The following is a 56972-nucleotide window of genomic DNA, read 5'->3' as shown; positions in this document are numbered from 1 at the left end:
ACGTCCTTGCCGGGGCAGATGCCGGTGCGATTGCCGACGCGAAAGATATGCGTGTCCACAGCCTGCGCTGGCTGCCGCCACCACATATTCAGCACAACGTTGGCGGTCTTGCGTCCGACACCCGGCAGCGATTGCAGCGCTGCGCGGGAATTCGGGACTTCACCGCCATAGTCTTCGACCAGAATACGGCTCAGCTTGATGACGTTCTTGGCCTTCTGGCGGAACAGGCCGATGGTCTTGATATGCTCGATCAGGCCCTCTTCGCCCAGATCCAGCATCTTTTGCGGCGTATCGGCGATCTTGAACAACTCGCGCGTGGCCTTGTTGACGCCCGCATCGGTTGCCTGCGCCGACAGCGCCACGGCCACGACCAGCGTGTAGACATTCACATGCTCAAGCTCACCCTTGGGTTCGGGGTCGGCCTCCTGAAAGCGCGTAAAGATCTCGCGGATCGTATGATAGTCGAGTTGCTTTGCCATCCGGGCCTTAATGCCGCCCGAGGGGCCGCGACACAAGCCCAAAGCCAATGCGCAAGTTCCGGGTCGCGGCAGCGTGTCGCGCGCGCTATGGTTTGTGCCAGACAACGAGGTGCAACCATGAACGTCCAGACCCCCGAAAGCGGATACCACTACAACGTCATGCGCCGGGCAATCGAGCTGATCGATCAGGGCGGCGAGGGCCTCAGCCTTGATGAACTGGCCCGCCAGATGGACATGAGCCCGGCCCATTTCCAGCGCCTGTTCTCGCGCTGGACCGGTGTGTCGCCAAAACGGTACCAGCAATACCTGACGCTGGGCCATGCCAAGGCGCTGCTGCGCGAACGGTTCACCACGCTTGAAACCGCCCATAATGTCGGCCTGTCCGGCAGCGGCCGCCTGCATGATCTGTTCCTGAAATGGGAATCCATGAGCCCCGGCGAATATGCCCGCAGGGGCGCGGGTCTGACGATCTATTGGGGCTGGTTCGAATGCCCCTTTGGCCCCGCGCTGGTCATGGGCACCGACAAGGGCATCTGCGGCATCGCCTTCGGGGCCGAAACCGGAGAGAAGGCGGCGATGGAGGATATGGTCTCGCGCTGGCCCAACGCGGATTATGTCGAAGATCCGATGCGCCTGCGCCCCTGGGTTCTCAGCGCATTCGGCACGGCCAGCGACCGGTCAGAGCCGACACCGCTCTACCTGATCGGCTCGCCCTTGCAGATCAAGGTATGGGAAGCACTGATGCACATCCCGTCGGGGCAGGTGACGACCTATTCGGAGATCGCGCAGCGCGTGGGTTCGCCGCAGGCCGTGCGCGCGGTGGGCACGGCCGTCGGGCGCAACCCGGTCAGCTGGCTGATCCCGTGTCACCGCGCCCTGCGCAAATCCGGGGGGTTGGGCGGCTATCATTGGGGTCTGCCGGTCAAACGGGCCATGCTGGCCTATGAGGCGGCAAAGGCCGACGCCTGACCGGATTTTATAGGTACTCGCCCGTCGGGCAAAGTGTTAGACCTGCGCCGAGGCAGCAAGAATCCGGTTTGATGATCCAAAAGTTTGCTCTTTGGTCGATCCCAGTTTCCATCGCGGTGTTGGCACTGAAACTCCTGGCATGGTGGCTGACGGGGTCTGTCGCCCTTCTGTCCGATGCAATGGAGTCGGTGGTCAACGTGATCGCGGCCCTGTTAGCCTTCTTCGCGGTTTCAATTGCCCGAAAGCCGCCTGACGAAAAGCATCCGTTCGGTCACAAGAAGGTAGAGTATCTGTCGGCCGTTGTCGAAGGCACGCTGATCGTTCTGGCCGCATTGCTGATCATCCGCGAAGCTATTCTTGCCTTGCCATCCCCGCATCTGGAACAGGCGCCGATGCGCGGCGTTGCGGTCAATGTCTTGGCCACAGGGCTGAACGGTGTCTGGGCGTTGATCCTGCTGCGGGTCGGTCGGCGGCACGTATCACCGGCGTTGGTGGCCAGTGCGAAACACATCTTCACAGATGTTGTTACCTCCGTTGGGGTGTTGGCGGGTATTCTGCTTGCGCTGGCGACAGGCTGGCTGATCCTGGACCCGATCATGGCGATCCTGGTCGCGCTGAACATTCTGTGGGAAGGATGGAAGGTCATCCGAAACTCGGTCGATGGGTTGATGGACGTGACCCTTTCCGAGCCGGATTTGAACGTTATCCGCAGTACAATCGAAGCCCATCTTGGACCCGCGCTGGAATATCACGATCTTCGCGGTCGCAGGTCGGCGAATATCGTCTTTGTCGAGTTCCATCTGGTGGTCGATGGTGCAATGTCGGTCTCAGCCGCGCATGAAATCTGTGATGATATCGAGGCAGCCCTGACCGCGAATTTCCCCGGCTCGGTTTTTGTAATTCACCTCGAGCCGGACACCGAAGTAGAAGGCAATCTCGCTGTAAAAGAATAAAGGGCAAGGCAACCCTCGTTGCCTCGCCCTCTCATCTTTCGTCGCGCTGGGTGTATTACTCAGCCGCCCAGCCGCCGACGGATTTGACTTCCAGAAAGTCCTCCAGCCCCCAAACGCCACCTTCGCGCCCGTTGCCGGATTGCTTCATCCCACCAAACGGAGAGCCCGCGCTGCGCGACTGGCCGTTCATCTCGACCATGCCCGACCGCAGAACCCGCGCCATGCGGTTGGCGCGTGCCTTGTCCTGTGTCTGCACATAATTGGTCAGGCCATAAGGTGTGTCATTGGCGATCTCGACAGCCTCTTCCTCGGTGTCGAAGGGGATCATGGTCAGAACCGGGCCAAAGATTTCCTCGCGGGCGATGGTCATCTGGTTGTTGGCATCGGCAAAGACCGTCGGGCGGACATAATAGCCCTTGTTCAGCCCCTCGGGGCGTCCGGTGCCGCCCGCGACCAGCCGCGCCCCTTCGTCGATACCTTTCTGGATCAGGTCCTGAATCTTGGTCCACTGAACCTCATTCACGACGGGTCCGATATGGCGGCCCTCTTCTGCTGCACTGCCCACGGTGACCTTGCTGGCGACCTCGGCGGCGATCTCAACAGCCTGATCATAGATCGGGCGCTGCACCAGCATCCGGCTGGGGGCGTTACAGCTCTGGCCGGTGTTGTTCATCATGTGCAGGACACCGCGTTTGACAGCCTTTTCATCGGCATCGGCAAAGACCACATTGGCGCCTTTGCCACCCAGTTCCAGATGCACTTTCTTGAGCGTTTCCGCCGCGTTCTTTGAAATCGCCGTACCCGCACGGGTCGAGCCGGTAAAGCTGACCATATCCACATCGGGATGACCCGACAGCTGCGAGCCAACGCCCGCGCCATCGCCGTTCACCAGATTGAACACACCGGGCGGGAACCCTGCCTCGTCCATCATCTCGGCAAAGATCATCGCGTTCAGCGGGCTTTGCTCGGACGGTTTCAGAACCATCGTGCAGCCCGCAATCGCCGCCGCACCAACCTTGAGCGTGACCTGATTCATCGGCCAGTTCCAGGGCGTGATCAATGCGGCCACGCCAACCGCCTCATAGATGATCCGGTCATTCGGGGCGTGATCCCCCAGAGGGCGTTCAAACTGAAACGCCTTGGCGGCGCGGATGAAGCTCTGCAAATGCCATGTGCCTGCACCAACCTGCTGGCTGCGCGACATGTCAATCGGCGCGCCCATTTCCAGCGACATGGCCTGCGCCAGATCTTCCGCGCGGGTCTGGTAGATGTCGATCAGCTTCTCGACCAGTGCGATGCGGGCCTCTACCGGCGTTGCCATCCAGCCCGGCAGGGCGGCCTTGGCGGCGGCAACTGCCGCATCCGTGTCGGCCTGCCCACCCAGTGAGATCACCGCGCACGGCTCCTCGGTCGAGGGGTTGATGACCTCGAAATCATTGGGTTGCGACGGCGCGACCCATTGACCATTGATATAGAAATTCCGCTTTTCGATCATCCTGAGCCCTCCTGTCGGTCCAGCTAGAATCCGGCTGTTCGCCGACACTCTGTCACCCAAGCGAACAGGGGGCAATAGATAATTTGATCAAATTATTTTTCCTGTGAAACCGGTGAATTTCCGGGCCGCGACCACGATGCAAGTTTTAACCCGTGGGCAAAGTGATTAGGTTTCAGGCAATCGACTCAGGTTAATACTGGAAAGGAGATACCCCATGGGTTTGCGCATCAACGATACGGTCCCGAACTTCACCGCAGAAACAGATCAGGGCACCATTCAGTTTCACGACTGGATTGGCGACAGCTGGGCCATTCTGTTCTCGCACCCCAAGGATTTCACGCCTGTCTGCACCACCGAATTCTCGGCCGTGGCGCAGCTGAGTGACGAATGGGCCGCGCGCAACACCAAGGTGATCGGCGTGTCGGTTGACGGTGTCGAAGACCACAAGAAGTGGAAGAAGGATATCGAGGAATACGGCAAGGCCAATCCCGGTTTCCCGATCATCGCTGATGAGGGTCTGGCGGTGTCGAAAGCCTTCGACATGCTGCCAGCCGAAGCCTACCTGCCCGATGGCCGCACCCCGGCGGACAGCGCCACCGTGCGGTCGGTCTTTATCATCGGCCCGGACAAGCAGCTGAAGCTGTCGATGACCTATCCGATGACCGTGGGCCGCAACTTTGCGGAAATCCTGCGCGCGCTGGACGGGTTGCAGATGTCGTCGAAAGGTGTCGCAACGCCTGCCAACTGGGTGCCGGGTGAAGACGTGATCATCCCGCCCTCTGTGTCGAACGAAGACGCCAAGGCCAAATTCGGCGCGTTCGAGACGATCTTTCCCTATCTGCGCAAGACCAAAGCGCCGTCTTAAGCCGGTTGCCGGGTCAGGGGGGCTGTCTGCCCCCCATCGCGCCTGTCGGCACGATTCCCCCCGAGGATATTTGGGGCCAGATGAAGCAGGCGGGGGCAGGGTAACCGAAGGGAGACCTGCCCCTGGACCTCAGAACTTGTACCGAAGCCCGAAATTGACACTGAACGTATCCAGATCGTCTTCGACGGTGCCGGTCAACGCGCCGTTCGGGGCCAGTCGCCGGGACGAGACGTCAAAGGCGCGGGCATAGCGGGCGTCGACGGTAAAGGCGGTTGACGGGTTGATCTCGTAAGCCACACCGGCGATCAGCTGCGCGGCAAAGGCGGTGTCGCTGTCATCCAGCGCCACACCGGGCCCATAGGCAAAATCCAGATCCGAATAGGTGGCCCCCAGACCAAACCCGGCATAGGGCGTCAGCGCACCAGCCTGTTTGAAATCGAACAGCACATTGGCAAACAATGAGGTCTGAGTGACATCGCCCGAAATATTGCCCTCGGCACCCGGCCCGTTGCCCGAGAAGTTCACACCATCCACGTCGCTGTCGCGGTAAGACAGCTCCAGCTCAATCCGTGTGCCGAACCTGTCATTGGACCATTGCGGGATTTCCTTGCCGATGGCCACGCCCAGGCCGAATCCCGCGTCGAACTCTGTGTCGACGGATTGGGGCGCGCCGCCGATCGTGCCTGCGAAATCGCTGTCCTGCAGCTGGCTGTACCCGACAAAACCCTGAACATAGGTGCCGTCGCCAAGGCTCTGCGCGGCAAGCGCCGTCGCGCTGGCGGCGAGGGCCGATGAGGTAAGTAAAATGTGCTTGAACATGATTGTCTCCGTTGCTCCAAAACTCTGCTTGGCCTCGATGTGGGCGGGCTTGACGGAAAGGAAAGGCGCGGGTCTATCACTTCGCCTCACAGGTTTTTGGACGCGCGTGAGTGAATAGATCCGGGGCTGGGGCGGCGCTGTTCATCGGCTTCTTCGGGCCCCTCAGGTTCTGGTTCGCGCCGATTTGTGATAGGGTGCTTAGGGGCAAAACTCAGGCATGCGACCAATCACCTCGGGCTTTCGGACTGTTCAAAGCAGGAGAGGACCATGGCTTTTACGGATTGGTATGTTGAAGGAGAGAGTTTCGGGAACTGCAACTGCGGCTATGCCTGCCCCTGCCAGTTCGAAGAGTTGCCGACCCATGGCGATTGCCGAGGCTTCGAAGTGCTTGAGGTGACCAAAGGGCATTTCGGCGACACCGACCTCAGCGGGACCAAAGCCGCGCTGATCTATGCCTGGCCGGGGCCGATCTTTGAAGGCGGCGGCGAGATGCAGGTGATCGTTGATCCCGCAGCAACCCCGGCACAGCGCGACGCGCTGGAAAAGGTCTTTCACGGTGAAGAAACCGAAGAGATGGCGACGCATTGGTATGTGTTCAGGGCGATGTGCGAGACGGTTCATGACACGCTCTACCTGCCGATCGAGTTCGAGATGGACCTCGAAGAGCGTACGGCCAGCGTTACCGTTGGTGATGTTCTGAAATCCACCGGACAGCCGATTCAGGCCCCGCATGGTGGCGGCGCGCATCGGGTCCGCATCGATATCCCGGGCGGGATCGAGTTTTCCATTGCCGAGATTGGCAGCGCCTCGACCCGCTCTGATGCCGCGATAAAGCTGGACCTGAAGGACAGCTATGGCCAGTGGCATCTTCTGAAACATGGGCCCGGCGGGGTTACCCACTGATCGGCACCCCTGTCAGGCGGCGTGCGCAGATGCGTTCGGGACCGATGACCAGCAGGGCTGCGTCAGATCCGCCTTCAGCACCCGAACCTCAAAGGGTTTCAGCACCGGCAACGCGGTTGACCCATAGCCACCGGCACCGCAGGCCAGATCCGGGAACAGGGTGAACAGCTCGCGCCTTGTGGCGGGTGCCATCGCGCCCAGTGTCGTGTCACCGGGATAGAAGGATTCGGACCAGATGCCTTCGACATTCACCAACTCATGCCGGTCAAAAAGGATATGGACATACTCGACCCCTTGCGCGGGCAGCTCCTGAACGATTGTCCGCCCGTTGATCAATCCCTTGGCCGGGGCCAGCATTGCGGTCTCGCAATGCATCAGCTCCATCATCGCCGAGGTGACGGCGATCCGGTGTTGTGGCGAGACGACCAGATCACGGCTGGGGCTGTTTGGCCCGAAACATCCCGCCATGATCCGAACGGGACAGAGATGAGGGTCCTGTTGCAACTCCTGCGCTGACAAGCGACGCCTGCCGATCCAGCGCACCGGGCGGATATGGCCCTTGGCAGTGACAACCGGGTCGCCGGGGTTCAGGGTTTCGACCCGGCGCAGCCCGGCGGGCGTCCGGATCAGGGACCCGGCGGTAAAACACACGAAAGACGGCAAGGTCTGATAGGCGGTTGGCGCTGCCGTCCCGCCAAAGCTGGTCCCCGTGATCGTATCGTTCAGCTGCGCCTGACCCGAGGTGACGATGATGTAGCGCGGGTTCGAGAACTGAACCAGAATGAAGGTGACAGGCGCCCCGTTCACCGTTCCCGAATAGCTTTCGAAGGTGCTGAAATTTTGGCTTGTCCCGGAAAAACCGGGCAGGGCCGACAGATCAAGCTGCGCGCTGTCAGGGTCGGGATCCTGCAACAGGGCGTCATTGTCGGTGATATCAACGGAATAAGCGGCAGTAATATCGACGCTTTTATTGCTGTAGGGGTCTGCGCTGATTTCGAAAACGGTTATCGAGGCCACGGTCGAAAAGCATCCCTGAATGCAACATGATCATCCTTATGGTTGAGTAAATACACGCATGAAGTGTTAATAATTGATTTACCAAGCCACGGGAGGCCCGACACTCCTGACCGTGCGGACAAAAAAAGCCCCGGTCGAAACCGGGGCCTTTCGCATTCAATCAGAGGGTGGGCAGATTACTCTGCGCTTTCCTCTTTCTTTTCTTTCTTCTCGGGAACGATCTCTTCGCCGGTTTCCTGATCGACCACTTTCATCGACAGGCGAACCTTGCCGCGATCGTCAAAGCCCAGCAGCTTGACCTTCACTTCCTGACCTTCCTTCAGAACATCCGACGGATGGTTCAGGCGGCGGTTTTCGATCTGGGACACGTGGACCAGACCGTCGCGCTTGCCAAAGAAGTTCACGAAGGCACCGAAATCGACGATCTTGACCACCTTGCCGGTATAGACCTGACCTTCTTCCGGCTCGGCCACGATCGACCAGATCATGTCATAGGCTTTCTTGATCGATTCCCCATCGGGCGATGCGATCTTGATGACGCCATCGTCGTTGATGTCGACCTTGGCACCCGAAACCTCGACGATCTCGCGGATGACCTTGCCGCCCGAACCGATCACTTCACGGATCTTGTCGGTCGGGATGTTCATGGTCTCGATGCGCGGCGCGTGGACCGAGAACTCGTTGGTCTCGGACAGGGCTTTGCCCATCTCGCCCAGGATGTGCATCCGGCCGTCCTTGGCCTGTGCCAGGGCGGTTTCCATGATCTGAGGCGTGATGCCCGCGACTTTGATGTCCATCTGAAGCGAGGTGATGCCGTTTGCAGTACCCGCAACCTTGAAGTCCATGTCGCCCAGGTGATCTTCGTCACCCAGAATGTCGGTCAGAACTGCGTAAGACCCGTCATCTTCCAGGATCAGACCCATGGCAACACCGGCAACCGGGGCTTTCAGCGGAACACCCGCATCCATCATCGACAACGACCCGCCGCAGACAGACGCCATCGAGCTGGAGCCGTTGGATTCAGTGATCTCGGACACCACGCGGATGGTATAGGGGAAGTCGGTCGGCGCAGGCAGAACCGCCTGCAGCGCGCGCCATGCCAGCTTACCGTGACCGATTTCGCGACGGCCGGGCGAACCCACGCGGCCCACTTCACCAACCGAATAGGGGGGGAAGTTGTAATGCAGCAGGAAGTTCGATTTGAAGTTGCCGTGCAGCGCGTCGATGAACTGCTCATCGTCGCCGGTGCCCAGCGTGGTCACGGCCAGCGCCTGGGTTTCACCGCGGGTGAACAGGGCAGAGCCGTGTGTGCGCGGCAGCAGCGAGGTTTCGGCTTCGATGGCACGCACATCGGTGGTCGAACGACCGTCGATGCGCTTGCCGCCCTTGACGACGTCACCGCGCAGAATACCGGCTTCCAGCTTTTTCATCGCCGAACCAAGGTTGGCGTCTTCCAGCTGTTCCTCGGTCAGCGCTTCCTTGATCGCTTCACGGGCAGCGGCAACAGCGGCGGTGCGCTCCTGCTTGTCGGTGATCGCGAACGCGGCGCGCATCTGCTCTTCACCGGCAGCCGAAACAGCGGCGTAAAGCTCCGAGTAATCGGGTGCGACGAATTCAAACGGCTCTTTCGCGGCGTCTTCGGCCAGCGAAATGATCAGGTCGATGACCGGCTGGATCTGTGCATGCGCAAAGGTCACGGCACCCAGCATTTCGGCCTCGGACAGCTCATAGGCTTCCGATTCCACCATCATCACGGCGTCTTTGGTACCGGCAACAACCAGATCCAGACGCTGTTCAGGGTTCAGGCGCAGGTCCTGCATGTCATCCACGGTCGGGTTCAGGACGTATTCGCCATCCACGAAACCAACGCGGGCACCGGCGATCGGGCCCATGAACGGCGCGCCGGAAATGGTCAGCGCAGCCGACGCGGCGATCATCGCGACGATGTCGGGATCATTGACCAGATCGTGGCTCAGCACGGTGCACATCACCAGAACTTCGTTTTTGAAACCGTCAACGAACAGCGGGCGGATCGGACGGTCGATCAGACGCGCGGTCAGCGTCTCTTTCTCGGTCGGGCGCGCTTCGCGCTTGAAGAAGCCACCCGGAACCTTACCGGCGGCATAATATTTCTCTTGGTAATGTACGGTCAGCGGGAAAAAGTCCTGACCGGGTTTTTGGCTCTTGGCAAAGGTCACGTTGGCCATGACGCTGGTTTCGCCCAGCGTGGCAATCACGGTGCCGTCGGCCTGACGGGCAACCTTGCCGGTTTCCAGTGTCAGCGTCTCCTCGCCCCACTGCATCGATTTCTTCGTTACATCAAACATATGCGTATCCTAGAACGGAGCACTCCCGCCCCTGCGGGTCTCCGGTTTTGCATGGCGGCCCCATTGCCGCCGACCCCATTTATCTTCCGTTCGAGTGCCGGGGTCAGGGCACAACGTCTCAGATACCGCGCGCATACATGAGAATGCGTTGGAAGGAAAGCGAAACCGAAAAAGCTGGCCGGATCATGCTGAGGCAGGCCCTGACCCCTCGCAGCGCGACACAAGGCACAAGGGCCGCATGATGGTGTGCGGCGTGCCATTGCCCCTGTCCGGGAAATGGCCTGACAGAACCGGATCACTGCGCTAACCTAACTTTCATCGGGGGTGCAAATGAAAAGACGGCTTACGACAGTGCTGGCGGCTGACGTTGTCGGGTACTCTGCGCTTATGGATCAGGACCGGCAGGGTACACTTGCAGCACTGAAATCGTTCCGTGACGACACGCTCACTGCCCTGCTGAAATCCCACAACGGCACATTGATCAAAAGCATGGGGGATGGCTGGATCGCCGAATTCCAGTCAACGTCCGACGCGTCGGATTTTGCGATTGCCCTGCAATCCTGCGACAAGCCCGAAGGGCTGCGGCTGCGCATCGGTATTCACACGGGCGAGGTCATTGCGGAAGGCGAAGACATCTTCGGTGATGGCATCAATGTCGCTGCCCGGCTCGAGGCTCTGGCCAAACCCGACCAGATCCTGATCTCGGACACGGCGCATCACAGCCTTGACCGGGGTGATGCGGGTCTGTTCGGCGGCGGCGGGCAGGCCGAGCTAAAGAACATCACGCGCCGCGTTGGTGTCTGGTGCTGGCCAAAGGGCTCAACCGCCAATCTTGCAACACCCGCCGACACCCGCCCGGGGATCGCCGTCCTGCCCTTCGACAACATGTCCGGCGACCCCGAGCAAGAGTTCTTTGCCGACGGTATAACCGAAGACATCATCACGGAACTGTCGCGCTTTCGCTGGCTGATGGTCGTGGCCCGCAACTCGTCCTTCATCTTCAAGGGAAAAACGACGGATATCCGCCAGGTCGGCCTGACGCTCGGGGTTCGGTATGTGCTGGAAGGGTCCGTCCGCCGCGCGGGACAGCGTGTCCGGATCACCGGTCAGTTGATCGATGCGGAAAATGGCAGCCACCTGTGGGCCGATCGCTTTGACGGGGTGCTGGACGATATCTTCGAGCTTCAGGACAAGGTCACGCAAGAGGTCGTCACGGCGATCGAGCCTTCGCTGCGCCACGCCGAAACGAACCGGTCCCGCGCCAAGCCGACCGAAAACCTCGAAGCCTATGAACTCTATCTTCAGGCGCAGTCGCAATTTCACCTGCTGACAGATGACGCCAATCGCGAAGCCATCCGGCTGACGACGCTGGCGCTGGACCGCGACCCGGATTACGCCGCAGCCGCAGGGCTGCTGGCCTGGCTGCATATTCAGCGCCTTGTGCAGGGGCTCGACCCCATCGGCGAAGGGCCCAGGGCCGCCATCAGCGCGGCAGAACGCGTTCTCATGAGCGACCGCGCCGACGGCATTGCCATGGCTTATGCAGCGCATTCAATCTCGATGCTGGCCCGCGACCTGCCGCGCGCGCGGGCGGCGTTCAAACAGGCTCTGGCCGAAAACCCCAATGCTGCAAGTGTTCACATGCTCGCCTCCATCAACCTGTGCATGTTGAACCGGTCGGACGAGGCATTGGAACACGCAACACATGCCATTGAACTCAGCCCGAAAGACCCGATGCGCCATGCGGCGCATATCGCCCGGGCAAGTGCGCTTTTTCAACTGCGCCGGTATGACGAGGCCGCCGCCGCCGCGCGTGACGCTCTGGCCGTTCGGTCCGGATTTGTCATGAGCCACCTGATGCTTATTGCCGCCTTGGGCCAGATGTCCGATGCCGCAGCGGCGCAGGCGGCGATAAGCGACCTACAAGCGCTGCGCCCTGATATCACCGCGTCCTCGGATCAGACCAGACTGCCGGTCTTTACCGTTCCGGCCTGTGCGGAATGCTGGCGCGAAGGGTGGAAAAAGGCCGGTCTTCCCGAATAACGGCTGATCTACAGATACGCGTTCAGCTGCTGTCACGAAACTCCGCGCGCGCGCCGGCTGGCGGCGTCCGGATGTTCAAGTGTGATGTTCACCACAGAGAGAATTCAAAACTCGTCTATTGTGCAGGCTTATTGTGTCAAAGTTAATGAAAGTAGGTTTACCCATGAAGCTCCATTCCGCCTCTGGCATTTCATTTAACCCTGATGTGTTCGACGAGTCATTCATCGAAATGCTCGACAAGCTCCCCGAGGACGCGGTCGAGGACATCGACCTTGATGCAGGCCCGAAGATGCCGCTGATGACAACCCCCGCCGCCGAACCAAGTGCGGCGGACGTGGCCGCGATCATGGAAAGCGCATGGCAAGAGCTTTATGCCTCAGACGAAGGGGCCGATATCCGGGCGCTACCGGCCGACCAGCAGGCGCAGATCAAGGCACGGTTCCTGTCCCCCGACCCGATACCCGAGGCCGAAGCCGCCACGGTTCCCGTCGATGCCGCGCCATTTTCGGTGCAGGAAACCGCGGACAGCCTGATCCTGATGCAGGGGGACACGCCGCTTTTGGGGGCACCGCTGGGCACCAGCAGGAAAAAGCGCAAGAAGGCCGCGCTGAACACCTTTATCGGGGCCGCCGCCAAGGCCTTTGCCGATATCATCACGATGGCCATGGCGGCACTGGGGGTTTATCAGGCGCTCGGAACCAAGACGGTCACGCGGGCCGGGGCCGGGATTGCCGTCAAATGCAGCGGACCGATCAGCCGCCACGCCGGTGCAATCGCCAAGGCCGGAACGGCGGGCAGCGATCTGGCCATGATGAAGGCCATGCTGGGCGTCGCCAAGGCGTCTGTCGGGTTCACCAAACTTGCGGGCATCGTTCTGACCGACATGAGCGGCCTGGAAAAAGCCGCCGCGATTGCCACCTGCGTCGGCGGCATGACTCTGGCCGTCGCCTCGGCAAGCGGGTCGTTCTGGGTGTCGATGCTGGCGATGGTAACCGCAGTTGCGATGTTCGTGATCGACACCGCCTTGGCGGTCGATACCTACAAAAAGTGGCAGGCGATCTGACCCGAAATCAAAGACGCCCGCCATTTGGGCGGGCGTACAAATCTTACAGACCGGGGTTCAGAACCGGTACAAAACGTAACAAATACGTTTAGCGGCGGATGCCCAGCTTTTTGATCAGGTCCTGGTAACGCGCCTCTTCCTTGCCCTTCAGGTAGTCCAGCAGCTTACGGCGCTGAGCAACCATTTTCAGCAGACCACGACGACCGTGGTTGTCTTTCTTGTGGGTCTTGAAGTGCTCGGTCAGGGTGTTGATGCGCGAGGTCAGGATAGCAACCTGTACTTCAGGCGAACCGGTGTCGCCTTCTTTGGTTGCGAATTCTTGCATGACGCGTGCTTTTTCAGCGGCAGTGATCGACATCGGGGTCTCCTTTAAAAGGTTAGAGTTGATGGCGCAGGCCGGGATGTCGTCCAGCACAGGCCCATGGAGAAAACCGCACCGATTCCGATGCGGATGGGCGCGTATAAGCGCATTTGACCCAAATGGCAAAGGGTTTCTGCGGGCTCAGACCATCTGCCCGTATTGTGCCAGCTGCGCTTCGGTGATCAGCTGAATATCGGCCGCAGTCATCCCTTCGGCACCATATACCTGCGCAACTTCCTGACCATCGATGAAAACCCTTGTCAGGTTGGCGTTTTCGGCGTCGGCCTCAACCTCGATTGCCGGGTCGGTTTCATCCTCCCACGTCACCAGCAGCTTATCTTCGCCGGGTTGAAACCCCATCACGGTCACCTGATCGTCGCCTGGGTTCAACACGATGTCATCGGCCCCGTCTCCGCCCGTCACCACGTCTTTGCCGCCTGCCAGAATGGTATCGTCACCCGCACCGCCGTTCAGGAAATCCCTTTCGGCGGCCCCCTCTTCGATCCCGAAAACAAAGTCGTCTCCATCCCCGCCAAAGACGGTATCCTCACCTTCGCCCCCGTTCAGAACATCATCCCCGAACCCGCCCTGCAACGCATCATCCCCTGCGCCGCCGTCCAGCCTGTCGTCGCCCTGACCGCCAAACAGTTCGTCCTCACCCGCACCGCCATCCAGAGTGTCGTCCCCAAAGTGACCGTAAAGGGCGTCATCCCCGTCATCTCCGAACAAGAGGTCGTCATCCGCCTCACCGTGCAGGATGTCACTTCCCTGCCCGCCCGATATCTCATCCGCGCCGTCGCCCCCGTGCAGAACGTCGTTGCCCTTGGCACCGTTTATCGTGTCGTCCCCGCCATAGCCGTTGATCTGATCGACACCGTCCTGCCCGGTAATCACGTCCGAACCATCGCCACCGGCAATCACGAGATCGCCTTCAAATTCCGAGATCACAGTCCCGGTGGAGGGTGCCTCGTCACTGTCCGGCGAAGGTTCGGTGTCGGTGCTTTCCGGATCTTCGACACCCTCGCCGATGACCAGAAACTCACCAGTATCAACCTCGGCTGATGGTTCACCTTCGGGGTTTTCATCCGGCGTGTCGTCCTCTTCGATCAGAAAATCGCTCATCGCGTAAGCAGCGCCGCCAATGGCGGCCAGTCCAAGCAATCCGGCCAGAAACATGGAACCCCTCCGAAAGCATGATGCTCCGAGGGTGGAATATCCCATATCGCCCGTCACCGGGTCAAAGGTAAACCTTTGAAATGGTTAACCCTTTGTCACCAGAGCTCAGGCTGCTGCGTATAGGCGATATAAAGCGGATGTTTGGGGTGGCCGTCCTTGGTCAGGCCCAGATGGAACAGCGATTGGCCGGTGCCGCGCAACAGGGTTTCCACCGCAGGGCCGCGCCCCAGATGCGCGCCATGCGTGCCCCAGGCCGCGATGACCTGATCGGCCCATTGCACACCGTCCAGAATGGCCGCGTCATTCTCAGGCCCGACCGGATCGGTGGCAGCCCGCATCTTGCGCGGGTCGGTGTCGCGCCACGCAAAGATGTTCGTGACCTGAAACGCGCCGAACCCAAGCGCGCGTGCGCGCCGTTCACAGCGCTCCACCGTCGGGTCGTTCTGCACCTCGGTCGCGGTTGACGGGTTCAGCATCACAAACAGCGCCTTGCGACCTTCAGGGTCCCAGATGCGGGTCAGGCTATAGCGGTATTTCTCGCAATCGGAATAGATGGCGGTCGAGGGCGCGTCGCCCTTGGTATGGGAACGGGTGATCATGCCCTTCGCCTAACACGGCTCTCAGTCGACGAACACCCGGCTGGGGTGCAATTCACCGGATTTATAGATGCCAACGGCCACGGCCTTGCCGTCGAATGATGCCCAGGCCTCGTCGCCGTATTCAATGTCTGAGGCCAGCACCATGCCCGGATTGCCATTGCGCAGACGGGTTGCCCCCTCGGCGGTGCATTTCAGCTCGGGCAGGTCGGACAGGCCGGTTTCCAACGGGTGCAGATATTCGTCCAGCGCGGTTGTTTTCGCCATTTCGTCGATCTGTTCGATGCTCAACCCGTCTTCGGCCTCGAACGGGCCGGACCAGATGCGGCGCAGTTCCTTGACGTGGGCGTGACAGCCCAGCGCCTCGCCCAGATCGCGGGCAATCGAACGGACATAGCCGCCTTTGCCGCAGGTCATCTCCAGCACCACATGGTCTTCGTCGGGGCGGTCAACGAGGATCAGTTCCTCGACCCAGAGGGGGCGGGCGGTCAGCTCCACATCCTCACCATCGCGGGCCAGTTTATAGGCGCGTTGGCCGTCGATCTTAACCGCCGAGAATTTGGGCGGCACCTGCATGATGTCACCCAGAAACGGGGTCAGCGCCTGTTTGATATCGTCATCCGAGGGGCGTTCATCGCTTTGCGCGATCACTTCGCCCTCGGCATCGTCCGTGTTGGTGGCCTGCCCCAGACGCACGGTAAAGGTATAGGCTTTCAAGGCATCGGTGATATAGGGAACGGTCTTGGTTGCCTCGCCCAAGGCAATTGCCAGAACGCCGGTCGCCTCGGGATCCAGGGTGCCCGCATGGCCCGCCTTTTTGGCATCCATCGCCCAACGCACCTTGTTGACCACGGCGGTCGAGGTCATGCCCGCGGGCTTGTCCACCACCAGCCAGCCGGAAATGTCGCGACCCTTGCGTTTGCGTCCCATCATGCACCTTGAATCTTGCTAAGGCGCGCGAGTTAACGGATCACTCTGCCGCTGTCAATTTGCGGGCGTTTCTTCGACGACGCCGACAATCGGCCCCAGCGAGAACCCCAGATCCGAGCGGTTGCTGGCACGCTCATACATCCGCGAGATATTGCCGTCGAAAAACAGCGCGTTTGGCGTGCCAAGCACATCGCGGAACAGACGCCCGAACTCGTGGAAGGTGACATAATCTTCCGAGATCGCAAACACCGCCCGTGTACCATCGGAACTGGTGCCGACCCCATTTCGAACATAAAGCGAGGTCGAATCGGGCAGGAAACGCGGGTGCAGTTCTCCGTCGATCACAAGCATGGGGCCGGATTGGGTGGCAAAGCGGCAGGTGGGGGCCTGATCCACGTAATCAAGCGTTTCAAACACATCCGCCCGGTCCTCGCGGATGCAGAACACGCCATTGGGCAGCAAACCGAAATTTCCGGGGCCGGGGTTGGTGATCACACGCATCTGCTCCTGGCCGTCCTCGACATAATGGCCAACGGGTGAACGGTCGTCGTGATACATGCCCGCGTTCATAGCAAAGGTCAGCCGTTCGCCTTCCGGGGCCAGCACTTCGTTGACCGCCGAAAAATGCCCCAATACCTGACCGTCTTCACCGTTCAGAAACAGCCGCAGATCTTCATTGGCGGCATCGACGTTGCAAACCGTATAACGTTTGTCCTCATGGGTCAGCTTTTCACAAGTGACCGCGCCTGCCTGCGCGGCCCAAAGAAGCGTCGCCAATGTGACAAACGTGCGGATCACTCGTCCAGATCGCGGCGCACCGCGTCCTGTTCGAACATGCGGCGGGTGTCGTCCAGACGGTCGAACGTGTCATCCAGCCGAAAGCGCAGATCGGGCGCGAATTTCAGGCCGACTTTCTTGCCGACCATGCGCCGCAGCTCACCCTTGTTGCGGGCCAGAAGTTCGATCACGTCCTCCTGCCCTCTGCCGCCAAGGGGCAGCACATAGGCGGTGGCGATCTTCAGATCGGGCGAGGTGCGCACCTCACCCACGGTGATCGACATGCGATTCAGGTCAGGGTCGTGGACATCTCCGCGCGCCAGAACTTCGGACAGGGTGCGACGGATCAGTTCGCCGACACGCAGCTGCCGTTGGGACGGGCCGGGGCCATCATGGAATTTGTTCTTTGCCATAATCCCCGATCTAAGCGCAAAGCGGGGCTTTGCCAAGCGGGCGCGAACCGGGTAGGAGGCTTTGAGCCGACTTAACGAAAAGGACCAGCGCAATGACCCATATTCCGGGGATCGTCATCACAGGGGCTTCGGGCCGTATGGGGCAGATGCTGATCAAGACCGTGACGGACAGCGATCAGGCCCGTCTGGTCGGCGTGGTCGAGCGCAAGGACCATGACTGGATCGGTGAGGATGTGGGCACAGTCATGGGCGGGCAGGCGCTGGGCGTTACCGTCACCGACGACCCGCTGGAGGCCTTTGCGCAGGCGCAGGCAGTGATCGACTTCACCGCGCCCGAAGCGACACTGGAATTCGCTGCGCTGGCGGCGCAGGCGCGCTGTGTGCATGTGATCGGCACCACCGGCATGTCCGACGAACAGATCGCAGCACTGGAACCCGCGTCCCGCCATGCGGTGATCGTACGGGCCGGCAACATGAGCCTTGGCGTCAACCTTCTGGTGCAATTGACCAAAAAGGTCGCAGCTGCGCTGGATGAGGATTTCGATATCGAGATCATCGAAGGTCACCACCATTACAAGGTCGATGCACCTTCGGGCACCGCCTTGATGCTGGGAGAGGCCGCGGCCGAGGGGCGCGGCGTTGCATTGTCGGACGTGTCCGACCGGGTCCGGGACGGCATCACCGGTGCGCGCAAGCGCGGAGATATCGGTTTTCACGCTATTCGCGGCGGCGACATCGTGGGGGAACATGATGTCCTGTTCGCCGCCCCCGGAGAACGCATCGTCCTGCGCCATCTCGCCACCGACCGCGCCATCTTTGCCCGCGGCGCGTTGAAAGCGGCGCTGTGGGGGCAGGGCAAATCCCCCGGTCAATATGACATGGTGGATGTGCTTGGGCTGTAAGCCATAGACGGGCCGCTCGACGGCGTTACACTCGGGCGTATGCGGAACCTGACATCACGTGTGATGACCGGATTGGTGCTGGTCCTGTTCTATCTGACCCTGCTGCCCTTCGTCGCGCAGGGGTTTGACATGATCGGCGTCGGGCTGTCTGAGAGCGCGGCACAAAAAAGCTACTTGTTTGCCTATGACCAGAGTGTCGCTAATGCGGCGATGATGTTGCATATCCTTGCCGGAACGGTGTTGGTGGCTCTTGGGCCGCTGCAACTGCTGAAAGGGCTTCGGCTGAAATACAATCGGTTTCACCGCGGCTTGGGTGTGGCTCTGATTGCGTCGGCTTTGATCACCGGACTGGCAGGAATGACCTATATCCCCCTGCGGGGAACGATCGGTGGACCGATGATGTCTGCAGCGTTTTTCTTGTATGGGCTCTGCCTGTTCACTGCAGCTCTGATGGTGGCGCGCATGGCTGTAATCGCGGATCGTGCTGGCCATTGGGCATGGGGTCTGCGGCTGTTCTGGCTGGCGCTGGGGTCGTGGCTCTACCGTGTGCATTATACGGTTTGGTATCTGTTGACCGGCGGGTTGGGGTCAGAGCCTGATTTCTCGGGCCCTTTCGATCAGGTTCAGAACTTCGCATTCTTCGTACCGTACCTGCTGGCTACGCAGATTTGGATCGCGCGTAGCCGATCTGCTCATCGGGGGGCTCTGATCACAAATCCCTGATCTTGTCGGCGCGCAGCGGGCAGGCGAGGTAGACGCCAAATTCCTGACCGATATCAGCGCTGACGCGGGCGTGCACCGCACCCTGCCGATCGAGGAACCGCTGGTTGTCTTCAACCGGGAATATCCCCTCGTGCCAGATACCGGGATGGATATACAGCCCGCGCGAACCGTCGCACCAGAACGCCACCACCTTTTCTGGTGTCAGGTTGTCGCCGGGCAACGCGGCAGGAATGATGAAGGGCTTTTTGTCGAGCGGCCAGAACATCTGCCCGCCATCCGGGTGGTAGTTCATGTGCCACAGCAGCACCTGATCGCGGGGCGCTGTTTGGCGGCTTGTCTGTGCCTGCTGCGGATCGGTGGACCAGCCGAGGACATAGTGACCATTGACCGCTTCGTTCTCGCCGTAAAGCACGTCGCCCTTCCACTCACCGCGAAAGGTACCTTCGACCCAGCCGCCTTCGTCGCCGGTGCCTTCATCGATCGGCCGCCACCCCTGTTGTGGCCAGCGAGTGATCTCGATCTCGAACTCTTCGGGATCATCGACCAGACACCCATAACCTTTGACCGAGGCGTCCGTCGCGCGGATCAGGGGAACCTCGTGCCAGGGCAGCGAGGGTTTGGTGCTGGCTTCAAAGATGTATTCCGGGGCGTTCATGCGGCCTCCATGTGCTTGTCGACCATACGCTGCACCATCGGCGCAAAATGTGCAAAGTCAGGTGTTTTCATGTCGGCGCGTTTGCCGGCCTCATCCAGATAGCGGACCTGAATAATCTCTTTCAGGTTCGGGTTGGCTTCGAACACGGCAACTTCTTCGGCGCTCATCGGACCACCTTGCAGTTCCAACGTGTGAACCGACGCCGCGGACAGGCGATTGAAATACTCGGGCTTGGTGGCACAAAGATACCGCTTGGCCGCCACGTGGTAGCGGCAGCAATCGGTGATGACCGAGGGGAAGAACTGCTCCAACACCTCGGCGCCCGCGTCCTCATGATGACGGTCTTCGGTGTCATCCGGGTGGTAGGTGCCGAACTCGGATGTGAAATGGCCGATGTCGTGCAGCAAGGCGCCCACGATAATTTCCTCGGGCATCCCGTTCTGCTCGGCAATGGTGGCGCCTTGCAGCATGTGCTGGGCCATGGTGACAGGCTCGCCCAGATATTCTTCACCGCCGCGGCGCGCAAAGATGTCACCGATGAAGGCAACGATATTGTCCCGGTTCAGTGTCGAGAAATCGGGTTTCATTCCGCCGCCTCCGGATGCGCCATCTCCATCGCCGCCAGTGTGGACAGCAACCCGTCCTTGTCGGCGTAACATCCCTGCAACCAGCGCGATCCGGCCCCGGAATAGCCAAGCCGCGCGTGCAGGACGCGGGTGTTGTCGACGATAAAGCTTTCCCCCGGTTCCAGTTTGAACGACACGCCCATCGCCGGATCGTCGATGATATCTCCCAGTTGGCGATAGGCCGCGTAATAAGCCTCCATCTTGTCAAACGGCACATCCACAAAGGGGGCGGAAGAGCGGTTGTTGAAGCGGATGCCGATCAACTCGCCATCCGGCGACAACTCGATCATCGGGCGGCGCGACCGCAGGCAGACCCCGTCCGAGCCCTTGTACTCGAACCGCGCCGGATATCCAGCCAGCAGGGCAAAGCCTTCGGGGTTTGCGTCACGCAGTTTTTCGATGGCGCGGAAGCCGTCAACAACGATGGACTCTCCACCTTCAGCCGAGTTTTCCAGACAATAGAGGATTTGCAAGGTCGGCACCGGGTCGCGATAGGGGTTGTCGGTATGCGCCTGAAGGCCAAGCCCGGTATAGGCAAGGTTTGTCGGGTTCACTTCGGTCCGGACCTCGAAATAGGGGCCATAATTGGTTTCGCGGACATAGCCGAACAGGTCAGCGACCTTCAGCAACGATTCAGGCTCGGTCGGGCCGCCGGTCAGCTTGGCAAAGCCGAACTCGGCCACAGCGGCCAGCCAATTGCGCTTGGCCGCCGGGCTGGCATGGACCTCGTTCCAATCGCCGCTGGGCGCGGCGATGCCACTTTCCCAGGTCGTGATGCCGGGGGCGATGCGACCCAGAGCAATGTCATGATCGCGGTCGTAGCTGTTTTCGGCCAACCAGTCCGCCGGGAAGGTGACGGTTTTGCCCTCAGGCTGGAACGTGACTTGCAGGTCACCCGCGACCACCTCGGCTGAACTGACCGAGATGTCGGCAGGAATATCACCGATGGTGATCAGGCGCTGACCGTTGCCCGGCGCTCGGGTATCAGCGTCCAGCGCGTTGTCGCGCAGCCAGATGGCGTGGAAGCGGGCCTTGGCCCCGATGTCAAACGCGACTGTAACAATCGAGGTGTCGTGGGTGGCGGTGCGCAGCATTGGGGGTCTCCTGTTCGGCGCGAGCTTTGGTTGAGCAGATACGCCGTTCGTGGCATTACGACAATTAATCCTTATTTCGGCTGAGGCTTGGAAAAACTAATGGCTAAGAATAAGACCGGATTACCGCCGCTGGATTGGTTGCGCGTGTTCGAAGCCGCTGGGCGGCTTGGCGGGTTCTCGGCGGCTGCGAAAGAGTTCGGGTTGACGCAGGCCGCCGTCAGCCAAAGGATCGGCAATCTTGAAGCGTGGCTGGGCCGGTCCCTGTTTGTGCGCGAGGCGCGCGGCGTGTCGCTGACGGTCGAAGGTGAAAGCTACCTGCCGTTGGTGCAGGACAGCCTGCTGGCGTTGGAACGCAACACTGAGGATCTGTTTGGAAAATCGCCGCGCGAACTCAGGGTCGCCGGGTTGTCGTCAAACATTCACGCCCTTGTTGTACCAGCCCTGCCTGTGTTCCGAAATCTGCGCCCCGAGGTGCGGGTGATGACCGACTCGGTTGCGCGCCGGTCGTCGCTGGATGAGGAACGCACCTGGCTGCAAATCCGCTATGGTCGCGGCGTGTGGGCCGGGCGCGACGCGGCGTTGATCGCGCATGAGGTGCTGGTGCCGATGGCCGCGCCGGGCGTTGAATGGGGTGCCCCCCTGATCGATCTGCGCGGCGAGCGTCCGGGCTGGCGCGAGTGGAACCGGAAATACGGGCACGGGGACGTCGCGCCATCACATGTCAGTTTCGATTCGATGGAACATGCTGTTTCGGCGGCAAGGCGCGGAATGGGGATTGCGCTGGGCTCGGTTCCGCTGGCGTCCGGTGATCTAAAGGATGGCCGGTTGCGCAGGTTAGAGCTGCCAGAGCTGCAGACCAAGGACGGGTATTGGCTGACATGGCCCGAAGATCGGGCGCAGTCCAGAAAACAGCGCGCCCTGATCGATGATTTTCTGAAGGCGCTGCGCGGCTGAGGGCCTAGAAATCGATGGCGATGCCTTTCTTTTCCCAATCACCGTAACGGGCGGGGTCCAGCCCATCGCGCCCGCCCAGTTCCTTGGGCATTTCCCTGGCCTCGGCCCGGGCTTTTTGGCGGCGTTCTTCCGCTTCGGCCAGTGCGCGTTGGGCGGCGGGGGGCAGGTCTTTGCGGTCGTCACTCATGACATCGGGTTCCTTTCCGTGCATAGCCTTGATATACGCCCGCGTCCGCCAATGGCAATGCGGGCACAGGTCACATGAAGGCGGTACCATGACAAACAGCGCGACAGCAGCACGGCGCAGCGCAATCTATCTGTTGGATCAGGTTCTGGGCGAAGGCCGCCTGTTGTCTGAATGCCTCGCTGCGGGCGCTTTGGATCGGTTGGGGCCAGAGGATCGCGCGCGTGCCCAGCGGCTGGCCTCGGAAACCCTGCGCGGGCTGGAGCGCGCCGACCGTCTGCTGGACAACCACCTGAACCGAACACCCGCCCTGACCGTACACAACGCGCTGCGGCTGGGCGCGGTCGAACTGTGCAGCGGGGAAGCCGCGCATGGGGTGGTGAACTCCATGGTTGAAATCATCAGCCGCTCGCGCAAGCACGGGCGTCTGAAAGGCTTGGTGAATGCCGTTTTGCGCAAGGTCGCGTCCGAGGGGCCCGAAGCATGGCCGAAAATGCGTGTCCCGCGCCTGCCGGAGTGGTTGCGAGACCCGCTGATCGCGGCGTGGGGTGTCGAAGCAGTTGCCGGAATGGAACAGGCGCATTTCGCGGGCGCACCACTGGACCTTACCCTGAAGCCGGGGGCGGAAAGCCCCCCGGGCGAAAAGCTGCCTACCGGTTCTGTGCGTATTCTGGATGCGGGTCAGGTCTCGGCCTTGCCGGGATACAAGGCTGGGGATTGGTGGGTGCAGGACGCGGCAGCCGCGCTGCCGGTGCGTGTTCTGGCACCGAAGGCGGGCGAGAAGGTGTTGGACCTTTGCGCGGCACCGGGCGGTAAAACCATGCAACTGGCTGCGGCGGGCTCGGATGTGACGGCGCTGGATGTATCCGCGGCGCGCACAGAACGCGTGCGCGAAAACCTAGCGCGAACCGGATTGATGGCAGAAGTCATCGTGGGTGACGCGCTGGACCATCAGGGTCAGTACGACGCGATTTTGCTGGACGCGCCCTGCTCGGCCACGGGTACGATCCGCAGGCATCCTGACTTGCCCTTTGCCAAGGATGGCTCGGAATTTGGCGGATTGATCGAATTGCAGGCGCAGATGCTGGCCCACGCATGGACGCTGCTGAAACCTGGCGGGCGGCTGGTCTATTGCACCTGTTCGCTTTTGCCGGATGAGGGCGAGGTTCAGATCGAAGACGCGCTGGGCATGTATCCGGACATGCGTGTTGATCGCGAGGCACTAAAGCTCTCCGGCATCGAAGACAACTGGATCACCGAGGAAGGCGGCCTGCGTCTACGGCCCGACTACTGGCCCGATCGCGGGGGTATGGACGGGTTCTATATCGCCTGCCTGAACAAATCCGCCTGAGTGCACGCTTTTCGATGACTTGACGATCGGCGCGGTCTATCGTTGGGTCTCAAGCGCCAGCAGAGCGCAAGGGGCAGAGTAACACGCGCATGTCAAATTCGGACACCATGGCCAGTCGGTGGATGCGGTTGCAGAACCGTTTCTACGCGCGTCTCAGCCAACGGCAAAAGACCGCCACGGGGTTTGTTGCGCAGCCCCAGCCGCGCACCGTTGGTTCGTTTGCGCGCGGGCGGCAGCTGGTTGCGGGGAATCTCTTGTTCGCCGGCTATCTGGTCGAGGCAGACGATACAGCGTTGTGGGATGTCATTGCCCCCAGCGCCGGCTTTGACGAGGAACGCCATGGTTTTGCATGGCTGGATGATCTGGCCGCCGTCGGTGATATGCGCGCACGGGAAAAAGCGCAGCGCTGGGTCTGGGGCTGGATCGAGGCGCATGGCCGCGGGCAGGGCCCCGGCTGGGTACCTGACCTGACCGGGCGGCGGGTGATGCGCTGGATCAACCATGCACTCTTTCTGCTGCGCGGGGCAGATGAAAAGCAAAGCAAGCTGTTCTTTCGGTCTTTGGCGCAGCAAACATGGTTCCTGTCCAAACGCTGGCAGGCCGCGACACCCGGGTTGCCGCGTTTCGAGGCGCTGGCCGGTCTTGTACAAGCCGGGTTGGCGCTGGAGGGGTTGGAGCAGATGGCCGATCCGGCCCTGCGGGCTTTGGCTGGCGAGTGTGACCGGCAGGTGGACGCACAGGGCGGTATTCCAACACGCAACCCGGAAGAGCTGCTTGAAGTGTTCATGCTGCTCAGCTGGACGTCGGCGGCGCTCAGCGACCTTGGACGCGGCACACCCGTTGCGCAGGCCAAGGCGATCAAGCGGATCGCACCGACCTTGCGCAGCCTGCGCCATGCGGATGGCGCGCTGGCAAGGTTTCATGGTGGCGGGCGCGGGGTCGAAGGGCGGCTGGAACAGGCGCTTGCGCAAAGTGGCGTCAAGCACAAGGCGGCGACCGAATTGCCAATGGGCTATGCCCGCCTGTCCGCAGCGCGCACCACAGTGATCGTGGATGCCAGCGCGCCGCCGTCCGGAGCGGCTTCATTCAACGCGCACGCATCCACGCTGGCGTTCGAGCTGACCTCGGGGCGGCGCCCTTTGATCGTGAATTGTGGATCGGGGGCCAGCTTCGGGCTGGATTGGCGCCGTGCCGGGCGTGCGACGCCTTCTCACTCAACCCTGTGTCTGGACGGGTTCTCGAGCGCGCGATTGGCCAACCCGTTGCCGGGCCGCGAAAGTCAGGCGCTGGTCGACGCGCCGCGGGACGTTCCGGTCGATTTTGAAGATGCGTTCGAAGGCATCCGATTCATGGCTGGGCATGACGGGTATGTCAAAGTCTTCGGGCTGACCCACGCGCGCACATTCGAATTGCGTTTTGACGGTCGTGAGCTGACGGTCGAGGATATTCTGCTGACCGCAACCGACAAGGCCAAGCGTCAGTTCGACAGGGCGATGGACGCCTCGGGCCTCAAAGGCATTGGCTATGACATCCGTTTTCATCTGCATCCTGACGTTGATGCCGCGCTGGATCTGGGCGGGGCGGCAGTGTCGATGGCGCTCAAAAGCGGCGAGATCTGGGTTTTCCGCCATGACGGCGTGGGAAAATTATATGTCGAACCAAGTGTTTACCTTGAAAAAGGCCGTTTAAAGCCACGCGCGACAAAACAGATCGTTCTATCTGGCCGCGCAATGGAGTATGCGACGCGCATCCGGTGGACGCTGAGCAAGGCGCAGGATACAGCCTATGCCGTGCGCGATACGCACCGGGACGAGCCCAAGTTTGACTGACGCCAAAAGGACCTTTGGACCCATGACCGACCTTCACCCCGTGCGCCGCGCGTTGCTTTCCGTTTCCGACAAGACCGGGCTGATCGAGCTGGGCAAGGCGCTGTCCGAACGCGGGATCGAATTGCTGTCGACTGGCGGCACTGCCAAGGCGCTGCGCGATGCAGGGCTAGAGGTGCGCGATGTCAGCGAAATCACCGGGTTCCCCGAGATGATGGATGGCCGGGTCAAGACGCTGCACCCGATGGTGCATGGCGGGTTGCTGGCGCTGCGCGACAATGACACCCACGTCGCGGCGATGGAGGAACATGGCATCGGTGCCATCGACCTGCTGGTCGTGAACCTCTACCCGTTCGAGGCAACCGTCGCTAAGGGCGCGGGTTATGACGAATGTATCGAGAATATCGACATCGGCGGCCCGGCGATGATCCGCGCGGCCTCCAAAAACCATGCCTTCGTGAACGTGGTGGTGGATGTCGAGGATTATTCCTCCCTGCTGGATCAGCTGGAAGAAAACTACGGCAAGACATCCTATGGCTTCCGCCAGTGGCTGGCGCAAAAGGGCTATGCCCGAACAGCGGCTTATGACGCCGCCGTGTCGAACTGGATGGCCGATGCGCTGCAACTGGACGCCCCAAAGCGCCGCGCATTTGCCGGTGAGTTGAAGCAGACCCTGCGGTATGGCGAAAACAGCCACCAGCAGGCAGCGTTCTATACGGACGGCACCAACCGCCCCGGCGTCGCCACCGCCGTTCAACATCAGGGCAAGGAACTGAGCTATAACAACATCAACGACACGGACGCGGCCTTTGAGCTGGTGGCCGAGTTTGATCCGGCGAAAGGCGCGGCTTGCGCCATCATCAAGCACGCCAACCCTTGCGGTGTAGCCACAGGTGCAACCCTTCTCGAGGCGTACAAGGCGGCATTTGACTGCGACCGCACCTCGGCTTTTGGTGGCATTGTTGCGCTGAACCAGCCGCTGGATGCAGAAACAGCGCAAGAGATTACCGGCATCTTCACCGAGGTTGTAATTGCCCCCGGTGCCTCGGACGAGGCCAAGGCGATTTTTGCCGCCAAGAAAAACCTGCGCCTGCTGACAACCGAGGCGCTGCCGGATGTAACCGAAGGTGGCAAAACCGTCCGTCAGGTGGCCGGCGGGCTGTTGGTGCAGGACAAGGATAACGGGTTTATCGGCATGGACGACCTCAAGGTCGTGACCAAGAAAGCCCCGACCGACGCGCAGATGCGTGACCTGTTGTTCGCGTGGAAAGTGGCCAAACACGTCAAATCCAACGCCATCGTCTACGTCAAGGATGGCGCAACCGTGGGTGTTGGCGCGGGGCAGATGAGCCGAGTGGATTCGGCCCTGATCGCGGCCAAGAAAGCCGAACGTATGGCCGAAACGCTGGGCTTGCCGCAACCGCTGACCATCGGTTCCGCCGTGGCATCGGATGCGTTTTTCCCCTTCCCCGACGGGTTGATGGAAGCCGCCGAAGCGGGCGCGACCTGCGTCATTCAGCCGGGCGGGTCCATGCGCGACGATGAAGTGATCGCCGCAGCCGATGAGGCTGGTCTGGCGATGGTCTTCACCGGCATGCGTCATTTCCGTCACTGATGCGGTCACGCCTGCTTCTCTGGGCGGCCTTGGCCGCCTTCGCGATCGACCAGATCAGCAAATATCTGGTCGTTCACGTCCTGCGCGTGGCTGAACGGCCCGACGGTATCGATGTTCTGCCACCGCTGCTGGTGTTCAAATACGGCGAGAATCGGGGCATCAATTTCGGCCTGTTTCAGGGCGACTCTGAGGCCGCGCGCTGGTTTTTGATCGGTGTATCCGTGGCGATCTGCATCGGTGTTCTTGTTTGGCTTGGTCGTTCGATGCGTTCGAAATTCATGTTGCTCTGTGGCGGTCTGCTGATCGGCGGAGCGCTTGCGAATGTGGTCGACCGGCTCCTTTATGGGTTTGTTCTGGATTTCCTGAACATGTCCTGCTGTGGCATCAACAACCCGTTTGTGTTCAACTTGGCGGATGTGTTCATATTCGCCGGAGCGCTGGGGCTGGTTTTGTTTGACGGCAAAAAGCCCTCGTGACGCGCGGAATGATTTGCGATAAAAGCGCCTGAAACAGGCTGGAGACACCAATGCGGATGCCGCGCGCCATATTTGTTCTGACAGTTGCCGCTGCGGTTGCGGCATGTTCGAATCCCGGACTGCGGGATCTGGCGCCTCCGGGACAGGGTCCTGATGAATTTTCGGTATTGCCGGTCAAGCCGCTGACCCAGCCTCAGGATTACGCGTTCCTGCCGGCACCCACGCCGGGTGGTGGGAATCTGACAGACCCGACCCCCAACGCCGATGCGGTAGTCGCGCTGGGTGGTAATGCCGCCGCCCTGAACCCCAACGCTGGTGTGCCGTCGTCGGATGCGGCGCTTGTGACGGCGTCCAGCCGTTATGGCGTGTCACCCGATACGCGGCAGGTGGTCGAAGCCGAGGACGCCGCATTCCGCAAACGCCGGGGCCGCTGGACCGGTCTGCGCCTGTTCCCTGTCGACCGCTATAGTCAGGTCTACGAACGCCAGTCGATCGATCCGTTCTCGGAAACCGATGCCGCCCGCCGGGCCGGGGTCGAGACCCCAACCTCGCCCCCGAATGAATAATTCTTAACTTTCCGTCATCGGGCTTGAACCCGGGCCGCACCACCGTAGTTTGAATGACAGAAACGAAACGGAGGATGCCCCATGGTTCGGGCCCTTGCCTTGTCGGCTGCCCTGATCGCCACCACACCGGCTTTTGCCGAGGGTGGGAAAGAAGCGGTCACCACATTTACTTTGGACAACGGCATGGATGTCGTCGTGGTCGAAGATCACCGCGCGCCTGTCGTGCAGCACATGGTCTGGTACCGCGCCGGATCGGCGGATGAGCCGATCGGATCGTCGGGTGTCGCGCATTTTCTGGAACACCTGCTGTTCAAGGGCACAGATACTTTGGCGCCGGGTGAATTCTCGGCCACCGTTGCGGCCAATGGTGGTAACGACAACGCATTCACTTCGTATGATTACACTGCCTATTTCCAGCGCGTCGCCGCCGACCGGCTTGAGCTGATGATGCGTATGGAATCGGACAGGATGCGGAACATTCGCCTGAGCGAAGAGGACATCGTGACCGAGCGCGATGTGATCCTTGAGGAACGCAACCAGCGCACCGAGAACAACCCGCGCGCCCTGTTCGGCGAACAGATGAGCGCGGCACAATACCTCAATCACCGTTATGGCGTGCCGATCATCGGCTGGAAGCACGAGATGGAAGAACTGGAACTGGAAGACGCGTTGTCTTTCTACCAGACCCACTATGCGCCCAATAACGCTATTCTGGTTGTCACCGGAGACGTTGACCCCGCCGAGGTCCGCACTCTGGCCGATCAGTATTACGGTGTGATCCCGGCCAATGCGGATTTGCCGGAACGGGTCCGGTCGCAGGAGCCCCCGCAAACCGCCGAACGCCGTCTGACTTTCAAGGACCCTCGCGTGGCGCAGCCCTATGTCCAGCGCAGTTACCTGGCGCCCGAACGCGATCCGGGCGATCAGGAAAAGGCGGCAGCCCTGTTTCTGTTGGCGGAACTGCTGGGGGGCAGCACGACCTCTTACCTGAACGAAAAGCTGCAATTCGATCAGAAAATGGCTGTTTATACCGGGGCGTTCTATCGTGACGTCTCGCTGGATGACACAACATTCGATCTGCTGGTGGTTCCCGCCGAAGGGGTTTCCCTGCAAGAGGCCGAAGATGCCATGGACCAGGCCGTGGCCGATTTCATTGCCGAAGGTGTCGACGAGGACGATCTGAACCGCATCAAGATGCAGTTGCGGGCCGCGCAGACCTATGCGCGCGACAATGTGGACGGGATCGGCAACCGCTATGGGCGCGCCCTGACCAGCGGCCTGACAATACAGGACGTGCAGGCATGGCCTGATATTCTTCAGGCTGTGACCGGCGACGAAATCATCGCCGCCGCCCGCGATGTTCTGCAACCCGAGGCGTCGGTCACCGGCTGGCTGATGCGCGATGATGAGGTGACGCAATGAAACGGTTTCTCGCAACGCTGATTGCCTGTCTGGTTGCTCTGCCTGCCTTGGCCGAGATCGAGATTGAAGAAGTGACCTCGCCCGGCGGGATCACCGCATGGCTGGTCGAGGATCACTCGATCCCTTTCACCGCGCTCGAGCTGCGCTTTCGTGGCGGTACGTCGCTGGACGACCCGGACAAGCGCGGCGCCGTCTATCTGATGAGCGGGCTGATCGAGGAAGGGTCCGGCGAAATGGACGCGCGGACCTATGCGCGCGAGCTTGAGGCGCTGGCCGCATCGTTCCGCTATAACGCCGGTGACGACACGGTTTCGATTTCCGCACGTTTTCTGACCGAAAACCGGGATGAGGTTGCCGACCTGCTGCGTGAGACGATTCACGAACCACGCTTTGATCAGGACGCGGTTGACCGTGTGCGCGCACAAATCCTGTCCGGGCTGCGATCAGATCAAACCGACCCGAACGAGATTGCAGGCCGCAGCTTTGCCCAGATGGCCTATGGCGATCACCCTTATGGTTCCGAAGGCAAGGGCACGATCGAAAGCGTCTCGGCGCTGACACGGGATGATGTGGTAGCGGCGTATGAAAGCGTTTTTGCCAAGGATCGTCTTTATGTGGGGGCCGTCGGCGATATCACGGCCGAAGAACTGGGCGCATTGCTTGACACATTGCTCGCCGACCTGCCGGAAACGGGCAAGCCCATCCCGGGCAAGGCCAACGTGACCATCCCCGGCGGGATCAGTGTTGTCGAGTTTGACACCCCGCAATCCGTGGCGCTGTTTGGCCATGCCGGAATAGATCGGGACGATCCTGATTTCTTTGCCGCCTATATCCTGAACCACATCCTTGGCGGTGGCGGGTTCGAAAGCCGTCTGATGCAGGAGGTGCGCGAAAAGCGTGGCCTGACCTATGGGGTTGGAACCTATCTTGTGCCCAAGGATCTGGCCTCGGTTTACCTGGGGTCGGTGTCATCGGCCAATGACCGCATTGCCGAGGCGATAGAGGTTATTCGCAACGAATGGGCGCATGCCGCCACCGAAGGGGTGACGCAGAAGGAACTGGACGATGCCAAGACCTATCTGACTGGCGCTTATCCGCTGCGCTTTGATGGCAACGGGCAGATTGCCGGGATCATGGTGGGGATGCAGATGGAAGGATTGCCCATCGATTATATCGCCACCCGCAATGACAAGGTGAACGCGGTCACACTGGAAGACGTGAACCGCGTTGCATCCGAACTTTTGGACCCGGACGGCCTGCATTTCACTGTTGTTGGAAAGCCGGTTGGGCTGGAAACTACCAACTGAACTGCAAGGGGTGAGATGCGGCTCACCCCTTTTTCATACTCCGCAGCATATCGCCCATCATCTGGCCGAACTTGCCCGATCCGCGCTGATAAAGTGCCCCATCCACGGCCAGAACCGTGCCGCTGATATAGCTGGCCAGATCCGAGCTGAGGAACAGGCAGGCATTGGCCACGTCCTGCGGCTGACCCCAGCGGCCCAACGGCACGTCGCGGCGCAGTTCTTCGTGGGCGTTTTTGGTGGGCGCTAGGCGTTTCGCACCTTCGGTGCCTTCGATGAACCCCGGCACAACCGAGTTCACCCTGATCCCCTCGACACCCCATTCCATCGACAGCGTGCGAGTGATCTGATCCACCCCCGCCTTGGCGGCGCAAACATGCGACTGGCCTTCGTACGGCAGGTAGGACTGCGGGGCCGAGATATTGATGATGCTGGCACCGGGGCGTTTGAGGATCGGATACGCCCCCTTCATCACGTGGATCGTGCCCATCAGGTCGATATCGATCACGGTCTTGAACGCGTTGACCGACATCTCGGACGCCAGCGCCGGGAAGTTGCCCGCCGCGCCCGAGATCAGCACATCGAAATCCCCAAAGGCGTCATGGAATTGCTTCAGCCCCGCCGCCACAGCGTCGGCATCGCGCACATCAAACGCAGCCCCAATCGCATCCTGTGCGCCTGCGGCTTTCAGCGCGGCGATGGTGTCATCGACCTTGTCCTGCGACCGGCTGGCCACGGCCAGTTTGGCACCCGAGGCCGCAAAAGCCTCGGCAATGCCGCGATTGATACCGCTGGTTCCGCCAATGACGATGACGGTTTTTCCTGAAAAATCGCCGGTTAAATCCATGTAGGCCTCCCTTGGCGGGAGCCCTACTCGCCGTAGGGCACCCAGATGTTTTTCACTTCGGTTGCAGCCTGAAGGAAGCGGCGGGAATGGTCCATGCTCCAGTCAAATGCCGTCGCGTTATTGACCCAGGTCCGTTTCAGGTTCCCGGCTGAAACGACCTCGATCTCTTTCGACAGGTCGGTGGACGAGAACGACCAGACCGCGTCGACGTTCAGATGCGAGGCCAGCGGTTTCGCCAGTTCAGCATGGCTGCCGGTCAGGATGTTGACCACACCGGCAGGGACGTCCGAAGTCTCAAGGATCTGGTAGAAATCCGTCGCCGCCAGCGGGTAGGGCTCAGAAGCCACCAGAACCGTCCGGTTACCCATCGCAATCGCAGGCGCCATGGCCGAGACCAGACCCAGCAGCGGTGCCTCATCCGCGCAAAGCGCACCGATTACGCCAACGGGTTCCTTCATGGCGATGGCCACGCCCCGGATCGGAACACCATGGACCTGGCCGTCATACTTGTCGGCCCAGGCGGCGGCAGTGAACAGGCGTTGGATCGAAGCCTCAACTTCTTTCGCGCCGTCTTTCCTACCGGTCATGGTGTCGATCCGCGCCGCGAATTCACCGGCACGGGCCGAGAGGTTTTCGCCGATGTAATACAGGATCTGGGCCCGCAGATGGCCGGTGGTTCTGGACCAGCTTTTGGCACCTGCCGCAGCCTCGACCGCGTTGCGCACGTCCTTGCGGTTGGCAAGACCCACATGGCCCAGCAGGCCGGACTTGCCCCAAACCGGTTTCGAATAACCACCATCGGGTCGCGCCTGCTTGCCGCCGACATACAACTTGGCGGTGCGGTCAATCGGGTCGACCGGTGCCCCTTCGCCCATGGCTGCCTCGACCTTTGCCAGCGGCTTGGCCTTACCCTTGGGTCTGGTATAGGCGGTCAGCCCTTCCCAACCACCTTCGCGGCCAAAGCCGCTTTCGCGGACCCCGCCGAACCCGGCGGCGGCGTCAAACAGATTGGTGGCATTCACCCAGACGACGCCCGCAACCAGCTTGGGAGCGATATCCAGCGCAAGGTTCACATTCTCGGTCCAGACGGTCGCCGCCAGACCATACCGGGTGTTGTTGGCCAGCTCGACGGCCTCTTCTGGTGTGCGGAAAGTCGAAGACACCAGCACCGGGCCAAAGATCTCTTCCTGCATCAACGGGTCCGAGGTCTCGAGCCCCGAGATCAGTGTCGGCGGGTAGTAGCAGCCGTTTGCGGGAAGCTCGCAGGCGGCTTGATGCACATGGCCCGCTGTGTTGCTTTCGACCATTCCCTTGATGGTCTGCAACTGAACCGGGTCCACAACCGCGCCCACGTCGATACATTTGTCCAGCGGATTGCCGACGCGCAGCGTGTCCATTCGGGCGCGCAGCTTGTCGTGGAAACGGTCGGCGATACCTTCCTGCACCAGCAGTCGCGAACCCGCACAACAGACCTGACCCTGATTGAACCAGATCGCATCCACCAGCCCTTCGATGGCCGAGTCGATATCGGCGTCATCAAAGACGATGTACGCGGATTTGCCGCCCAACTCCAATGTCAGTTCCTTACCAGATCCGGCAGTGGCCTCACGGATGCGGCGGCCCACAACAGTCGAGCCGGTAAAGGCAATCTTGTCCACGTCCGAGGCCACGATCATCTCGCCCACGGCACCGTCTCCGGTAACGATGTTGACGACACCTTTCGGCAGACCGGCCTGTGTGCAGATATCGGCAAACAACAGCGCCGTCAGCGAGGTATATTCAGCGGGTTTCAGAACCACCGTATTTCCCATTGCCAGCGCAGGCGCGATCTTCCACGCCAACATCAGCAGGGGGAAGTTCCACGGGATGATCTGACCGCACACACCCAACGCTTCGGCGTCGGGCAGCTCGCTTTCCATCAGCTGCGCCATACCGGCGTGGTAATAGAAATGCCGCTGCGCCAGCGGAATATCGATGTCACGCGATTCCCGGATCGGTTTGCCGTTGTCGAGGCTTTCCAGCACCGCAAACAGACGCGAATGCTTTTGCAGCAGTCGCGCAATTGCATACAGATACCGCGCACGGCCCGCGCCGCCCAGTTTCTCCCAATTCGGCTGAGCCTTGCGCGCGGCGGCTACAGCGGCGTCCACGTCGGCCTGCTTGGCCTGCGTCAGTTTCGCCAGAACCTCCCCGGTCGCAGGGTTGCGGCTGTCAAACCCTTTGCCAGGCTTGGTGAAAGCACCGTCGATATAGTGTCCGAACTTGTCGCCCTGATCGACCAGCCAGGCCAGCGCCTCAGCGGCGCTTTCGGGGGCGGGGCCGTATTCCATGGTCTCAAAAATCTCTTTGACTGTCATGACTTCATCTTTTCCCAAATACTCACTGTCCAGACATACCCACGGGCTCAGCCCATCGAATGCCTGTAACCAGCCGAGTAAGCCCCGGTGACATAGTGTTCCAACTGCCGTTCGATATCGCCCAGCAACGATGAGGCGCCAAAGCGGAACAGATCCGGTTCCAGCCAGCGGTCACCCAGCTCGTCCTTGATCAGCGACAGATAAACCAGCGCGTCCTTGGCTTTCGAAATACCACCCGCAGGCTTGTAGCCGACCCGATATCCGGTGCGGTCATAATAGTCGCGGATCGCGCGGATCATCACCAACGACACGGGCAGGGTGGCGTTGACGCTTTCCTTGCCGGTCGAGGTCTTGATGAAATCCGCCCCGGCCATCATGCACACCAGCGAGGCGCGCGCGACATTGCGCAGGCTACCCAATTCTCCGGTCGCAAGAATGGCTTTGACATGGGCATCGCCACAAGCCACGCGGAACGCCTTCATCTCATCATACAGGGCCTGCCAGTCCCCCGACAGCACGTGACGGCGCGAGATTACGATGTCGATTTCCTCGGCCCCGGCCTTCACGCTTTCCTCGATCTCGGCCACGCGCAGATGGAACGGGGACAGGCCTGCGGGAAAGCCGGTGGACACGGCAGCGACCGGAATGCCAGTGCCTTTCAGGGCGTCTACAGCGGTTTCGATCATATCGTGGTAGACGCAAACCGCCCCGGTCGTGATCGGTGGCATGTCCAGCGCCTGAAGGACCGAAGGTGCAACCGGCTGACGGGCCTTTGCACACAGGCGGCGCACACGGCCCACAGTATCGTCGCCCGACAGCGTGGTCAGGTCGATCATCGTGATGGCTTTCAGCAGCCACGCAGCCTGATATTCCTTCTTGACCGAACGGCGGCCCGGCAATGTGGCCGCACGGCGTTCAATCGCGGAAGTATTGGCCTGAATGGCGCGCACCCAGTTCAGATCCAGTTCCATTCCGGGGTTCCGGGGTTCGGTCACTTGCGGCAGATGCGCGGTGCGCACGGGGCTTTCTGAGCTCTGCGTATCCATGGTTACGTCCTTTGGGAGGTTTGCGACAAAATCGCACGGGTGGCCCGGGAATGGAAGGTGTTCCAGCGCAATGATCGAATATTTTTGACCATTTGGACAAATAATTGAGGTTTTCTTGCGAATAATTCTCATTAGCGTTGACTTAGTTGCGAATGGTTCTCATATTTGATCCAACACGTATCTAAATCGAGGTTGGAAATGATTCGTCGGCATTGCCTTGCATTTTTGGCTCTGGCCCTTTCGGTGCCAGCCATGGCTTTTGCCGGGGCACCGCTGAAAGTGGTGGCCACGACGGGCATGATTGCAGATGCGGCCCGTCAGGTCGGCGGTGATCTGGTTGAGGTCAGAGGGCTTATGGGCCCCGGCGTTGATCCCCATGCCTATCGCCAGACGCGCAGCGATATTGTTGCGATGACACGGGCAGACCTGGTTCTGTGGCACGGCCTGTATCTCGAAGCGCAAATGGAAGACTTTTTTCATGACCTCGTGCGGAAACGGACCGTCATTGCGGTTGCAGAAGGCGTAGATCAGTCCATGCTGCGTGCGCATGATGATTATGCCGACAAGTATGATCCGCATGTCTGGATGACACCCGCGCTGTGGCGCGAGGTTGTTCTGGAAGTGCAGCGCGCGCTGACGGAGGCACGCCCCGAAGCCGCCGAGATTTTTGCCGCGAATGCACAAGCCCATCTGGCCGACATAGACCGTCTGACGGCCTATGCCGAGAAAACCCTGTCTTCGGTACCGGACCACAACAAGGTTCTGGTCACAGCCCACGACGCCTTTGGCTATTTCGGTGAAAGTTTCGGGTTCGAGGTTCTGGGCATTCAGGGCATCTCGACCCAATCCGAGGCGGGCCTGAACCGGATCGGAGAGCTGGTTGACCTGTTGGTTGATCGCCGGATCACGGCGGTCTTCGTCGAAAGCTCGGTTTCTGACCGGTCGATCCGCGCGCTGATCGAAGGGGCCGAAGCCAAAGGGCACGAGGTGAAGGTCGGGGGCGAGTTGTTCTCGGACGCCATGGGCGAGGATGGCACCTACGAAGGCACTTACATCGGGATGCTGGATCACAATATCACCGTCATCGCAGGCGCATTGGGCGGAGAAGTTCCCGATCGCGGCATGAACGGCAAACTGTCAGCGGGGTTCTGAGAGATGCTGGGGCTGATCAGCAACGAAGGTGTGACGGTCCAGGAACAAAACCTGGATAACAGCCCTCTGGCTGTGCGGGGGCTGACGGTTTCCTACGGACAGAAACCTGCGGTCTTTTCGGTTGATATGACGGTTACGCCCGGCGCGATGACCGCCATTATCGGGCCAAACGGCGCTGGAAAGTCAACGCTGCTCAAGGCGGCGCTTGGCATCGTTACGCCTTTGTCGGGGCAGGTGACCGTGTTTGGTCAGCCGCTGAATTCGCAGCGCGCGCGTGTTGCCTATGTTCCCCAGCGTGCCAGTGTGGACTGGGATTTCCCGACACGGGTGATCGACGTGGTTCTGATGGGTCTGTCGCGTGAACTGGGCCTGTTGGGCCGCTTGCGCGCGCGCCACAAGGCCCGTGCGATGGATTGCCTGAACCGTGTCGGAATGCGCGATTTCGCGGATCGCCAGATTGGCCAGCTGTCCGGTGGCCAGCAACAGCGTGTGTTTCTGGCGCGTGCTCTGGCTCAGGATGCTGATCTGTACCTGCTGGACGAGCCGTTTGCCGGTGTCGACGCCGCCACCGAAAAAGCCATCATCGCGGTGCTGAAATCCCTGAAAGAGGCCGGTAAGACAGTTGTTGTCGTGCATCACGATCTGGCCACCGTGACCGACTATTTCGACCACGTTTTCTTGATCAATACCCGCAAGGTGGCCGAGGGGCCGGTGGCCGAGGCCTTCACGGCGGAAACGCTGCAATCGGCCTATGGTGGCAGGTTGGCAACGGCCCAGATCGATCAGATTTCACACGCGCTGGGATAGTTCATGCTTTGGGATGCTCTGACCCTTCAGCTTGGCTATAACGCCACGCTGGTTGCCATCGGTGCGACATTGCTTGGCGTGTCGGCGGGCGTGACAGGGACCTTCCTGTTTCTGCGCAAGCGCGCCCTTGTCAGCGACGCAATCAGCCATGCAACCCTGCCGGGCGTCTGTATCGCTTTCATGGTGCTGGTCGCGCTGGGTGGGGACGGGCGCAACCTGCCGGGCCTGTTGGTGGGGTCCGCTATCTCCGCCTGGGTTGGTCTGTTGTGTATGAATCGGCTGACACGTCGCACCCGCCTGGCCGAGGACGCCGCGATCGGTGCGGTCCTGTCCGTATTCTTCGGCTTTGGGATCGTGCTGCTGACGGTCATCCAGACCATGGGGGTTGGCCGCCAGGCCGGGCTGGAAGGTTTCCTGTTGGGTTCAACCGCCGGAATGCTGTGGGCCGATGCGGTGATCATCGCACTTGGTGGCGCCTTGACCTTGGCTCTGGTGCTGATCATCCGCCGTCCGATGACCCTTGTCGCATTCGACCCCGAATACGCAGCGGCGCGCGGGTTGCCAGTGCATCGTATCGACCTGGCCATGATGGGGCTGGTCATGGCCGTGACCGTGGTCGGTCTGAAAATCGTCGGCCTGATCCTGATCGTGGCGTTGCTGATCATTCCGGCGGTGACCGCCCGGTTCTGGTCTGACCGCTCGGAACGCGTTGTTCTGCTGGCCGGGTTGGCAGGTGGTCTGGCCGGATATATCGGCGCTGCCATATCCGCATCTGCGCCCAATCTTCCAACCGGCCCGATCATCGTACTGGTCAGCTTTGCCTTTTTCCTTGCATCCCTCTTCTTCGCCCCGATGCGTGGCGTTCTGGCGGCGGTGCTGCGGCATCTGCGGTTTCAGCGCCGGGTGCATATTCGTCAGGGACTTCTGGCGCTGGCACAAGGGCAGAAGATCTATGAACCCCTGACTCTGCGTTTGCTGCGGCGTGCCGGGCTGGTCCGGGCGGATGGCGTGGCGACGGACACCGGCAAGGCCCGCGCGGCCAAGGCCCTGCGGGATGAAATGCGATGGGAAATCGTGCGCGCCGATCAGGCGCACGAGGCGACAGCTGCGCTATATGACGGATTGCGCGATATCGAAACCGTTCTGACACGCGACCAGATTGATGAGATCGACCGCCAGATTGGCGGACCGCAGGGGATACCGGCATGAGTGGTGAAGAATTCGTTCCGCTGTCTCTGACACCGCTGCTGATCGGAACATTCGCAGCCATCGCCTGTGCCTTGCCCGGCAACTTTCTTGTGTTGCGAAAACAGGCTCTGATCGGCGATGCGATCAGCCATGTGGTTCTGCCGGGTATCGTTGTTGCGTTTCTGTTGACCGGGGCCATATCCACCTGGCCGATGATGTTGGGTGCGGCAGGGGCCGCGGTTCTGGCCGTGGTCCTGATCGAGGCCATTCGCCGGCTGGGGCAGATCGAACCCGGGGCTGCCATGGGCGTGGTCTTTACCACCATGTTCGCGGCAGGCGTCCTGCTGCTTGAGCAGACGGATACGTCAACCGTGCATCTGGATGTGGAACATGCGCTTTACGGCAATCTCGAAAGCCTGATCTGGCTGGACGCGACCGGGTGGTCTTCGTTGCTGGACGCTCAGGCCCTTGCCGGATTGCCCCCGGAACTGCCCCGTATTGCGCTGACACTGGTGGGTGTGATGCTGTTTACATGGCTGTTCTGGCGGCCGCTGAAAATTTCCACCTTTGACGAAGGTTTCGCCCGCACGATTGGTATTCGCACGGGGCTTCTGGGCATGGCGCTCGTCATTACTGCGGCTATCGCGGCGGTTGCCGCTTTTGACGCTGTGGGCTCGATCATCGTGATCGCGATGTTTATCTGCCCTCCGGCAGCTGCGCGGATGCTGACCAACCGGCTTGAGGCGCAGATTGGCTGGAGTGTCGTGATCGCCGTAACCTCTGCCGTGACGGGGTATGTGCTGGCAGGCTACGGGCCCCTGTGGCTGGGCGCGGCGGATGCGGTCAGTGCGGCAGGGATGATCGCAACGATGTCCGGGCTGATCCTGGCGCTGGCGGCCATGTTTGGCCCATGCCGCACACGCATTGGTGTTCAGACGTCAGCCTGAGACGGCATTTTCCTGCCGCAGATGCCTATGCGTCATCGGCCAAACTCTGCCCAGATGCCGTTAAGGTTAATCTTAAGCAGATTTTTGGGAAGTCTCGTGCTAGAGGGCTGTCCATTGATTAGCTGAACACACCACTCACTTTGGTACGCTCGGATGGTACGGAATGGGGATTCATTCACGGCCATCCGGGCGCCCCTTTCCGATCAGAAGACATGCTCAAACCGGTGGCAGAATCGTGCGCGGTTGTGCTAGGTCTAGGGGTATGGCGCAGACAAACCCCAATATCAGCGAAAATCGCCCCGTGATCAGACAGCTTGACGATGCTGCGATCAACCGTATTGCGGCGGGTGAAGTTGTGGAACGCCCGGCCTCGGCGGTCAAGGAACTGGTCGAGAATGCACTGGATGCCGGGGCCACGCGTATATCCGTCGAAATCGCCGACGGGGGAAAGACACTGATCCGCGTGACCGACGATGGCTGCGGCATCCCGGCTCAAGATTTGCCGCTTGCCCTGTCGCGCCACGCCACGTCAAAGATTGATGGATCGGATCTGCTGAATATCCACACCTTCGGATTTCGAGGCGAAGCCCTGCCCTCGTTGGGGGCTGTCGGACGCTTGACCATAACCAGCCGAGCGCCGGGTCTGGATGCGGCGCAGATCCATGTTGCAGGTGGCAAGACGGGGTCGGTCAAGCCTGCCGCCCTGCGCGCGGGTACGGTGGTCGAGCTGCGCGATCTGTTCTTCGCCACCCCCGCCCGGCTGAAATTCATGCGCACCGACCGGGCCGAGGCACAGGCGATCACGGACATGGTGAAACGGCTGGCGATGGCCGAACCATCCGTCACATTTACCCTGCGCGATGTCTCGGGCGGTGGCGAAGGCCGTGTGATCTTCCGCGCGGACCGCGAGAATGGCGACCTGTTTGACGCCCTGCACGCCCGTCTTGCCCGTGTGATCGGGCGCGAGTTTGCCGAGAATGCGCTGCGGATCGATGCCACGCGCGACGGTCTCAGGCTTTTTGGCTATGCGGCCCTGCCGACCTATTCCCGTGGCGCTGCGGTGGCGCAGTACCTTTTTGTCAACGGGCGTCCCGTGCGGGACAAGATGCTGACCGGTGCTTTGCGGGCGGCTTATTTCGATTTCCTCAGCCGGGACCGTCACCCGGCGGCGGCATTGTTCATCGACTGCGACCCGACATTGGTTGACGTGAACGTTCATCCCGCCAAGTCCGAGGTCCGGTTCCGCGATCCCGGCGTTGCACGCGGGCTTATCGTATCCAGCCTGCGCCACGCTTTGGCCGAGGCAGGGCATCGTGCGTCATCGACCGTGGCCAATGCGACCCTGGGTGCAATGAGACCGGAGCCTGCGAAGTCTGCACCAGCGCGGGTCTATCAGATGGATCGCCCGTCGCCCGCAGCGCGCCAGGCCGCGTACCGGGCTCAGGCTCCGGGTTTTGCGGAACTGGCGCATGATTACAGCGGCAGCATTGTCGATCCGATCCCGGTTGCACCCGTATCGCAGGGTCAGGAGCCTGATGCGCAAAACCTTCCGCTGGGCGCTGCGCGCGGGCAGGTGCATGAAAACTACATCATCGCCCAGACTGCCGATGGAATGGTGATCGTTGATCAGCACGCCGCGCATGAACGGCTAGTCTATGAAAAGCTGAAAACGCAGATGGCCGAGACAGGCGTCGCGGCGCAGGCGCTTTTGATCCCCGAGATTGTTGAGTTGTCCGAAGGCGACTGCGCCCGTCTGATGGCGGTCTGTGATGATCTGTCCCGTTTGGGACTGACCATCGAACCCTTTGGCGGAGGCGCAATTGCCGTGCGCGAAACCCCGGCCATTCTGGGCGAGGTCGATGCGCGCGCGATGATCCTGGATATCCTCGACGAACTGGCTAATCAGGGCGAAACACAGATGGTGCAGGCAAGGATCGAGGCGATCCTCAGCCGGGTTGCCTGCCACGGCTCGGTCCGGTCCGGCCGCCGGATGCGGGCCGAGGAAATGAACGCCCTGCTGCGCGAGATGGAGGCGACGCCGCATTCCGGCCAGTGCAATCACGGGCGACCCACATATGTGGAACTGAAGCTAAGCGATATCGAACGCCTGTTCGGGCGCAGTTGATTTGGTGTCAAACAGGCCTTAAGAAGACAGAAACAAAACGAGAACATACTGAACCCCATGATCCAGATTGCAGGTATTGAAATAGCGCTGAATGATCCCGTGATTCTGGTTGCGGGCGGAACAGTCGCGCTGATCCTGCTGCTGCTGTTCCTGTCGTTGCGCGCAGCCAATCGCTCGGCCCGGATGGCGGAACCGCTGGCGCGGCAGATGGCGCTTCTGGGTCAGCATGTGCAGCAGCTGGGGCAGGGGCAGGAACAGTTGCGCGGCGGCTTGCAGCATGTCTCGGACACGCAGGCCAACGCGCAGGTACAGGTGATCCAGACGGTCGAGGCCCGCTTGTCCTCGGTTCAGCAGCAGATGAATGACCGGCTGGCGGACAACGCGATGAAATCGGCGCGCGCGCTGGCCGAAATGCAGGAACGGATGAAGGAAACCCTGCACGGTTCGTCAAAGCAGACGGCGACATCACTGACGCAGCTGCAGGAACGTCTGGCCGCCATCGACAAGGCGCAGGACAATATCACGAAACTGTCGGGCGATGTTCTCAGCCTTCAGGATATCCTGTCAAACAAGCAGCGGCGCGGGATGTTTGGTGAGATTCAGCTGAACGATATCGTGTCCAAGGCACTGCCCGCAGACAGCTATTCGCTGCAAGCCACCTTGTCGAACGGCAGGCGTGCAGATTGCCTCGTGCATCTGCCAAACCCGCCCGGCCCGATCGTGATTGACGCGAAATTCCCGCTTGAGGATTTCGAGGCACTTGCCGCCGCGCAGAGCAAGGCAGATGTTGAAAGATGCCTGCGGGCTTTTGGCGCTGCCGTGAAAGTGCATATCAAGGCGATTTCCGAGAAATACATCCTCGACGGGGAAACCGCTGACGGTGCCCTGATGTTCGTCCCGTCCGAAGCGATCTATGCCGAGCTGCACGCCCGCCTGCCCGATGTGGTGCGCGAAGGGTTCGCTGCCCGGGTCTGGATCGTCTCGCCCACCACCTGTATGGCCACGCTGAATACGATGCGGGCGATCCTGAAAGATGCGCGCATGCGTGAACAGGCCGGTGCGATCCGCAAAGAACTGGGATTGCTGCACAAGGACGTGGACCGTCTGGGCGACCGCGTTTCAAACCTCGACCGTCACTTCGGGCAGGCGGCCAAGGATATCTCGGAAATCAAGATCAGTGCCGAAAAGGCTGGCCGCCGGGCGCAGCGGCTGGATAATTTCGACTTCGAAGAAATCGCGCCCGATACTGAAACAGAGGTTGTGCCGCTGGCACGTCACGAAGGCTGAACATCCTGTTGAAGAACTGAACCGGCACCGGGCCGGTTCTGATGGGCCAGCGCCTGCAAGGGTTCAGATACGCAGAAAGGGCTGGAACAGGCGCGGCATCAGCTTGTTGAATTTCAGCGGCGCGTCCGTAACCGCCAGGCATATGCAGTCTTCCGAGATATCCGCGACGGGTGTGTGTTCCAGATCCTCGTCAGCGATTTCAACATCGCCACGGGCAAAACGGTCAACCTCGTCCGTGAAAGCCCCTTGAAGAACCATTGTCAGCTCCATGCCGTTGTGGCCATGATCCGGCACGGCAGCACCGGCCGGAATGAACAGCAAGCGGGCGGTGGCGTCTTTGGTGGTCGGCAGGATCACCTGTTTGACACCCATACCTATCGACCTCCAGCGGATGTCCTTGACTGTTCCGCCCACGTAATCCTGCAACGGGGCCGGCAGAACTGCACATCCCGGGCGAACGGGCTTGGGCGCTGGTGCGCCCTGGGCGATCAAAGCCATCGTGGCCGCCAGTGAAGTCTCACTCATGCTGACACCCTCACTCTGCTCGTCCAGAACTTGCCCGCCAACGGCGTCATAGCTTTCTGCGCGCGCGCGGCAGTGGTTGCACAGGGACAAATGGGTGGCGACCATCAGGTTGAAGGCTTCGGGCAGGCTGCCTGCGGCATAAGCCATCAGCAGGTCATCTGTCAGGTGATGTTTGATCAACTTGCTCATTTTACTCATCTCAGTTCATCGCGTGGCGCAAGCGGTCCAGCGCCAGCCGTATGCGTGATTTGATCGTTCCCAGCGGCAACCCGGTCTGCGATGCGATTTCCCGGTGACTCAGGTCGCCGAAATATGCCTTCTCGATCAGGTCCCGCTGTGCATCCGGCAACGCTTTCAAGGCGGCGCGCAGTTGCGCGGTTTCCTGTTGCAGCGCGATGACGTCATCCTGATCGGGCTCAGCCTCGGGCCCCCAACCCAGATCTTCGGGTTCAGGGCGGCGTTGCTTGCGCAGCACGTCAATGCGCTTGTTCCGAGCGATGGTGAACACCCATGTGGCCACGGTGGCACGCGTCGGGTCGAAAAGGTGCGCCTTGTGCCACAAGGTCGCCATCACCTCTTGCGCGCATTCTTCTGCCATGGCGGCATCAGCCCCTGACTTCATCAGGAACGCCTTGATACGCGGCGCGAAGTGCTGGAACAGCTCGGCAAATGCCGCTTGATCCTGCGCATCCCGGATGCGTCTGACGTGATCTACCCATTCGGCCCTGGTCTCGCGCTTGCCGTTGATGTCGTTCACCCGCCTACCCTTGGTGCGTTTGTTGATGCGCCAAGGTTGAGGGGCGGCAGTTTCAACCGCTGGTCCGTCCAAGGTCGCTGTATTGATCTGGGTAAACATAACCACAATACGGCGCATGTCCCAAGCCGGATCACTTTATCGGAACATTTTGATCCGCTCCCGGCCAAGTCTCGTAATATCAATACCAGCGGCAATAAAGAAATCGCGACTGCTCTGGCGGGTGTGCAAGGACCAGAAGACATCGGATGGCAAAAACGATAGATCATGTTGCAGGCCACACCTATCACGGCCGCAAGGGGGCAATCGACAACGCCTTCCGGTATTCTGTCGATTACATCCTGTTTGATCCCGAAGCCCGGTTGACCACGCCTTTTCTGTTTTCAATGGACCGGAAGAATGTCACCAACTGGCGAACCCGCGATCACGGAGGAGAGCCGGGTCAAGGCCATGGTGCCGCTTGGTTGCGTGCGCGATTTACCGAGATGGACATTCCGCAACCCGCGCAGGTCATGCTGCTGACCCAGCCAAGGGTGCTGGGCCACGTTTTTAATCCCGTCAGTTTCTGGTTTTGTTTTGACCGCGATGATCAGCTTTACGCCGTGGTGGCCGAGGTGACGAACACCTTCGGAACGCGTCACAGTTATCTGTGCCATAAGCCGGATTTTTCGACCATCAGACCAACCGACCGATTGACGGCCGAAAAGGTGATGCATGTCTCGCCCTTCCAGAAGATTGAAGGCAGCTATACGTTCCGCTTCGACTACAGCCCGGATCGGGTCGGTGTGTGGATCGACTACACGCGCGCGGGTGGCGGGTTGATCGCGACACTGACCGGACCGCGCCAGCCATTGACCAGCAGGGCGATCCTTTGGTCTTTTCTGCGTCGCCCTTTCGGTTCGCGTCGCACTTTTGCGCTGATCCTCTGGCAGGCCTTCAGGTTGTGGCTGAAAAAAGCCGCCTTCCGCCCGTTTCGCAAGGAACCGGTGCCTGATCACCCAGTTACGCGTGTGGGGCAGTGACCAGCCTGTTTGTTCAAGATCAAAGACGCGGTCCCCTGTCGGTGGTTGTGATGGCGTAACAACCGCGAACACGAGGAGTCGAAGAGATGATGGAAATCTCGGCAAGAAAAGTCGCCCAGGTCGCCATGATGGGCCGCGAACTGAACCGCGCCGAGGGCGAATTGCGGGCGTTCATCGACCGCATGAGCGAAGACGAGCAGGCTGAACTGGTCGCCATCATGTGGATCGGGCGCGAGAGCTTTTTTGCGGAAGATCTGGCCGAGGCCATCGCCACCGCCAAGTCCGAGGCATCGACCCCTTGTGCAGACTACCTGATCGGAACACCGCATATGTCTGACCACCTTGAGAATGGTCTGGATGCATTGGGAATATCTGCGGAAGACGTGGAAAATGATCTGATGTAGACGCTCGACATCATCGCTGCCCGGTGCCTGCGTCTGGCGGCGCCGGATATTGCCCGCCAAGGCAGACTAACAGCGACGGGGGTGTCAAGCTTTCGAGCGAAGTTGGTGAAAGTCTGTATTCGGTTTCTCTTTGCCTTCGAAGCCGCAGCGAATGGGTTTCTATGTGATCTTCTTGAAAAGCCACCATTTTCCCAAAGGTGTGGCTTTGTACGCGGTGTATTTCTACTAAGGTAGACTGTTTTCTGTCGCGGCCTTGAGGAAGTCATGGCTGAACGGGGATTGCGCGTAGATCATGCTACATAGAACATGTGGGTCACGCGGTTTTCGCCGGTGATCGCAGTGCGCGCAATCGATGAAGCGTCCTACACTGAATTCTTGGCGCATGGACGCCACATAGGTCCGTGTGCATGGAGAATGGATGGATCTCTACCGCGCTTTAGACAAAGCGGGAAATACTCTTCATCTCATGCACCAAAACGAAAGCTCTGCCTAACTTTCTCAAGACTTTGCGGAACAACCACCGCGGTTGCGGCTGGACTGTGGATCCGTTTCAGCTGCTGGATGTCAGCCTGATCGAAAATGCTGCGCCAGAAAATCAATCAACGCGCGCACCCGGGCCGTCAGGTGACGATTGGGTGGATAGAGCGCATAGAGGCCGAAGTTTTCCGTTTCATAGTCCTGAAACAGGTGCTCCAGGGTACCCTCTTCCAGACTGCGGGCAATCACATAGTGCGGGCAACGCGCAATACCCAGCCCGGCAATCGCCATGTTGGCAATCGCCGCCGGGGCATTGGCATGAAACATTCCCGCCACCTTGACCACAATATCCCTTGTCCCGGCTCGAAACCTCCATGCTGTTGCGTCGGCTGGATTTTCGTCAATCAGGCAGTTATGTGTGGCCAGTGCCATCGGATCACCCGGATGCCCCCTTTCCGCCAGATAATCAGGCGACGCGCAGACGATCAGCGGCATATCGGACAGCTTCCGCGCAATCAGGGTCGAATCCCGCAACACCCCGATCCGTATGGCAAGATCGAACCCCTCTTCAACAAGCGCCACGCGCGAGTCCGACAGTTTAAGGTCGATATCGACCTTCGGATGCACCCGCAGAAACGAAGCCAAAGCCTGAGTCAGGTTGATGCTGCCGAACCCGGTTGGTGCGGTTATTCGGATTGGCCCGGCCAGTGCCGATTGCCGCTCCTGAACAAGGTCTTCCAGCTCGTCGATTTGTTCCACGATCGGGCGGCAGCGTTCAAGGTACGCGATGCCGACGTCCGTCAGCGAAACGCTTCTGGTTGTCCGGTTGAACAGTTGCGTCGATAGCTTGGCCTCCAACTGGGCAACATACTTGCTGACCAGTTTGGTAGACAGGCCCAGCCGCCGCCCCGCGGCAGTGAACGAGCCCTCATGAGCAACCGCCATAAATGCCCGCATCGTGTCAATTGTATCCAACGCAGCGCTCCTTCGTCAGGTTGGTGTTTGGTCAATTATACCCAATTTGTACATAGTTACTGAATAAAACGCAGGATTATAACTAAAAAAGGTTTTGCCATGTTCTAGCCAGTGACCGCTGACGAACATCGCCAGCTCGCTCCCAGGAAACTCCTCCGAAAGGAAACTGACATGCCAAACGCCATCCGTATCCACCGTCATCCCTTGTCCGGGCATTCACACCGGGTGGAACTATTCGCCAAGCTTGGTGGCATCAATCACGAGCTGATCGATGTCGACCTGCTGTCTGGCGAACACAAGAAAGAGCCGTTTCTTTCCCTGAACCCTGCCGGGCAGGTGCCGGTGATTGAGGACGGTGAAATCGCGATCGCCGACTCCAACTCTATCCTCGTGTACCTTGCGCGGAAATACGCGCCTGATTGGCTGCCGACTGATCCGGTGCGTGAGGCGGAAGTTCAGAAGTTCTTGTCGCTGGCCGCCGGCGACATCGCCCACGGCCCTGCGGCAGCACGATTGATCACCGTTTTTGGCGCTCAACTGGATGCAGAACGTGCCAAGGCCATCGCCAAGTCCGCCTTTGACCGGCTTGAGGCGCATTTGAACGGACGCGACTGGCTGGTCGGAACCAGCCCATCCATCGCTGATGTCGCGATCTACAGCTATACGGCCCATGCGCCTGAGGGGAATGTTTCACTGGATGATTATCCCAATATCCGTGCCCTGCTGGCCCGGATTGAGGCGTTGCCCGGCTTCGTGGCCATGCAAAGCACCAAGGTCGGCCTCGCCGCCTGACACCAGAGCGCGCCCGGCCGTCAGGACCGGGCGCATGCGTCCAAACTGTGCCGCCCCAGGAGAGACCCCATGATTTCCATCGAACCCAGCGACAGCAGCACTTCCCCTTTTCATCGGGGTGAACACATGGCGCAGGCGCGGCTGGGTGTCCGCGACATTGAACACTGGGCACGGAAGGTTGTCCGCGACCACATGCCCGAACAGCATCGGGATTTTCATACCGCCCTGCCGTTTCTCGTGATGGCCGCGCGCGATGCGCAAGGTCGGCCCTGGGTCACGTTATTGGAAGGGCCAGACGGGTTCGTCTCTGCACCAGATAACAAAACGCTTTCCATTACCGCCTTGCCAACCCAAGGCGATGCGTTGCACGGTGCCCTTCACCCCAAAAGCGATGTTGGCATCCTTGGTATTGAACTGGCCGCGCGTCGGCGCAACCGTATCAATGGCCGCGCCGGACGCGTCACTCCGACCGGTTTTGATTTTCACGTTGACCAGACCTTTGGCAACTGCCCGCAGTATATCCGTGAACGCGCGTGGCACCGGGTTGATGACTCGAAGCCCGGACCGACAACACGCGGCCAATACTTGACGTCGGATCAGGTCCGGTGGATCGAAACAGCCGATACTTTCTTTATCGCCAGCGGCTATCGCGAAGAGGGCGAAAGCCCGACTTACGGGATGGATGCGTCCCATCGCGGTGGCGACCGTGGTTTCGTGCAGGTTCTGGACAACCGGCGGCTGCGGTTTCCCGACTATGCCGGCAATAACCACTTCAACACAATCGGCAACCTGTTGCTCGACCCAAGGGCGGGATTTCTGTTCGTCAATTTCGAAAGCGGCAGCTTGCTGCAACTGACCGGCACTGCCACGATCGACTGGGACAGTGACGAAGTTACACAGATACCCGGCGCGCGCCGTCTGGTGACACTGGAGATTGACGAGGTCGTGGAAATACGCGCGGCAGTCAGCCTCAGATGGACTTCGGATGCAGATTCTGTCCGGTCGCTCCGCCTGATCGAAAAGATCCGTGAAAGCGTCGATGTCACCTCGTTTGTTTTCGAAGCCCGCGACGGCGGCCCCTTGGCTGGGTTCGAGCCCGGGCAATACCTGCCAATCGAGCTTGAAATTCCGGGGATCGCCGAACCGGTGCGCCGGACCTATTCGCTCAGCAACGGACCGACCAAGCATCGCTATCGGATTACAGTCAAGCGTGAGCCAAAAGGGATCGCATCGCAGTTTCTGCACGATCATCTGGAACCGGGCGCAATCATCAACAGCCGTCGACCTGCGGGTGATTTCACAATGACTTGCGACCGGTGCCCATTGGTTCTGGTCAGCGCAGGTGTTGGTATCACACCGATGTTGAGCATTCTGAATAAGGTCGCAGGCGAGCGCGGCAACCGCCCTGTCTGGTTCATCCACGGCGCTCGGGACGGTCAGCACCATCCAATGGCAGATGAAGTTCACGATCTGGCCTCCAGACGGCCTGGGATCACGACGCATGTGGCCTATAGCCAACCAACGTCAGAAGATGAGTTCGGAGTGGATTATGACTCGCATGGCCGTGTCGATGGGGCGCTTCTGGCGCAACTGATCAACGATGCCAGCGCGCATTACTTTCTGTGCGGCCCTGTCAGTTTCATGGCCGAGATCCAGGCCGATCTGGAACGCCGGGGCATCTCTCCGGAACATATTCACACCGAAAGTTTTGGCCCCACTGGGTGATTTGACGTGATCCTTCGTGGGCAAATGAAACTCAAACCACCAGAGCAAGGACATACGCGCTTTTGGTTCGTTTCGTTCGCATTGTGTTGTTGGGATAGCGTTCACCGGCCGGAATGATTTCGCCATTCCAGCTTTCAATCGACACTCACCGGCTTGTATTTGAGTAGTTCGAGTTTTCAGGCGTCAGACACCAACTCCTCAGTTCCTCTCGCTGTTATCCCCAAGTCGTTCCTACGATTGCATATACGTCTTAGGAAAAGTGTGACGCCTTCGGTCCTGCCGACACAGAAACCTCCCCAAGCTGCGGTAAAAGTGGCAGGTCGTAGTTCGACGCTTCAATATTCCAGTGCTGCCTCACGTTTCAGGCGGCTTGCGGCAAAATCGACAAATGCGCGAATCTTTGCGGACACCATCCGCCCTTCGTGGTGCACGATGTGAACCGGTGCAGGAGCCGGTTCAAAATCAGATAACACTGCCTTTAGCCGTCCGTCCGCCAGATATGGTGCGACTTGATAGGACAAAAGCCGGGCCAGACCCTGACCGCGAAGTGCCATTTCGATTACAGCATCGTTGGTATTCATGCTGATCCGTGGATGAACACGCATAAGTTTCGGGTTGCCTAAGTGGTCAAACTGCCACTGGCCTGACGGCGACAGGGCTAGGGAATTGATCAGGACATGTCTGTTCAGGTCATCCGGGCTTTCGGGTTCGCCTGCTTGTTCAAGGTATTCGGGTGCTGCAAAAACAACCTGTCTGACAGAACCGCAACGCACCGCCATAAGGCTGGAATCCGCAAGCGGACCTATCCTGACGCCAACATCCACACCTTCGTCTATTAAATTCACGATCCGGTCCACGTACAGCGTTCGCGCCTCGATTTTGGGATAGTGCCCCAGAAAATCAGCAAGAATTGGTGTGATGAACAATCTGCCAAACAACACAGACGAAGTGAGGTTGAGCAATCCTTTAGGTTCCGCATAGGTCCCGACCGCAGCGTTTTCTGCCTGTTCCAGATCAACGAGAATGCGCTTGGCATCTTCCAGAAATCTGCGCCCGCTCTCGGTCAACATGACAGATCGTGTCGTTCTTACGAATAAACGGACGCCCAACTCGCCCTCCAGTATCGAAATGGTGCGCGTCACAGCCGGTGGCGACATGTTCAGGTTGCGCGCAGCAGCAGCAAAGCCACCCAGGTCGGCCACCTTCGAAAAGACCAGAAGCGCGCGAAACTTGTCCATGTAATTATTCCAAAATAGTGAATAATAAATTCAAGCTTAATGTTATTCTGCCAACAATTGAAACACACTATGTCTCAGGCGAAGACACAATCACTCCGCTAAGGCAAAAGCGCCCGCAGGAAATGGGAGAAATGCCGTGAATGTAAGCCAAGCCGTCGGCCAAAACGTGACTGTTCATATCGTGCACGGTTTTGTGGACAACGGGCTAGGGGGCAACCCTGCTGGGGTTGTTCTGGATGCCGACGGGTTAACCGAGGCGCAGATGCTGAAGATCGCGTCACAGGTTGGCCTGTCCGAAACCGCTTTTGTCTCGCAATCCGCGACCGAGGGTTTCAAACTGGACTTCTTCACCCCGAACCGCAGGATCGCGCATTGCGGCCATGCGACCATTGCTGCTTTTTCCCATCTGGATGCACTTGGCCGTATTCCTGATCCTGTAACCTCAAAAGAAACTGTGGACGGCCCGCGCCGGATTCTGATCAAGGATGGTGCCGCATTTATGGAACAGTTGGCCCCTAGATATGAAACGCCAGAAGATTGGACCTCTCAAGGTGTCAGTTTGCAGGACGTTTTGGGCTCTTTGGGGTTGTCCCCGAGCAATCTGGATCACGAAATGCCGCCCGTTCTGGTCAATACCGGCAACAGTTTTGTCGTGATCGGAGTAGCCGACAGGGAAACTCTGGCTTCGATCAAACCCGATTTCGAGCAGATCAAAACGATCAGCGACCGCTTGGACCTGATAGGATATTATGTGTTCACAACGGCCCAATGCTCGGACGGGCGCGACGCTACTGCACGCATGTTCGCCCCCCGATATGCCATTGATGAAGAGGCCGCGACGGGAATGGCCGCAGGGCCGCTGGCCTGTGTTCTGCACGACCTGGGTCACCGCCGTCAGCACGGGTTTCTGATTGAACAGGGCATGTTCATGGAAACCCCTTCGCCCAGTTTGATTCAGGTTGAACTGGAAGTTCGTGACGGCGCAATCGCCAGTCTAATGGCAGGCGGGCAAGGCAAAGTCATGCGGTCCTTTCAATTGTCGGTGTGACTAAAACAGCGTTTTGGGGCGGCATGTAACATTGCGCGCAGCTTTGTCGAGCAAGTTGAAGAGCGGTTTTACGCAAATCTTGCCGCGCCCCTTCAAAACAACGAACTCTCTCCGAGCGCGGATATCGCAGCTTTTGCTGGGGCGCTCGTTCAGATTGTGACGTTCACGTTGAATAGTCGGGCAACCCAATCAGATCACATGATCAGAGCGCCACGTATCCAGAATCTCCAGGGTCTTGTCCGAAAACTCGACATCGTTGATATGGCTGTCAATTTCCACAAGTGTTACGTTTTCCGGACAGTTTTTTCTCAGCTCTTCGATGAATCCTGCAAGTCCCTCTGCATCTTCCAAAATCGCCCCGGCCCTGTCCCATTCGTTACCGCCTCTGAGCGGCACAAGCAGAACAGTCGGGCCGGTTGCTTCAGAAAGTTTCGCGCACATGGTGCGTGCCATCTCGCGCCTTTGCTCGGCGCTCATGCTGACCGCAGTAATTAGGCGGTTGTGGTCATGAAGGTCATGATCCGCCAACGCTGGAGGAACGGGATGCCAGCCTACCAAATCGACTAGATCATAACACCCAATCGAAACAATCTGCGGCACACCAGCCTTGCCCGCATTGGTCATGCGATCTTCGCCGGCGCTGATGGCTGATCCCAACATGTGGTTGCCGACTTCTTGCGGTGCAAAGTCCATAACGGCGGCGAATTCACCTTTTGAAGCAAGGCTTTCAAATGCGCGCCCTCCCATGCCCGTAGCATGGAAAACGGCCAGTTCAAACCCGCGCGCCTCAAGGGCGGGCTTCAGGTGCACCATATAGCGCAAGACTGTTTTGCCGAAGGATGTCATCCCGATTAGACGGCGGTCTTTCTTCATCGGACGGGCAGCGCGTGCGGCCCCCAGAACCGCGCCAGCAGCTTGCCGGAGAGAGGCTTCGCAGACCGAGTTAAGCCCGTAAAGACCACCAGCCCAAAGGATCATCTGAACGTCTGCCGGCAGCCGCTCGGGCGGGATCATCGGCGAGAAAGAGACAGTTGAGACGATGTATTTAGGCACACCAATGGGCAAGGCACAGCACAGATCAAGGGCCAGATCGGTCCCCATTGAACCGCCCAAAACCAAAACGCCATCGAACACGCCCTCATGGTGCAGCCGTGCAACCAGCAGGGCTGCACCTTTGGCCATGATCTGCATCGCAAGGTTTTCGTCACCGCCATCAATGGCTTCCTGTATTGTGTGGCCACCCTCCTCTGCCACCTGATGCTTGGAGTAATCAGTGGGGTGACTGGGGTCGCCAAGCACACTGATGTCCATGGTTTTCACCAATCCACCCTGTTCACGGATCACGTCAGAGATGAAGTTCAGTTCATCATCTTTGGTGTCATAGGTCCCAACGACAAGAATAGTTCGATTGGTCATAGGCCGCCTTTCAGGTTCAAAGTTTGATCCAAGCTGTTTTCAGCTCGAAATACTTGTCAAAGGCGTGCAGCGATTTGTCATGACCGTTGCCAGACTGCTTGACGCCACCCAATGGAACCGTTGTGTCGGCCCCTCCATAGGTGTTTACATGGACAACCCCTGCCTGAATGGCCCGGATCATGCGGTGGGCGCGCGACAAGTTCGACGTCCATACTGCGGATGCCAGACCGTAATCGGTTCCATTGGCAATTTTGATTGCCTCTTCTTCGGTGTCAAAGGGAATGACCGCAAGAACCGGGCCAAACACTTCATCCGTTGCCAGCCGATCGGTGGGGTGAACCCCCGTTACAACCGTCGGGGCCATGTGTCTAACGTCAGCGCATATGGGACCATTTAGGCCAATTTGATAAGAGAGAGTTTCTGGGTCATCGTAACCCCCAAGGAGTGGACGATGAGAAAGACAACGAGGAGCCCTGGCGAGAAGATCGTCAAAGATATCAAGCGGGCAACACGCAAGCAGTATTCCAGCGAAGAGAAGATCAGGATCGTGCTTGATGGGCTGCGTGGCGAGGACAGTATCGCGGAGCTGTGCCGTCGCGAGGGTATATCCCAGGGCCTGTATTACAAATGGTCCAAGGACTTCATGGAGGCCGGGAAGAAGCGCTTGGCTGGCGATACAGCCCGGGCTGCGAACACGGACGAGGTCAAAGAGTTGCGCCGTGAGGCAAAAGACCTCAAGGAAGTGGTCGCTGAACAGACGCTTGAGCTGCGTCTTCTCAAAAAAAGCATGCTCGGGGATGGGGACGACCACGAATGAGGTATGCCGCATCAGAGAAGTTGGAGATCATTAGGCTGGTGGAAGAAAGTCATCTGTCGGCGCGTCGGACACTGGCCAAACTGGGCATTCCCCGCACCACATTTTACCGCTGGTATGACCGGTACCTGCAACGTGGCGAAGCTGGTCTCGCGGATCAATCTCCCAAGCCAAAGCACGTCTGGAACCGCGTTCCCACCGACGTGAAGCGTAAGGTTGTGGATCTTGCGCTAAAGGAGACAGAGCTGTCGCCACGCGAGTTGGCGGTGACCTTCACCGATCAGGAACGCTATTTTGTGTCGGAATCCACGGTCTATCGCACGCTCAAGGCGCATGACCTGATCACCAGCCCGGCGTTCATCGTGCTCAAGGCAGCAGATGAGTTCCAGCATAAGACGACGGCCATCAACCAACTCTGGCAGACGGACTTCACTTACATCAAGGTGCTGGGATGAGGCTGGTTTTATCTCAGCACGGTTCTGGATGATTACAGCCGCTATATCGTCTCTTGGAAGCTTTGCACGAACATGCGGGCGCAGGATGTGACGGATACTCTGGATCTGGCGTTGCAGGCTTCGGGTTGCGATCAAGTTCATGTCGTTCACAAGCCACGTCTGCTCAGCGACAACGGCTCAAGTTAAGTGTCCGGTGACTTGGCTGAATGGTTGCAGGACAAAGGGATGAAGCACTCTTGCGGTGCGCCGTATCATCCGCAGACTCAAGGCAAGATCGAACGCTGGCACCAGACCCTCAAGAACCGCATCTTGCTGGAAAACTACTTCCTACCCGGTGATCTTGAAGCCCAGATCACGGCCTTCGTCGATCACTACAATCATCAGCGCTTCCACGAGAGTATCAACAACGTCACGCCCGCCGACGTCTACTTCGGCCGAGACAAAGCCATTCTCTAAAAAAGCGAAAGGATCAAACAAAACACATTCGAAGCCCGGCGCTTGCATCATCGCAAACAGGCCGCATAATCAAACCAACCAGATGAGCCAAACCCTCCTCTAGTTTAGGCAGCCTTTGGTCCCAAAAACCCTGACGACGGACAGAGCGACTGCTGGGACAGCCTTGAGAAGAAGTTCGACGGGACACCAGGTAAGAAATGATGGGTCTTAAGTTATATACCTATTGGAGATCGACCACATCCTATCGGGTGCGTATCGCATTAAATCTGAAGGGTGTGCCGTTCGAAAACTGCCCGGTCAATCTGGTGAAAGGCGAGCAAAGAAGCGCAGCCTATCAAGCGATGAACCCCGGCAAGGGCGTCCCTGTGTTAGAGCTTGAGGATGGCACCAAGTTGACCCAATCTCTGGCTATCCTTGATTATCTTGACCGCGCCTATCCCGACCCGGCGCTTCTGCCGGACGACCCGATTGCGCGGGCCAAGGTGATGGCGGCGGCGCATGTGATTGCGCTGGACATCCATCCGGTGAACAACCTGCGCGTTGTTCAACATTTGGACGGGATGGGGCACAGCAAAGCGGAAAGTGTGGACTGGATGGTCCACTGGATGAACGAAGGTCTGACCGCGTTTCAGGCTATGCTGCCCAAAGGCACCCGCTTTTCCTTTGGCGACATGCCATCGCTTGCGGATATCTGCCTTGTATCGCAGCTTTACAACGGGCATCGCTGGGGTGTGGACATGACGCCCTTTGCGCGTCTGACCGAAATCGAAGAAACCTGTCTGGCCCTGTCCGCCTTCGCCGATGCGCGACCCGAGGTACAGCCGGATGCCGAGTGAGGATCACATGAGCCAACTGAAAAAGTCATGGGTGGACAGCGCGAACTCTGCCGAGACCCCCTTTCCCCTGAACAACCTACCTTATGGTGTGTTTTCGACCTCAGACAGCGCACCGCGCTGTGGCGTGGCCATCGGGGATATGATCCTTGATATGCACGCTGCCGAAGAAGCTGGCCTGATCGAGATTGGTGATGAACCCGTTTTCGACGTGCCCTTCTGGAATGAATTGATGGAGCAGGGATCGGACGCATGGGCCGCCCTGCGCGCCCGTCTGGAACAGCTGCTGGGCGAGGCTTCGACCGAACGTGACACTGTAGAGCCTCTGTTGGTCGCCCAAGCCGATACGGAGCTGCACATGCCGTTCCTTGTGTCCGAATACACCGATTTTTATGCCGGTCGTCAGCACGCCGCGAACATGGGCGCGATCCTGCGCGGCTCGCCCGAACTGCCGGCCAACTGGCTGCACATTCCGATCGGTTATAATGGTCGCGCGTCCTCGGTTGTGATCTCGGGTACGCCGATTCACCGCCCGAACGGTCAGCGCAAAGCGCCCGACGCCGAGATGCCCAGCTTTGGCCCCTCGATGCGTCTGGATATCGAGCTGGAAATGGGCGCCATTGTTGGCAAGCCGTCCGAGTTTGGCCAGCCGATCACCGTGGATGAAGCCGACGACATGATCTTCGGCTATGTGCTGCTGAACGACTGGTCCGCGCGCGACATCCAAGGCTGGGAATACCAGCCGCTTGGACCGTTTCAGGGCAAGGCGTTTGGCACCTCGATCAGCCCCTGGATCGTGACCGCCGCCGCGTTGGAAACGTTCCGTGCGCCAACGCCCGAACGCGAGAAAAAGCTTCTGCCCTACCTCGACGGCTCAAAGGACGGCCTTTACGACATTGAGCTTCAGGTGCTGATGCAGCCTGATGGAGCCGAGAAGGCGAGCGTCGTTGGCGAAACCAACTACTCTCGCATGTATTACTCGGCCGCCGAACAGCTCTGCCACCACGCCATCGGCGGCTGTGCGATGAATGTGGGCGACCTTTTGGGGTCTGGCACGATCTCAGGCCCAACCAAGACGGAATACGGTTCTCTGATGGAGATGAGCTGGGCTGGTCGCGAGCCCTTCACGCTCGATACCGGCGAAACCCGGACTTTCATCGAAGACGGAGACACCCTGACCCTGCGCGGTGCGGCCAAGGGCGAAGGCTTCCAGATCGGCTTTGGCGATTGCGTCGGGCAAATCCTGCCCGCCGTTAACTGGCCCAGGTAAGTGGCGAGCGGGGCAACATCGGTTGTTCCGCACCCGCCGTTTGAAAAACCTGTGATCCTGCTCGATCATATTGTTATCTGGCATGAATGAGCTCGACGCTCCGATCAGAGGTTTTGAAGGCTTCGAAG

At 59.8% G+C, this 56972-nt stretch carries 52 protein-coding genes and 2 pseudogenes (1 of these 54 running past the window's edge); 30 read left to right on the top strand and 24 right to left on the bottom strand.

What is annotated here, in order from left to right:
• Window positions 1–479, bottom strand: partial view of an endonuclease III gene (gene nth, locus AC2FPW_RS20845; RefSeq protein ID WP_496815221.1) — the 5' portion only. It extends 166 nt beyond the left edge of the window; 479 of the gene's 645 nt are visible here — the first part of the coding sequence; the start codon lies at window positions 477–479; the stop codon falls past the left edge of the window.
• 117 nt (window positions 480–596) lie between these two features.
• On the opposite strand from nth, the gene AC2FPW_RS20840 reads away from it, so the two are divergent.
• Window positions 597–1448 carry a bifunctional helix-turn-helix domain-containing protein/methylated-DNA--[protein]-cysteine S-methyltransferase gene (locus AC2FPW_RS20840; protein ID WP_496815220.1) on the top strand — a complete coding sequence of 284 codons (852 nt, stop codon included), beginning with the start codon at window positions 597–599 and terminating at the stop codon, window positions 1446–1448.
• A 71-nt stretch (window positions 1449–1519) separates the two neighbouring features.
• Window positions 1520–2401, top strand: a complete 882-nt coding sequence (locus AC2FPW_RS20835) for a cation diffusion facilitator family transporter (protein WP_267365304.1) — start codon at window positions 1520–1522, stop codon at window positions 2399–2401.
• Window positions 2402–2456: 55 nt separating this feature from the next.
• Here the strand turns inward: AC2FPW_RS20835 and AC2FPW_RS20830 are convergent, their stop codons facing one another.
• The gene (locus tag AC2FPW_RS20830) at window positions 2457–3896 is read right to left on the bottom strand and encodes an aldehyde dehydrogenase family protein (RefSeq protein WP_496815218.1); all 1440 of its coding nucleotides are present in this window, start codon (window positions 3894–3896) and stop codon (window positions 2457–2459) included.
• Window positions 3897–4110: 214 nt separating this feature from the next.
• On the opposite strand from AC2FPW_RS20830, the gene AC2FPW_RS20825 reads away from it, so the two are divergent.
• Entirely contained in the window at window positions 4111–4761 is a 651-nt protein-coding gene (locus AC2FPW_RS20825; RefSeq protein WP_480482809.1) for a peroxiredoxin, read from the top strand.
• A 129-nt stretch (window positions 4762–4890) separates the two neighbouring features.
• Here the strand turns inward: AC2FPW_RS20825 and AC2FPW_RS20820 are convergent, their stop codons facing one another.
• Window positions 4891–5580, bottom strand: a complete 690-nt coding sequence (locus AC2FPW_RS20820) for an outer membrane protein (RefSeq protein ID WP_496815217.1) — start codon at window positions 5578–5580, stop codon at window positions 4891–4893.
• Window positions 5581–5847: 267 nt separating this feature from the next.
• Between AC2FPW_RS20820 and AC2FPW_RS20815 the strand changes: the two genes are divergently transcribed.
• Window positions 5848–6483, top strand: coding sequence for a DUF1326 domain-containing protein (locus AC2FPW_RS20815; protein ID WP_480506515.1), 636 nt, complete (start codon window positions 5848–5850; stop codon window positions 6481–6483).
• A 12-nt stretch (window positions 6484–6495) separates the two neighbouring features.
• Here AC2FPW_RS20815 and AC2FPW_RS20810 read toward each other — a convergent pair whose 3' ends face one another.
• Together AC2FPW_RS20810 and pnp are read right to left on the bottom strand one after the other, a co-directional pair.
• Complete coding sequence (locus tag AC2FPW_RS20810) at window positions 6496–7500, bottom strand: Hint domain-containing protein (RefSeq protein WP_496815216.1); 1005 nt, start codon at window positions 7498–7500, stop codon at window positions 6496–6498.
• A 176-nt stretch (window positions 7501–7676) separates the two neighbouring features.
• Complete coding sequence (gene pnp / locus AC2FPW_RS20805; protein ID WP_209505097.1) at window positions 7677–9827, bottom strand: polyribonucleotide nucleotidyltransferase; 2151 nt, start codon at window positions 9825–9827, stop codon at window positions 7677–7679.
• A gap of 330 nt (window positions 9828–10157) precedes the next feature.
• On the opposite strand from pnp, the gene AC2FPW_RS20800 reads away from it, so the two are divergent.
• The gene (locus AC2FPW_RS20800; RefSeq protein WP_496815215.1) at window positions 10158–11870 is read left to right on the top strand and encodes an adenylate/guanylate cyclase domain-containing protein; all 1713 of its coding nucleotides are present in this window, start codon (window positions 10158–10160) and stop codon (window positions 11868–11870) included.
• A 163-nt stretch (window positions 11871–12033) separates the two neighbouring features.
• Window positions 12034–12933 carry a hypothetical protein gene (locus AC2FPW_RS20795; RefSeq protein WP_480487794.1) on the top strand — a complete coding sequence of 300 codons (900 nt, stop codon included), beginning with the start codon at window positions 12034–12036 and terminating at the stop codon, window positions 12931–12933.
• 88 nt (window positions 12934–13021) lie between these two features.
• Here AC2FPW_RS20795 and rpsO read toward each other — a convergent pair whose 3' ends face one another.
• From rpsO to rbfA, 6 genes are all read right to left on the bottom strand, one after another.
• Entirely contained in the window at window positions 13022–13291 is a 270-nt protein-coding gene (gene rpsO, locus AC2FPW_RS20790; RefSeq protein ID WP_170329634.1) for a 30S ribosomal protein S15, read from the bottom strand.
• 144 nt (window positions 13292–13435) lie between these two features.
• Window positions 13436–14470, bottom strand: a complete 1035-nt coding sequence (locus tag AC2FPW_RS20785) for a calcium-binding protein (RefSeq protein ID WP_496815214.1) — start codon at window positions 14468–14470, stop codon at window positions 13436–13438.
• Between the two features lie 95 nt (window positions 14471–14565).
• Window positions 14566–15069, bottom strand: a complete 504-nt coding sequence (locus AC2FPW_RS20780) for a DUF1643 domain-containing protein (RefSeq protein ID WP_496815213.1) — start codon at window positions 15067–15069, stop codon at window positions 14566–14568.
• Between the two features lie 21 nt (window positions 15070–15090).
• Window positions 15091–15996 carry a tRNA pseudouridine(55) synthase TruB gene (gene truB / locus AC2FPW_RS20775; RefSeq protein ID WP_496815238.1) on the bottom strand — a complete coding sequence of 302 codons (906 nt, stop codon included), beginning with the start codon at window positions 15994–15996 and terminating at the stop codon, window positions 15091–15093.
• 54 nt (window positions 15997–16050) lie between these two features.
• Window positions 16051–16794, bottom strand: a complete 744-nt coding sequence (locus AC2FPW_RS20770; protein WP_496815211.1) for a phosphodiester glycosidase family protein — start codon at window positions 16792–16794, stop codon at window positions 16051–16053.
• Entirely contained in the window at window positions 16791–17186 is a 396-nt protein-coding gene (gene rbfA, locus AC2FPW_RS20765; protein ID WP_209505090.1) for a 30S ribosome-binding factor RbfA, read from the bottom strand. The genes AC2FPW_RS20770 and rbfA overlap by 4 nt, the downstream gene beginning before the upstream one ends.
• Before the next feature lie 92 nt (window positions 17187–17278).
• Between rbfA and dapB the strand changes: the two genes are divergently transcribed.
• Window positions 17279–18088 (top strand): 4-hydroxy-tetrahydrodipicolinate reductase, encoded by an 810-nt coding sequence (gene dapB, locus AC2FPW_RS20760; RefSeq protein WP_496815210.1) that lies wholly within the window; start codon window positions 17279–17281, stop codon window positions 18086–18088.
• Between the two features lie 39 nt (window positions 18089–18127).
• Entirely contained in the window at window positions 18128–18811 is a 684-nt protein-coding gene (locus AC2FPW_RS20755) for a DUF2306 domain-containing protein (protein ID WP_496815209.1), read from the top strand.
• On the opposite strand, the gene AC2FPW_RS20750 is transcribed toward AC2FPW_RS20755, so the two are convergent.
• From AC2FPW_RS20750 to tmpA, 3 genes are read right to left on the bottom strand one after another with little or no spacing between them, the layout of a single operon-like run.
• The gene (locus AC2FPW_RS20750; protein ID WP_496815208.1) at window positions 18798–19466 is read right to left on the bottom strand and encodes an ureidoglycolate lyase; all 669 of its coding nucleotides are present in this window, start codon (window positions 19464–19466) and stop codon (window positions 18798–18800) included. The genes AC2FPW_RS20755 and AC2FPW_RS20750 overlap by 14 nt on opposite strands.
• Window positions 19463–20053, bottom strand: a complete 591-nt coding sequence (gene tmpB / locus AC2FPW_RS20745) for a (R)-1-hydroxy-2-trimethylaminoethylphosphonate oxygenase (protein ID WP_496815207.1) — start codon at window positions 20051–20053, stop codon at window positions 19463–19465. The genes AC2FPW_RS20750 and tmpB overlap by 4 nt, the downstream gene beginning before the upstream one ends.
• The gene (gene tmpA / locus AC2FPW_RS20740) at window positions 20050–21186 is read right to left on the bottom strand and encodes a 2-trimethylaminoethylphosphonate dioxygenase (protein ID WP_496815205.1); all 1137 of its coding nucleotides are present in this window, start codon (window positions 21184–21186) and stop codon (window positions 20050–20052) included. The genes tmpB and tmpA overlap by 4 nt, the downstream gene beginning before the upstream one ends.
• Window positions 21187–21285: 99 nt before the next feature.
• Here tmpA and AC2FPW_RS20735 point away from each other — a divergent pair, with 99 nt between their 5' ends.
• Window positions 21286–22140: a LysR family transcriptional regulator gene (locus AC2FPW_RS20735; RefSeq protein ID WP_496815204.1), complete on the top strand. Its 855-nt coding sequence runs from the start codon at window positions 21286–21288 to the stop codon at window positions 22138–22140.
• A 4-nt stretch (window positions 22141–22144) separates the two neighbouring features.
• Here AC2FPW_RS20735 and AC2FPW_RS20730 read toward each other — a convergent pair whose 3' ends face one another.
• A complete protein-coding gene (locus AC2FPW_RS20730) occupies window positions 22145–22327 on the bottom strand; it encodes a DUF1674 domain-containing protein (protein ID WP_480474237.1) in 183 nt (60 codons plus the stop codon).
• Between the two features lie 88 nt (window positions 22328–22415).
• Between AC2FPW_RS20730 and AC2FPW_RS20725 the strand changes: the two genes are divergently transcribed.
• From AC2FPW_RS20725 to AC2FPW_RS20695, 7 genes are all read left to right on the top strand, one after another.
• Window positions 22416–23675 carry an RsmB/NOP family class I SAM-dependent RNA methyltransferase gene (locus AC2FPW_RS20725; protein ID WP_496815202.1) on the top strand — a complete coding sequence of 420 codons (1260 nt, stop codon included), beginning with the start codon at window positions 22416–22418 and terminating at the stop codon, window positions 23673–23675.
• Window positions 23676–23764: 89 nt separating this feature from the next.
• A complete protein-coding gene (locus tag AC2FPW_RS20720; protein ID WP_496815201.1) occupies window positions 23765–25504 on the top strand; it encodes a heparinase II/III family protein in 1740 nt (579 codons plus the stop codon).
• Window positions 25505–25526: 22 nt separating this feature from the next.
• Window positions 25527–27116 (top strand): bifunctional phosphoribosylaminoimidazolecarboxamide formyltransferase/IMP cyclohydrolase, encoded by a 1590-nt coding sequence (purH, locus tag AC2FPW_RS20715; protein WP_496815200.1) that lies wholly within the window; start codon window positions 25527–25529, stop codon window positions 27114–27116.
• Complete coding sequence (gene lspA / locus AC2FPW_RS20710; RefSeq protein WP_209505080.1) at window positions 27116–27592, top strand: signal peptidase II; 477 nt, start codon at window positions 27116–27118, stop codon at window positions 27590–27592. Before purH ends, lspA begins: the two co-directional genes overlap by 1 nt.
• Before the next feature lie 50 nt (window positions 27593–27642).
• Window positions 27643–28158 (top strand): DUF3035 domain-containing protein, encoded by a 516-nt coding sequence (locus AC2FPW_RS20705; RefSeq protein ID WP_480506498.1) that lies wholly within the window; start codon window positions 27643–27645, stop codon window positions 28156–28158.
• Between the two features lie 81 nt (window positions 28159–28239).
• The gene (locus AC2FPW_RS20700; protein ID WP_496815199.1) at window positions 28240–29580 is read left to right on the top strand and encodes a M16 family metallopeptidase; all 1341 of its coding nucleotides are present in this window, start codon (window positions 28240–28242) and stop codon (window positions 29578–29580) included.
• A complete protein-coding gene (locus AC2FPW_RS20695; protein WP_496815197.1) occupies window positions 29577–30887 on the top strand; it encodes a M16 family metallopeptidase in 1311 nt (436 codons plus the stop codon). Before AC2FPW_RS20700 ends, AC2FPW_RS20695 begins: the two co-directional genes overlap by 4 nt.
• A 22-nt stretch (window positions 30888–30909) precedes the next feature.
• Here the strand turns inward: AC2FPW_RS20695 and AC2FPW_RS20690 are convergent, their stop codons facing one another.
• From AC2FPW_RS20690 to deoC, 3 genes are read right to left on the bottom strand one after another with little or no spacing between them, the layout of a single operon-like run.
• A complete protein-coding gene (locus tag AC2FPW_RS20690; RefSeq protein WP_496815196.1) occupies window positions 30910–31731 on the bottom strand; it encodes an SDR family oxidoreductase in 822 nt (273 codons plus the stop codon).
• A gap of 23 nt (window positions 31732–31754) precedes the next feature.
• A complete protein-coding gene (locus tag AC2FPW_RS20685) occupies window positions 31755–34088 on the bottom strand; it encodes an aldehyde dehydrogenase family protein (RefSeq protein WP_496815195.1) in 2334 nt (777 codons plus the stop codon).
• Window positions 34089–34135: 47 nt separating this feature from the next.
• Entirely contained in the window at window positions 34136–35134 is a 999-nt protein-coding gene (deoC, locus tag AC2FPW_RS20680) for a deoxyribose-phosphate aldolase (protein ID WP_209598407.1), read from the bottom strand.
• Between the two features lie 198 nt (window positions 35135–35332).
• Between deoC and AC2FPW_RS20675 the strand changes: the two genes are divergently transcribed.
• The 6 genes from AC2FPW_RS20675 to AC2FPW_RS20650 all read left to right on the top strand — a co-directional run bounded on the left by AC2FPW_RS20675 (window position 35333) and on the right by AC2FPW_RS20650 (window position 42640).
• Complete coding sequence (locus AC2FPW_RS20675) at window positions 35333–36286, top strand: metal ABC transporter solute-binding protein, Zn/Mn family (RefSeq protein ID WP_496815194.1); 954 nt, start codon at window positions 35333–35335, stop codon at window positions 36284–36286.
• Window positions 36287–36289: 3 nt separating this feature from the next.
• Entirely contained in the window at window positions 36290–37093 is an 804-nt protein-coding gene (locus tag AC2FPW_RS20670) for a metal ABC transporter ATP-binding protein (RefSeq protein WP_496815193.1), read from the top strand.
• A gap of 3 nt (window positions 37094–37096) precedes the next feature.
• Window positions 37097–38302 (top strand): metal ABC transporter permease, encoded by a 1206-nt coding sequence (locus AC2FPW_RS20665; RefSeq protein WP_496815191.1) that lies wholly within the window; start codon window positions 37097–37099, stop codon window positions 38300–38302.
• A complete protein-coding gene (locus AC2FPW_RS20660) occupies window positions 38299–39228 on the top strand; it encodes a metal ABC transporter permease (RefSeq protein WP_267363489.1) in 930 nt (309 codons plus the stop codon). The genes AC2FPW_RS20665 and AC2FPW_RS20660 overlap by 4 nt, the downstream gene beginning before the upstream one ends.
• A 262-nt stretch (window positions 39229–39490) precedes the next feature.
• A complete protein-coding gene (gene mutL / locus AC2FPW_RS20655) occupies window positions 39491–41353 on the top strand; it encodes a DNA mismatch repair endonuclease MutL (protein ID WP_496815189.1) in 1863 nt (620 codons plus the stop codon).
• 57 nt (window positions 41354–41410) lie between these two features.
• Window positions 41411–42640 (top strand): DNA recombination protein RmuC, encoded by a 1230-nt coding sequence (locus AC2FPW_RS20650; protein WP_480900752.1) that lies wholly within the window; start codon window positions 41411–41413, stop codon window positions 42638–42640.
• Between the two features lie 63 nt (window positions 42641–42703).
• Here the strand turns inward: AC2FPW_RS20650 and AC2FPW_RS20645 are convergent, their stop codons facing one another.
• Together AC2FPW_RS20645 and AC2FPW_RS20640 are read right to left on the bottom strand one after the other, a co-directional pair.
• Window positions 42704–43354, bottom strand: a complete 651-nt coding sequence (locus AC2FPW_RS20645; RefSeq protein ID WP_496815186.1) for a ChrR family anti-sigma-E factor — start codon at window positions 43352–43354, stop codon at window positions 42704–42706.
• Between the two features lie 10 nt (window positions 43355–43364).
• On the bottom strand, window positions 43365–44021 hold the full coding sequence (locus AC2FPW_RS20640; RefSeq protein ID WP_496815237.1) for a sigma-70 family RNA polymerase sigma factor: 657 nt from the start codon (window positions 44019–44021) through the stop codon (window positions 43365–43367).
• Between the two features lie 146 nt (window positions 44022–44167).
• Between AC2FPW_RS20640 and AC2FPW_RS20635 the strand changes: the two genes are divergently transcribed.
• Window positions 44168–44941 (top strand): DUF1365 domain-containing protein, encoded by a 774-nt coding sequence (locus AC2FPW_RS20635; RefSeq protein ID WP_496815185.1) that lies wholly within the window; start codon window positions 44168–44170, stop codon window positions 44939–44941.
• 86 nt (window positions 44942–45027) lie between these two features.
• Complete coding sequence (locus tag AC2FPW_RS20630) at window positions 45028–45345, top strand: DUF3775 domain-containing protein (RefSeq protein WP_267363482.1); 318 nt, start codon at window positions 45028–45030, stop codon at window positions 45343–45345.
• A gap of 564 nt (window positions 45346–45909) precedes the next feature.
• Here AC2FPW_RS20630 and AC2FPW_RS20625 read toward each other — a convergent pair.
• Window positions 45910–46797 (bottom strand): LysR family transcriptional regulator, encoded by an 888-nt coding sequence (locus AC2FPW_RS20625; RefSeq protein WP_496815184.1) that lies wholly within the window; start codon window positions 46795–46797, stop codon window positions 45910–45912.
• A gap of 171 nt (window positions 46798–46968) precedes the next feature.
• Between AC2FPW_RS20625 and AC2FPW_RS20620 the strand changes: the two genes are divergently transcribed.
• Window positions 46969–47589 (top strand): glutathione S-transferase family protein, encoded by a 621-nt coding sequence (locus AC2FPW_RS20620; RefSeq protein WP_496815182.1) that lies wholly within the window; start codon window positions 46969–46971, stop codon window positions 47587–47589.
• Window positions 47590–47658: 69 nt separating this feature from the next.
• The gene (locus tag AC2FPW_RS20615; protein WP_496815180.1) at window positions 47659–49314 is read left to right on the top strand and encodes an FAD-binding oxidoreductase; all 1656 of its coding nucleotides are present in this window, start codon (window positions 47659–47661) and stop codon (window positions 49312–49314) included.
• Between the two features lie 335 nt (window positions 49315–49649).
• Here the strand turns inward: AC2FPW_RS20615 and AC2FPW_RS20610 are convergent, their stop codons facing one another.
• Window positions 49650–50552 carry a LysR family transcriptional regulator gene (locus tag AC2FPW_RS20610; protein WP_496815179.1) on the bottom strand — a complete coding sequence of 301 codons (903 nt, stop codon included), beginning with the start codon at window positions 50550–50552 and terminating at the stop codon, window positions 49650–49652.
• A gap of 136 nt (window positions 50553–50688) precedes the next feature.
• Between AC2FPW_RS20610 and AC2FPW_RS20605 the strand changes: the two genes are divergently transcribed.
• Entirely contained in the window at window positions 50689–51600 is a 912-nt protein-coding gene (locus tag AC2FPW_RS20605; protein ID WP_496815178.1) for a PhzF family phenazine biosynthesis protein, read from the top strand.
• A 189-nt stretch (window positions 51601–51789) separates the two neighbouring features.
• Here AC2FPW_RS20605 and AC2FPW_RS20600 read toward each other — a convergent pair whose 3' ends face one another.
• Both AC2FPW_RS20600 and AC2FPW_RS20595 read right to left on the bottom strand, forming a co-directional pair.
• On the bottom strand, window positions 51790–53016 hold the full coding sequence (locus AC2FPW_RS20600; protein ID WP_496815177.1) for a Tm-1-like ATP-binding domain-containing protein: 1227 nt from the start codon (window positions 53014–53016) through the stop codon (window positions 51790–51792).
• Window positions 53017–53032: 16 nt separating this feature from the next.
• Window positions 53033–53383: pseudogene (locus tag AC2FPW_RS20595) on the bottom strand (aldehyde dehydrogenase family protein); the annotation flags it as partial.
• An 84-nt stretch (window positions 53384–53467) separates the two neighbouring features.
• Between AC2FPW_RS20595 and AC2FPW_RS20590 the strand changes: the two are divergent.
• The 3 genes and pseudogenes from AC2FPW_RS20590 to fahA all read left to right on the top strand — a co-directional run bounded on the left by AC2FPW_RS20590 (window position 53468) and on the right by fahA (window position 56844).
• Window positions 53468–54810: pseudogene (locus tag AC2FPW_RS20590) on the top strand (IS3 family transposase).
• 131 nt (window positions 54811–54941) lie between these two features.
• Window positions 54942–55577 (top strand): maleylacetoacetate isomerase, encoded by a 636-nt coding sequence (gene maiA / locus AC2FPW_RS20585; protein ID WP_496815175.1) that lies wholly within the window; start codon window positions 54942–54944, stop codon window positions 55575–55577.
• A 7-nt stretch (window positions 55578–55584) separates the two neighbouring features.
• Window positions 55585–56844, top strand: coding sequence for a fumarylacetoacetase (gene fahA, locus AC2FPW_RS20580; RefSeq protein WP_496815174.1), 1260 nt, complete (start codon window positions 55585–55587; stop codon window positions 56842–56844).
• Window positions 56845–56972: the final 128 nt, after the last annotated feature.

Source organism: Ruegeria sp. SATB027 (assembly GCF_059613825.1).
The sequence above is the reverse complement of the archived record's forward strand: the minus strand, read 5'-3'. Positions and strand labels throughout refer to the sequence as shown.

Coding starts and splice junctions, on each gene's coding strand:
- AC2FPW_RS20730 (WP_480474237.1), bottom strand. CDS start 22,327: ATGAGTGACGACCGCAAAGACCTGCCCCCCGCCGCCCAACGCGCACTG.
- AC2FPW_RS20835 (WP_267365304.1), top strand. CDS start 1,520: ATGATCCAAAAGTTTGCTCTTTGGTCGATCCCAGTTTCCATCGCGGTG.
- AC2FPW_RS20695 (WP_496815197.1), top strand. CDS start 29,577: ATGAAACGGTTTCTCGCAACGCTGATTGCCTGTCTGGTTGCTCTGCCT.
- AC2FPW_RS20670 (WP_496815193.1), top strand. CDS start 36,290: ATGCTGGGGCTGATCAGCAACGAAGGTGTGACGGTCCAGGAACAAAAC.
- AC2FPW_RS20630 (WP_267363482.1), top strand. CDS start 45,028: ATGATGGAAATCTCGGCAAGAAAAGTCGCCCAGGTCGCCATGATGGGC.
- AC2FPW_RS20705 (WP_480506498.1), top strand. CDS start 27,643: ATGCGGATGCCGCGCGCCATATTTGTTCTGACAGTTGCCGCTGCGGTT.
- rpsO (WP_170329634.1), bottom strand. CDS start 13,291: ATGTCGATCACTGCCGCTGAAAAAGCACGCGTCATGCAAGAATTCGCA.
- pnp (WP_209505097.1), bottom strand. CDS start 9,827: ATGTTTGATGTAACGAAGAAATCGATGCAGTGGGGCGAGGAGACGCTG.
- AC2FPW_RS20735 (WP_496815204.1), top strand. CDS start 21,286: ATGGCTAAGAATAAGACCGGATTACCGCCGCTGGATTGGTTGCGCGTG.
- truB (WP_496815238.1), bottom strand. CDS start 15,996: ATGGGACGCAAACGCAAGGGTCGCGACATTTCCGGCTGGCTGGTGGTG.
- lspA (WP_209505080.1), top strand. CDS start 27,116: ATGCGGTCACGCCTGCTTCTCTGGGCGGCCTTGGCCGCCTTCGCGATC.
- AC2FPW_RS20635 (WP_496815185.1), top strand. CDS start 44,168: ATGGCAAAAACGATAGATCATGTTGCAGGCCACACCTATCACGGCCGC.
- AC2FPW_RS20700 (WP_496815199.1), top strand. CDS start 28,240: ATGGTTCGGGCCCTTGCCTTGTCGGCTGCCCTGATCGCCACCACACCG.
- rbfA (WP_209505090.1), bottom strand. CDS start 17,186: ATGGCAAAGAACAAATTCCATGATGGCCCCGGCCCGTCCCAACGGCAG.
- AC2FPW_RS20620 (WP_496815182.1), top strand. CDS start 46,969: ATGCCAAACGCCATCCGTATCCACCGTCATCCCTTGTCCGGGCATTCA.
- AC2FPW_RS20720 (WP_496815201.1), top strand. CDS start 23,765: ATGTCAAATTCGGACACCATGGCCAGTCGGTGGATGCGGTTGCAGAAC.
- AC2FPW_RS20825 (WP_480482809.1), top strand. CDS start 4,111: ATGGGTTTGCGCATCAACGATACGGTCCCGAACTTCACCGCAGAAACA.
- AC2FPW_RS20690 (WP_496815196.1), bottom strand. CDS start 31,731: ATGGATTTAACCGGCGATTTTTCAGGAAAAACCGTCATCGTCATTGGC.
- AC2FPW_RS20650 (WP_480900752.1), top strand. CDS start 41,411: ATGATCCAGATTGCAGGTATTGAAATAGCGCTGAATGATCCCGTGATT.
- AC2FPW_RS20645 (WP_496815186.1), bottom strand. CDS start 43,354: ATGAGCAAGTTGATCAAACATCACCTGACAGATGACCTGCTGATGGCT.
- AC2FPW_RS20665 (WP_496815191.1), top strand. CDS start 37,097: ATGCTTTGGGATGCTCTGACCCTTCAGCTTGGCTATAACGCCACGCTG.
- AC2FPW_RS20750 (WP_496815208.1), bottom strand. CDS start 19,466: ATGAACGCCCCGGAATACATCTTTGAAGCCAGCACCAAACCCTCGCTG.
- AC2FPW_RS20615 (WP_496815180.1), top strand. CDS start 47,659: ATGATTTCCATCGAACCCAGCGACAGCAGCACTTCCCCTTTTCATCGG.
- AC2FPW_RS20830 (WP_496815218.1), bottom strand. CDS start 3,896: ATGATCGAAAAGCGGAATTTCTATATCAATGGTCAATGGGTCGCGCCG.
- AC2FPW_RS20800 (WP_496815215.1), top strand. CDS start 10,158: ATGAAAAGACGGCTTACGACAGTGCTGGCGGCTGACGTTGTCGGGTAC.
- AC2FPW_RS20640 (WP_496815237.1), bottom strand. CDS start 44,021: ATGTTTACCCAGATCAATACAGCGACCTTGGACGGACCAGCGGTTGAA.
- AC2FPW_RS20780 (WP_496815213.1), bottom strand. CDS start 15,069: ATGATCACCCGTTCCCATACCAAGGGCGACGCGCCCTCGACCGCCATC.
- AC2FPW_RS20815 (WP_480506515.1), top strand. CDS start 5,848: ATGGCTTTTACGGATTGGTATGTTGAAGGAGAGAGTTTCGGGAACTGC.
- purH (WP_496815200.1), top strand. CDS start 25,527: ATGACCGACCTTCACCCCGTGCGCCGCGCGTTGCTTTCCGTTTCCGAC.
- AC2FPW_RS20660 (WP_267363489.1), top strand. CDS start 38,299: ATGAGTGGTGAAGAATTCGTTCCGCTGTCTCTGACACCGCTGCTGATC.
- deoC (WP_209598407.1), bottom strand. CDS start 35,134: ATGGATACGCAGAGCTCAGAAAGCCCCGTGCGCACCGCGCATCTGCCG.
- fahA (WP_496815174.1), top strand. CDS start 55,585: ATGAGCCAACTGAAAAAGTCATGGGTGGACAGCGCGAACTCTGCCGAG.
- AC2FPW_RS20610 (WP_496815179.1), bottom strand. CDS start 50,552: ATGGACAAGTTTCGCGCGCTTCTGGTCTTTTCGAAGGTGGCCGACCTG.
- AC2FPW_RS20840 (WP_496815220.1), top strand. CDS start 597: ATGAACGTCCAGACCCCCGAAAGCGGATACCACTACAACGTCATGCGC.
- dapB (WP_496815210.1), top strand. CDS start 17,279: ATGACCCATATTCCGGGGATCGTCATCACAGGGGCTTCGGGCCGTATG.
- AC2FPW_RS20795 (WP_480487794.1), top strand. CDS start 12,034: ATGAAGCTCCATTCCGCCTCTGGCATTTCATTTAACCCTGATGTGTTC.
- AC2FPW_RS20755 (WP_496815209.1), top strand. CDS start 18,128: ATGCGGAACCTGACATCACGTGTGATGACCGGATTGGTGCTGGTCCTG.
- AC2FPW_RS20685 (WP_496815195.1), bottom strand. CDS start 34,088: ATGACAGTCAAAGAGATTTTTGAGACCATGGAATACGGCCCCGCCCCC.
- AC2FPW_RS20725 (WP_496815202.1), top strand. CDS start 22,416: ATGACAAACAGCGCGACAGCAGCACGGCGCAGCGCAATCTATCTGTTG.
- AC2FPW_RS20820 (WP_496815217.1), bottom strand. CDS start 5,580: ATGTTCAAGCACATTTTACTTACCTCATCGGCCCTCGCCGCCAGCGCG.
- tmpA (WP_496815205.1), bottom strand. CDS start 21,186: ATGCTGCGCACCGCCACCCACGACACCTCGATTGTTACAGTCGCGTTT.
- tmpB (WP_496815207.1), bottom strand. CDS start 20,053: ATGAAACCCGATTTCTCGACACTGAACCGGGACAATATCGTTGCCTTC.
- AC2FPW_RS20675 (WP_496815194.1), top strand. CDS start 35,333: ATGATTCGTCGGCATTGCCTTGCATTTTTGGCTCTGGCCCTTTCGGTG.
- AC2FPW_RS20600 (WP_496815177.1), bottom strand. CDS start 53,016: ATGACCAATCGAACTATTCTTGTCGTTGGGACCTATGACACCAAAGAT.
- maiA (WP_496815175.1), top strand. CDS start 54,942: ATGGGTCTTAAGTTATATACCTATTGGAGATCGACCACATCCTATCGG.
- mutL (WP_496815189.1), top strand. CDS start 39,491: ATGGCGCAGACAAACCCCAATATCAGCGAAAATCGCCCCGTGATCAGA.
- AC2FPW_RS20785 (WP_496815214.1), bottom strand. CDS start 14,470: ATGTTTCTGGCCGGATTGCTTGGACTGGCCGCCATTGGCGGCGCTGCT.